The following is a 44,711-nucleotide window of genomic DNA, read 5'->3' as shown; positions in this document are numbered from 1 at the left end:
TTCTTTGTATAGAACTATCATCGACTACTACACAGTTTAATTTCATAATAAAGTTTACTTTATTAGATTGCGTAAATATACTACTTTTAATTTAAGTTGTTTCAATTAATCGGATTTTTTTACTTTACGTCGATAAAAACAACAAAAATATTTTTTTATTTAAATTTTTTATTACTTTTGCACTCAAATTAACAATAAATATATTTTTATGAATCATTATGAAACTGTTTTCATTTTAAATCCCGTTTTATCTGAAGTTCAGGTAAAGGAAACAGTAAGCAAATTTGAAGATTTTCTTACTAGTAGAGGTGCTGAAATGGTGTCTAAAGAAGACTGGGGTCTTAAAAAAATGGCTTACGAAATTCAAAACAAGAAAAGTGGTTTTTACCATTTATTCGAGTTCAAAGTAGCTGGTGAGGTTCTTATCGCTTTTGAAACTGAATTTAGACGTGACGAAAGAGTAATGCGTTTCTTGACTGTGAGTCTTGATAAACATGCTATTTCATGGGCTGAGAGAAGAAGAACTAAATTAAAATCTACAAAAGCTTAATTATTATGGCAACATTACAACAATCGGCTTCAGGAAAAAAAGACGGAGATATTAGATATTTAACGCCTTTGAACATAGAAACTAACAAAACTAAAAAGTATTGTCGTTTCAAAAAATCAGGTATCAAGTATATTGATTATAAAGATGCTGATTTCTTATTGAAATTCGTTAATGAGCAAGGTAAAATTTTACCACGTCGTTTAACAGGAACTTCATTAAAATACCAAAGAAAAGTTTCAGTTGCTGTGAAAAGAGCACGTCACATTGCTTTGATGCCTTACGTGGCGGATTTACTTAAATAATATTAAAACTCAGTTGTTGGTTTTCTAATCATGAAACCTAACTTCTATAATAAAGGACAACAACATGGAACTTATTTTAAAACAAGATGTTCAAAATTTAGGATTTAAAGATGATGTAGTAACTGTAAAAAACGGTTATGGTCGTAATTTTTTAATTCCACAAGGATTTGCTCAATTAGCTACTTCATCTGCAAAGAAAGTATTAGCTGAAAACTTAAAGCAAAGAGCTCACAAAGAAGCTAAAGTAGTTGCTGATGCAAAAGCTTTAGGTGAAGCTTTAAAAGCTATTGAAATTAAAATATTTGCTAAAGCAGGTGGTGAAAAATTATTTGGTTCTATCACTAATATTGACATTGCTGAAGCATTAGCTAAAGGTGGTCAAACAATTGATAGAAAATTTATCACTAGCGGTATCGTAAAACGTACTGGTAAATACAATGCAAGTGTTCGTTTACACAGAGATGTTATAGTTGAATTAGACTATGAAATCGTTGCAGAAAAATAAAAATTCCTTAACTTTTTGTTAAAGAATTATTAAAATCACTCTTCGGAGTGATTTTTTTTTGCTTAATTTTGTGCCACAAATAACACACAATTAAGCAAATGAAAAAATTAATTACATTATTTCTGATTTTTTGTAGTTCTGTTACCATGTTGGGACAAACTACAACATCAAGTATTAAAGGAATTGTAAAAAGTTCAGCAGGTGAAACACTTCCAGCTGCAACTATTTTAGCTATTCATACTCCTACAGGATCTAAATATTCTGGAGTTTCGAATGTAGACGGTAGGTACAATATGCTTAACATGCGTATTGGTGGGCCTTACAAAATTACTATTTCCTTTGTAGGCTATGAATCTCAAGTGTACAATGAAGTATTTTTAGAGTTAGGTAAAGCATTAATTTTAGATGCGCAACTTAATGATGTAAGCCAACAGCTTACTGAAGTAAAAGTTACAGGTTCTAAGAATAAAGTATTCGGAAATGGAAGAACAGGTGCCGAAACTACCATTGGTAGAAAAGAATTAACTTCGTTGCCGTCAATCTCAAGGTCAGCGGATGATTTTACTCGTTTAGAGCCTTCTGCAAGTGGGGGTTCTTTTGGAGGACGTAATGATCAATACAACAGTTATTCTTTGAACGGAGCCGTTTTTAATAATCCTTTCGGATTAGATGCTGCAACTCCAGGTGGGCAAACTGGTTCTCAACCTATTTCGTTGGATGCAATAGAACAAATTCAGGTGGCTACAGCGCCTTATGATGTTACCTTATCTGGTTTTACAGGTGCATCTGTAAATGCAGTTACTAAATCAGGTACCAATGAATTTCACGGTACTGCTTATGCTTTCTTTAGAAATCAAGATCTAACAGGAAGTAAAATAAAAGGACAAGAGATTTTTGTACCTTCGTTGGAGCAAACACAAGCTGGATTTAGCTTTGGAGGTCCAATAGTTAAAGACAAGTTGTTTTTCTTTGCTAATTATGAAATCGATAAGCGCAGTGACTTAGGATCAAATTTTGTTGCTAATAATGGTGATGGTGTTACAGGTGTGAATGAATCAAGAGTTTTAGAATCTGATTTGGTTGCAGTATCAGCTGCTTTAGGAAGATTGGGTTACAACACAGGTGCTTACCAAGGATTTAAACACAATACGAATTCTAATAAAGGGATTATAAAATTAGATTGGAACATTAATGACAACAATAAATTGGCTGTTATTTACAACTTTTTGAATGCTGCAAAAGACAAACCTGCTCATCCATCTGCTTTAGGATTTAGAGGTCCAGATGCAAATACACTACAATTCGAAAAATCTGGATATCAAATTAACAATGAATTAAGATCTTTTTTAGTTGAGTTAAACTCCAAAATAAGCGAAACTGTTTCTAATAAATTACAAGCGGGTTATACTCATTTTAATGATTTTAGAGATCCTTTTTCTGAGCCAGCTCCAGTAATTAATATTCAGAGTAATGGTTCAAATTACATTATTGCTGGTCACGAACCTTTTTCGATCAACAATACTCTAGACCAAAAAGTGCTTCAAATCACAAACAATTTAAGTTATACAGCAGGTAAGCATGCTTTTACTTTTGGTGCTTCTTTTGAGAAATATCAATTTGAAAATTCATTTAATTTGGCAGGATATGACAATTTTGGTAATCCAAATGGATATGCTGGAACTTTTTTCTCTCCATACTTTAGTGTTCAAGACTTTTTGAATGATGCTGCTAAACCATTTGCAACAAGTATTATTGCTCAAAATTTATTATATGCAAAAACTACTGATGCTGCTAAGAACAGTTTTGCAGTAGGTGCAGATAATGGATGGAAATTAGCTGAGCTTAATGTAGGTCAAGCTGCATTATATGCTCAAGATGATTGGAATATTACCGATAATTTCAAACTTTCATTAGGATTAAGAGTTGACAAACCGTTGTATTTTGATACTTCTGATTTGATTCAAAAATATATTGATACTCAAAACGGAGCTACAAGAAATAACAGTGTCTTGTATTACAATCCTAAAACGAAGGCTAATGAAACATTAATTTCGACTACATTACCAACAGATAAATTACTTTGGTCACCAAGAATGGGTTTCAATTGGGATGTTAAAGGAGATAAAACAACTCAAATACGTGGTGGATCTGGTGTATTTACTGGAAAACTTCCATTTGTATGGTTAGGAAATCAAGTGAGTGGTGCTGATGATGGTTTCTTTCAAATTATGGATAAAAACTTTAAGTGGCCTCAAGTATGGAGATCAAGTTTAGGTTTAGATCACCGTTTCGAAAACAATTATATTGCAACTTTTGATATGTCTTACAACAAAGATATCAACGGTGTTCATGTGCAAAACTGGGGTTTAAGAACTCCATCTGGAACTCTTGCAGGTGTTGATAATAGAGCAATTTACAATGCTGCAGACAAAGGTGCTAATAACGCCTATGTAATGACAAATTCTAACAAAGGATATGTATTAAACACATCATTTAAATTACAAAAAACTTTTGATAACGGTTTATTTGCGAGTTTAGCTTATAATTATTTAATAGCTAAAGATGTAAACTCTATTGAGGCAGAAATTACGGGCGATGCTTTTGCATTTAATCCAGCTTTAGGTAATGTAAATGATGCCGTTTTGACTAATTCAAAATACGGAGATACGCACCGTTTTATTGGTGTGGCATCTAAAAAATGGAAATACGGAACAAATGACAAATGGGCTACCACAGTATCTACATTTTTTGAGTATGCACAAGGAGGACGTTTTAACTACATTTACGGAGGTGATGTAAATAATGACGGATCTGGAACAAATGATTTAATTTATGTACCAACAACTGCAGAGATTAATACAATGGTATTCTCAGGAGCAGGTCAAGGTGCAGCATTTAATGCTTTTATCAATCAAGATAAATATTTAAGTGAAAGAAGAGGGCAATACGCTGAGCGTTATGGCGCATTAGCACCATGGAGAGGAAAATGGGATATGAAATTAATTCAAGATTATAATTTTAAACCTTCTTCAAGTTCAGATAAAACAAATACAATTCAGTTTAGTATTGATATCTTAAATGTTGGAAATTTATTAAATTCTGATTGGGGATTAGTACAAGTTCCTACTAGTATTCAACCAATAGGAGTAACTGTTAATCAAACTACAAAAATTCCTACTTATACTTTTAATGGAACACAAACTAAAACGTTCAATTACGATGCTAGTTTATTATCAAGATGGCAAGCACAGTTTGGAATTAGATATATTTTCTAGTCTATTTAGAAATTAAATGAAAGCCTTCTTGAAAAAGAAGGCTTTTTTTATGATTAAGTTTTAAATTTGCATTCGCAAAAAAGCATTTTTGAATTATAATTTTAGATTAACAATTATACAATGAAATATACTCGATTGACCAAAGAGCAGTTTGAAGAACTGACACAAGAATTTACAAATTTTTTAGCCACTCAAGCTATTGATAAAGCAGAGTGGGATAAAATTAAAGCTGAAAAACCAGAAGTGGCTGAACAAGAATTGGATGTTTTCTCTGATTTGATTTGGGAAGGTGTACTTTCTAAAGCAACTTATTTAGAACATTTTTCTAAAAATCATATTTTTCTTTTTCACTGTTTTGATACACATGTACAATCTATTGTTTTGAAATCTCTGGTTCCGGAAGTTGATTTTTTAACTCGTGATGGATTGCAATGGCTTAGTGACAATATGTTTACAGATACAATTGAAATGAAAGTAGGTAAAAAAGAATTTACTGAGGAACGGAACTCTTCAATTTTTGAACTGATTCAGCAAGGTTCTTTTTTAAGTGACGGTCAATTATACAAGCAAATAAATACAATTATAGCTTCTTAAATGTATTGCTAATTCTTTTAAATTGGTTATTTTAGTACCTTATTTCACGTACTAAGATAGCCAATTTTTATTTCCATGAATATTCAAAATACAATTCAACAACTAAGAGAAGAGTTGCATCAGCATAATTACAATTATTATGTTTTAGATAATCCTGTTATTTCTGACTATGAATTTGACTTAAAATTAAAACAGCTACAAGAACTTGAGAGTAAGCATCCGGAATTTGAAGATAAAAACTCGCCTACACAAAGAGTAGGAGGTACAATAACTAAAAATTTCCAAACCGTAGCACATGAACATCGCATGTATTCTTTAGATAATTCCTATTCTAAAGAAGATCTTATCAGTTGGGAAACTCGATTAAAAAAAGTTTTGGGCGATGTTCCTATTTCTTATACTTGTGAGTTAAAATATGACGGTGCTTCGATAAGTATAACCTATGAAAATGGAAAATTACAAAAAGCAGTTACTCGTGGTGATGGATTTCAAGGGGATGATGTAACACAAAATATTAAAACCATAAAGACGATTCCTTTGCAACTCAAAGGTAATTATCCTGAAAAATTTGACATTCGGGGAGAAATAATTTTGCCATTTGCTGGTTTTGAAAAAATGAACCAAGATTTGATTGAAATTGGAGAAACTCCATATTCAAACCCAAGAAATACTGCCTCAGGGAGTTTAAAATTACAAGATAGCGCACTCGTTGCAAAACGTCCCTTAGATTGTTTGTTGTATTTTATAATAGGTACTGATTTACCTTTCGATTCGCAATTTAACAGTTTAAATGTGGCAAGAGATTGGGGATTCAAAGTGCCCAAAGAAGCTCAATTAGGAAACAATCTAGAAGAAGTTTTTAATTTTATAGCGTATTGGGACGTGCACCGTCATGATTTACCGTATGAAACTGACGGCGTTGTTGTAAAGGTTAATTCTTTTTATTTCCAAGAAGAGTTAGGGTACACAGCCAAATCTCCGCGATGGGCAATGGCGTATAAATTCAAATCAGAACAAGTTTCTACTAAATTAAACTCGATTTCGTACCAAGTTGGTAGAACTGGATCTATAACTCCAGTTGCAAATTTGTCTCCTGTACAACTGGCAGGAACAGTGGTTAAAAGGGCTTCCTTGCACAATGCCGATCAAATTGAAAAATTAGACATTCGAGTTGGAGATACCGTATTTGTTGAAAAAGGAGGAGAAATAATTCCAAAAATTATTGCAGTAGATTTGAGTTTTAGACCTGAAAATACAACACCAACGGTTTATATTACAGAATGTCCAGAATGTAAAACCGAATTAATAAAAAATGAAGGTGAAGCCAATCATTACTGTCCTAATTTTTATGGTTGCCCTCCTCAAATTATTGGCCGAATACAGCACTTTATATCTAGAAAGGCAATGGATATTGAGGGTTTAGGTGGTGAGACGGTTGCGCTACTTTTCAATAATAATTTGGTTCAAAATTATGCTGATCTTTATGATCTAAAGGTGGAACAAATTGTACCCTTAGAGCGTATGGCTCAAAAATCTGCAGAAAATCTAGTGAATGGTGTATTGAATTCAAAAAACATTCCTTTTGAAAGGGTTTTGTACGCTCTAGGGATTCGATATGTGGGAGAAACTGTAGCAAAAAAACTAGCACTTCATTATAAAAACATAGAGGCTTTACAAATTGCAACAATATCAGATTTAATACAAGTAGATGAAATTGGGGAGCGTATTGCACAAAGTGTTGTTTCGTTTTTTGAAAATGAAAATAATATTGCTATAATCGATAAGTTAAAAAATGTTGGAGTTCAATTTGAAGTTATTCAAACTGTGAATCCAAATGCAACCACAATTTTCTCAGGAAAGATATTTGTTGTTTCGGGAGTTTTTGAAAAATTCTCAAGAGACGAATTAAAAAAAGCGATAGAAGATAATGGTGGGAAAGTGGGGAGTTCTATTTCTGTTAAAACAGATTATGTTGTTGCAGGAGATAATATGGGGCCGGCAAAACTAGATAAGGCTACAAAGTTAAACGTTTCTATTATTTCTGAAGAGGATTTTTTGAACCTTTTAAAACCATAAAATGAAAATTTATAATGTTAAAAGTAGTTTGATCGAAAAGGCATTAATAGCTTTTATGTTTGTTATTGCATTAATTGAGGTTATCGCAGAATTGTCCTCATTTGAACCGATACTTTTTGCATTTAAACCTTTGATAGCCCTTTTGCTTTTGATTTTATATATACTTACTTCAAAAGTTAGAAATACACTTTTTATTTTAGCTAGTGTTTTTTTATTTATTGTGAGTGTTTTGTTAATACCTAATTCATCTTATTTTTCCCTTGCAGCGCTAGCGGGTTATATTATACATAGGTCATTACTCATTACTTACATTATAAAAATAAATAAAGTGAAAGATTTTATCCCAGTGGTAATAGCAATTATCCCCACTTTATTTATTTTTTCTTACCTACTTTCTATTGCAGATGAGATTAATACATCAAGTTTTTATGGAATAGTGATTCAAAACATTGTAATATCAATTATGGCAGGGCTGGTAATATCAAATTATTTTATGAATGATAACAACGATTCACCTTGGTTGTATATTTATGGACTCCTCTTTACGGCATTGTATTTCACAGTTTTTATTGAAAAATGTTTTTTGTCAACTTTTCCACCCACTTTTTTTAGACCGTTAGGAATGGTGTTATATGTAAGTAGTTATTATGCATTTTACAGATTTGTAATTGATACAGAAAATATTCATAAAGATAGAGTGCAATAGTTAGTCATTTTTGAAATTAAAAGTAAAGCTAAACTATGATAGACTTTCCATCAAAAGCTTTTGTTTTGTCATTATCTACATAAAAATCAATTCTACCTAAATTGATTCCGTAACATCCCACTTGATTTACTAATACATCTTTTCCTAGTTTGTTTTTTACCACCGAAGGTTTGTCTAAAAATGTATGGGTATGTCCACCAATGATCAAGTCAATATCTTGAGTAAGTTCGGCAAGTTTCAAATCACAAATTTTGTTTTGTTCGTCTTTGTATTTATATCCTAAGTGAGACAAACAAATTACAATGTCACATTTGTTTTCTTGTTTTAAAATCCGAACCATGTCTTGAGCAATTTCTAGAGGATCATTGTAAACAGTTTCTTTATACATGCCTTTGTCTACAAGTCCTGCAAGTTCAATTCCTAGTCCAAAAACTCCAACTTTAATACCATTTTTATTAAAAATTTTGAATGGTTTTACAAATCCATCCATAACCGTATTTTTAAAATCATAATTGGCCGAAAGAAATTCAAATTTTGCATGATGCATTTGAGCGCGTAGTCCATCAACACCATTGTCAAAATCATGATTACCTATGGCAGAGGCGTCATACTGCATCATACTCATTAATTTAAATTCCAGTTCACCACCGTAGTAATTGAAATAGGGTGTGCCTTGAAAAATATCACCAGCATCAAGGAGAAGGACATTCGGATTTTCTTTTCTAATGCTTTCAATAAGAGCAGCTCTTCGTGCTACTCCGCCCATGTTTGCATTACGCGGATGATCAGCAGGAAATGGATCTATATAACTATGAACATCATTAGTATGTAAAATAGTAAGCTGTTTTGCTGTGGTTGTATCAAAACTACTCAATGATAAACCTAAACTCAATAAAGCTGATCCAGCAGCGGTTTTCTCTATAAATTCTCTTCTTTTCATGGTGTATATTTAGTCTAATTGATTTTCTTGAAAATGAATTAGGATTGCTTTTTATTTTTTTTGCTGTAAACGTAGGTGCGTTTTTCCAAAAAAGGTATTGTTATTTAGTGTCTAATTTAAAATCATTAATAAAATTAGATATTACTTTTCTTCAGTAATTCTAACATCATCAATCACAGGTATGGTATCTACTTCTTTAAAATAATCGATTAGTATGTTACGTAGTTTGTATTCTAAATCAAACTTTTGAATTCCTTTTTTGAAAAAGTTCATGTTATCACCACCATTAGCAAGATAATCATTGGTTCCTACATAGTACGTGGTGTTTGCATCTAGTGGATTTCCTTGAACCATTATGTTTTTAGGATTGTTATTAGCATCAATTGTAAAAGTTATTCCAGCCAATGGATGTGGTTTTTTTTCAGCTATAAAAAAAGTAACCATCTCAAGTATTTGCTCTCCTTTTAAAGCAATAACAACTAGACTATTCTCAAAAGGCATGATTTCAAATGCTGTTCTTGCTGTCACGTTCCCTTTCGGTAATATAGACCTAATTCCACCACTATTTAAAATGCAAATATCTATTTTCTTTTTTTCTCTGGCCTGAAAAACAATATTTCCGCGTAACAAAGTTACATCAGCCATAAGATTACCAATTTTTGTTTGCCATTTCCCGTTGCTTTTATCTAATGTTTCTGGACAATAGGCAAGTACGCTGTCAAGATCTTTATTGATATGCTCTCTATAAGGTTTGACAAAATTTTCTATTTCAAGGTTTGTTCCTTGTTTATCAGTTACTGTAACTCTTTTACCTTCAATTTTAGTAACAGTGTAACTTTGTTTACTGCAGGATGCAATAAAAAAAAATGTTAAGAATATAACAAAAAGTTTAGAAACATCGTTATACTTTTTTAGATTTACCATTTTAAATGCGACTTTATTAATTAATTTTGTAATCAGGTAAAAGTAATATGTTTTTGAATCACATTAAAAATTTTTGGGTAAAAAAAACATTAAATAAAAAATTACAAAGTTCATCTCTTTTGGTGGTACCTTCATCGGTAAAAACTATTGGAGTTATAGTTGATGGAGTCGGTTTTACAAAAACAAAACTTTTGATTAAGGAACTTGTATTGGGAGGAATTCTCCCTGAAAATATAGCCATACTTCAGTTTAAGAAAGATTCGGTCAAACAAATTAAAGATGAGTTTCCGAATTTGGAACACGCTCATTTACAATGGAACGGAGGTTTTAGTGGTGTAGCTTCAAAAGAATTTTTGAGTAAAAAGTATGATGTGTTAATAAGTTATTATGATCTAGAAGAGGCTATTTTAATGCAACTTACACATTCAACAAAGGCTGATTTTAAAGTAGGTTTTGCAACAGTTGATACTCGATTACATCATTTTACCATCCAAACTACTCTTGAAAATCATGTGGTTTTTGTAAAAGAGTTTTTTAAAATTTTAAAATTACTAAATAAAATATAATTCAATATGCAATCATTAATAGGTACAGGTGTTGCTCTTGTAACTCCTTTTAAAAGCGATTTTTCAATAGATGTTGATGCTTTAAAAAGAATAGTCAATTATTCCATTGAAGGTGGAATAGAATATCTTGTAGTATTAGGTACTACTGCAGAGAATGCTACCTTATCGCAAGACGAGAAAGAACTAGTTATTGCAACTGTCATTGAAGCAAATAATGGTGCATTGCCACTTGTTTTAGGAGTAGGAGGAAACAATACCGCTAAGGTTGTTGCAGAGTTAGAGACTAGAGATTTATCAGCATTTACGGCAATTTTATCAGTATCACCATATTATAATAAACCAACTCAAGAAGGAATTTATCAGCATTTTAAGGCAGTTGCAGAGGCTTCTCCGATACCTGTAATTTTGTATAATGTTCCAGGAAGAACGGCAAGTAATATGCTACCAAGCACAGTATTGCGTTTAGCACATGAATTTAAAAATGTAGTAGCCATAAAAGAGGCAGCTGGTGATTTAGTGCAAGCCATGCAATTGTTACAGAATAAACCATCGGACTTTTTAGTAATTTCTGGAGATGATATGATTGCTTTACCAATGGTTTTGGCTGGAGGAGCAGGTGTAATTTCTGTAATTGGTCAAGGTTTCCCAAGGGAATTTTCAAATATGATTCGACTTGGTTTAGAACGTAAAGTTGACGAAGCTTTTAAAACCCAATATCTACTTGCTGATAGTATCGATATGATTTTTGAACAAGGAAATCCTGCAGGAATTAAGCAAATCTTTCAATCCTTAGGTATTGCTTCAAATGCGGTAAGATTACCATTAGTAACCGTGGATGAATCACTAGAAAAAAGAATTGATACATTTGTAAAAAAAATCAACGGATAGTTTTTTGAAATCGATTTTTTTAACAAAAAAAATATATTTTGTATTCGCTGAATTAATACCTAAATTTGCCACCGAAACTTCGGAATGATAGGTAGGTTTTTTTAGCTTGCAAATCATTATAAAATATGAAAATGAAAAAAATAATATATCTCGTTTTAACTGTTGCCTTACTCAGCTCTTGTAATGAATATCAAAAAGCATTAAAATCTGAGGATGTTGCTGTGAAATTTGAAATGGGAACCAAGTTATATGATGCTGGTAAATACTCTAAAGCATTAAAGATTTTTGAACAAATTGCACCTGCATACAGAGGAAAACCGCAAGCTGAAAAATTATTTTTTATGTTTTCTCAGTCCTATTACAAAACAAAACAATATTACCTAGCAGGATATCAGTTTGATAGTTTTGTTTCTGGTTATCCAAAAAGCGAAAAACTGGAAGAAGCAGCTTATTTAGGAGCAAAAAGTTATTCGATGTTATCTCCTGTTTATAGTTTGGATCAAACCGATACTAACAAGGCATTAGATAAGCTTCAAAACTTTATAGATGCATATCCAAATTCTCAATATGCAAAGGATGCTAATTTAGTAGTAAAGGATTTGAGTGAAAAAATCGAGAAAAAAGTATATGAAAATGCAAAAGGGTATCACACCATTTCTGATTATAAATCAGCAATAGTTGCGCTTGAAAATTTTATAGTTGATTATCCAGGTACTAAATACAAAGAAGACGCTTTGTATTACAAACTGGATTCAGCCTATCAACTAGCTATTAATAGTATTCCTTCAAAAATGCAAGAGAGGTTGAATGTTGCTAAAGTTGCTCAAGCTAACTTGGTGAAATTTAACCCAGAATCAAAATACAAGAAAGAAGCTAACGACATGTTAGTGAGAATAGAAAAAGAGTTACAAAATTTTACTAAATAAATAAAGTCATGGATTTAAAAAAGACGAATGCTCCTGTAAACACAATTACATATAACAAAACGGTAATTGAAGAACCAACGGGTAACGTATATGAAGCAATAACGATTATGGCTAAAAGAGCAAATCAAATTAACTCTGAAATTAAAAAAGAATTGACAGAGAAATTAGAAGAGTTTGCTACTTATAATGATAGTCTTGAAGAAGTCTTTGAAAATAAAGAACAAATTGAAGTTTCTAAATTTTATGAAAAATTACCTAAGCCACATGCATTAGCAGTTCAAGAATGGTTAGATGGTAAAATATATCATAGAGATTCAAATAAATAATTATTACGATGTCAGTTTTACAAGGTAAGAAAATTCTACTTGGAATTTCTGGTGGAATTGCAGCCTATAAAACAGCTACATTAGTACGACTTTTTATTAAAGCAGGTGCACATGTCCAAGTGATAATGACACCTGCTTCTAAGGATTTTGTCACTCCACTTACGTTATCTACTTTATCCAAAAATCCAGTTCACTCTAATTTTTATGATCAAGAAAATGATAATGAGCAGTGGAACAATCATGTTGAATTGGCACTTTGGGCTGATTTAATGATAATTGCTCCGGCAACTGCAAATACATTGTCTAAAATGACTAATGGAACCTGTGATAATCTTGTAGTTGCTACTTATCTATCATCAAAATGTCCGGTATACTTTGCACCAGCAATGGATCTAGACATGTATAAACATGCCTCTACTTTAAAAAGTTTTGAATCGTTAATTCGTTATGGTAATATTTTAATTCCTGCTGAAACAGGTGAGTTGGCTAGCGGATTATCTGGTGAAGGACGAATGGCTGAGCCTGAAAATATCATTGCGTTTATTGAAAATGATTTAAATAGTAAGTTACCACTACGGGGAAAAAGAATTTTAATTACTGCGGGTCCAACTTATGAAGCGATAGATCCAGTTCGTTTTATTGGGAATCATTCATCTGGTAAAATGGGTTTTGATATTGCAATTAGTGCTGCAAATAGAGGAGCAACAGTTTACTTAGTCACAGGGCCTACACATTTTAAAGTTAGTAATAGTTTGATACAAGTGATACCAGTAGTATCTGCAAAGGATATGTATCAGGCCTGTCATAATATATATGATTCAGTTGATGTTGCCATTGCAGCCGCAGCAGTTGCTGATTATAGACCAAAAAATATTGCTGAACAAAAAATTAAAAAAACAGAAGAAAGCTTTACAATTGAACTAGAAAAAACTAAAGATATTCTTGCTTCCATGGGAGAAAAGAAAAAAAATCAGTTTTTAATAGGTTTTGCATTAGAGACTGAAAATGAAATTGAAAATGCAAAGTTGAAAATCAAGAAAAAAAACTTAGATTTGATTGTTCTTAATTCGTTACAAGATCAAGGAGCAGGTTTTGGAAAGCTAACGAATAAAGTAACTTTTATAGATCAATTATTCCAAGTCTCTCCAATGGATTTAAAATCCAAAGAAAAAGTTGCAGATGATATTATGGATAAAGTATGTCAACATTTTGAAATAAAGATATAATTCTATTTTTTTTTTCAATTCAATTTAATCAAAACATAATCGTATAACAGAAATTTGAAGATGAATAAAATAATCCCTTTTTTGTTATTTTTTATTTGTGGAATTGTTCATTCACAACAGTTAAACTGTACAGTTACGGTTGATTCACAAAGATTGAGTGCCACCAATCAACAAGTTTTCAAAACACTACAAACCTCATTAAATGAATTTGTAAATAAAACAGATTGGACAGGACAACCCATGAAGCAAGTTGAAAAAATAAACTGCTCTATGTATATTACTATTCTTTCTAATAGTGCAGATCAGTTTACAGCAAGCATACAAGTGCAGTCTTCTAGGCCTACTTTTAATTCTACATACGCGTCACCAGTTTTTAATTTTAACGATAAGGATTTTAATTTTAGATATATAGAGTTTGAAAATCTATTTTTCAATCCAGCTTCATTTGATTCAAACTTGGTGTCAGTTGTGTCTTTTTACAGCTATTTAATTTTAGGTTTGGATGCAGATACGTTTGTTTTAGAATCAGGTAATCCAAATTTAGAGATTGCTCAAAATATTTGTAACGTAGCACAACAAAGTGGTGCTCGAGGTTGGAGTCAAGCTGATGGGAATCAAAACCGCTTTTTTTTAATAAACGATTTATTAGCACCTCCTTTTAAACAAATTAGAGAGACAATGCTGGATTATCATTTGGGTCTAGATATAATGAGTCAGGATTTGAAACTTGGAAAAGAAAAAGTAAAACTTGCACTAGCTGGTTTGTCTAAACTTAGTGGGTCACGACCAAATGCATTTTTAACCCGTGTCTTTTTTGACGCCAAATCAGATGAAATTGTCTCTATATTTTCAGGTGGTCCTAGCATCCCTATTTCAGATTTAGTTGATGGTCTCAACAAAACCTCACCATTGAATTCAAGTAAATGGTCTACTATTAAATTTTAGATTTAATACATTTACACACCCATTTCCAAATAGCAATTACATGATAACGTCACTTTCGATAAAAAACTATGCTTTAATAGAGAAATTAACTATTGATTTTTCTAGCGGTTTTTCTATTATAACAGGAGAAACAGGAGCAGGTAAATCTATAATTTTAGGTGCTCTAGGTCTTGTTTTAGGAAAAAGAGCCGATTTAACTTCATTAAAAAATAAAGAAGAAAAATGTGTAATTGAAGCACATTTTGATATTTCAAAATACAATTTAAATTCTTTCTTTGAATCTAATGACTTGGATTTTGAAAACGATACCATCATAAGACGTGAAATACTTCCTTCGGGGAAATCTAGAGCTTTTGTAAATGACAGTCCAGTAAATCTTCAGGAGTTACAGGATTTAAGTGTTTTTTTACTCGATATACATTCACAACAACAAACTCAAGAACTTTCAGATGAGAATGTTCAATTTGATATTATAGATGCAATAGCAGGTAATAAGGAGATTATTACTAAATATCAATTGCTTTTAAAAGGGTACAAATCGGATACATCAAAATTAAATGTATTATTAAAAAAACAAAGTGAAGCTAAGAAAGAGCAAGAATACAATACCTTTTTGCTAAATGAACTTGTTGAGGCTAAATTAAAATCTGGTGAACAAGAAATTTTAGAATCTGATTTTGAGAAGCTAAATAATGTAGAGATTATTAAAGAATCTATGAGTAAATCTTTGGCTATAGCCAATGAAGAACAAATAGGAGTATTATACAATCTTAACGAAATTAAAAATTCGGTTCAAAAAATTGCCTCGTTTTCAACTGAATACCAATCTTTGCTTGACCGAATTACAAGTATTACAATAGAGTTTGATGATATTACAGAGGAGATGGTTCGTCTTTCGGATAGATTAATCAATGATCCTGAACAACTTAATCTAATAAGTCAAAAATTACAACTAATTTTCAGTCTTCAGAAAAAGCACCAAGTTGCTACTGTTGAAGAGTTATTAATAATTCAATCTCAACTTGAAAATGCTGTCATGGAACTTGGTAATATGGAAGATGAAATTGAAAATTTAACGGTTTCCATAGAGCAGAAAAAGAACGATCTTAACAAATTAGCATTAGACATTAGCAATAATAGATCCGCTGCTATACCTGTTTTAACTGAGCAATTAATTCAAATTTTAAGTACGTTAGGAATGCCTAATGTGCGTTTTAATATTGTTTTATCAGCTTCAGAATCATTTTTTGTAAATGGTAAAGACGAGCTTCAATTCTTGTTTTCTGCAAATAAAGGAACTGATTTTGGGATATTGAAAAAGGTAGCATCGGGAGGAGAGATGTCGCGTATTATGCTGGCTGTAAAAGCTATTTTGGCTCAATATTCAAAACTACCAACTTTAATTTTTGATGAAATTGATACTGGAGTTTCAGGAGAAATAGCTATTAGAATGGGAGAAATCATGAAACAAATGAGTCAATCGATGCAAATTTTCGCAATTACCCATTTGCCTCAAATTGCGGCTAAGGGAGCTGCGCATTTTAAAGTGTTTAAATCTACAATTGACGATGATACACAATCAGAATTGAAGTTATTAACCACTGATGAAAGAGTAGTTGAGATAGCGCAAATGTTATCCGGAACAGCCGTTACAGACTCAGCTCTTAATCATGCAAAAGCCTTGTTGAACTAATTTTTTCTATTATATTTGTTCGTTTTTCATCACAATCTTAAAACTAAAAACATTTATTTATAAAAATAATACCCAAAAATATGATTATAGAACCAAGAATGAGAGGATTTATTTGCACGACGTCGCACCCAGTAGGATGTGAGCAAAATGTAAAAAATCAAATAGAATATGTTAAAGCTAAAGGAACTATTAATGGAGCCAAAAGAGTTTTAGTAATAGGCGCATCAACAGGATTTGGTTTGGCTTCTCGTATTACAAGTGCTTTTGGATCTGATGCTGCAACTATTGGTGTTTTCTTTGAGAAAGCGCCTAGTGAAGGAAAAACGGCCTCACCGGGTTGGTATAATTCAGCAGCCTTTGAAAATGAAGCACATAAAGCAGGTTTGTATGCTAAGAGTATCAACGGTGATGCTTTTTCGAATGAAATAAAACAACAAACTATTGATCTTATCAAAGCTGATTTAGGACAAATTGATCTTATAATTTACAGTTTAGCTTCGCCAGTGCGTATGCATCCTGTTACAGGTGTTTTACACAGATCAGTGTTAAAGCCTATCGGTGATGTATTTACAAACAAAACTGTTGATTTTCACTCAGGTAAAGTATCTGAAATATCAATTGCTCCATGTAGTGGTGACGATATTGAAAATACTGTAGCAGTTATGGGTGGTGAAGATTGGGCTATGTGGATAGATGCTTTAAAAGCTGAAAATCTATTGGCACCAGGAGTTGCTACTGTTGCTTATTCTTATATTGGTCCATCATTAACAGAGGCTGTATACAGAAAAGGAACAATTGGTCGTGCAAAAGATCATCTTGAAGCAACCGCATTTGCTATTACAGATGCATTAAAAAGCATCGATGGAAAAGCATTTGTATCGGTTAATAAAGCATTGGTGACACAAGCTAGTTCTGCAATTCCGGTTATTCCATTGTATATCTCGTTGTTGTACAAAATCATGAAAGAAGAAGGAATTCATGAAGGGTGTATAGAGCAAATTCAACGTTTGTACCAAGAGCGTTTGTACACTGGAGGTGAAATTCCGGTAGATGAAAAAGGAAGGATTAGAATTGACGATCTTGAAATGAGATCTGACGTTCAAGAGAAAGTTGCTTTTTTATGGAACGAAGCGGTTACTGAAAATTTACAGGAAATATCAGATTTAGAAGGATATAGAAAAGATTTTTATAACTTATTTGGATTTGATGTAGCTGGAGTTGATTATGCAGCAGATGCTAATGAAGTTGTAGCTATTGAAAGTATAATGTAGTAAGCTTTCCTTAAATAATATTTTAAAACCATCAATTAATAGTTGATGGTTTTTTTATGGATAAAGATTATCTTTGTTAAAATTTTTGATTCATAAAAAATACCCTAAATACCACTTTTGATAAGATGATGTTTTCCTTAATTATTCCCGTATACAATAGGCCAGACGAGGTTGATGAACTTTTAGAAAGTTTATCACGTACAACATACAAAGAAATTTTTGAAATTGTGTTAATAGAAGATGGTTCTACTATTCGGTGTCAAGATGTTGCTAGTAAATACGGTAATAGATTAGATATAGCTTATTATTACAAAGAAAACTCGGGTCCTGGTGATTCTAGAAATTATGGTATGAGTAAAGCTAGAGGAGATTATTTTATCATTTTTGATTCTGATTGTATAATTCCAGAAAATTATTTGTCAGAAGTCGAATTAGCTTTGCAAAAGAATTATGTGGACTGTTTTGGTGGTCCTGATAGCGCATTAGATAGTTTTACGGATATTCAAAAAGCAATTAACTTTGCTATGACTTCATTTCTTACCACGGGAGGAATAAGAGGAGGCTCAGAAAAAATAGATAAATTTCAACCCCGAAGTTTTAATATGGGATTGTCTAGAAAAGCTTTTATGGCATCTAAGGGTTTTGGAAACATTCATCCTGGTGAAGATCCTGATTTATCCATTCGTTTGTGGAATTTAGGTTTTGAAACAAAACTTTTTCCAAAAGCATACGTATATCATAAGAGACGTATTGATTGGGAAAAATTTTCAGTTCAAGTTCATAAATTTGGAAAAGCAAGACCTATTTTAAACAGTTGGTATCCTAAACACAATAAACTTACTTTTTTCTTTCCTACTGTTTTTATTTTAGGAATACTTGTTGCTTTTTTAGCGGTCTTATTCTTTAATTTTGATATCCTTTTACAGCTTTATTTCTTATATTTTGCTATACTCTTTATTATAGCATCAATTCAAAATAAAAGTATAAAAATTGGGTATTTGTCCTTGATAGCTGTTTGGAAACAGTTTTATGGGTACGGAACAGGTTTTTTAAAATCGTATATTCAGATTATTGTTTTGAAAAAAGATCCTCAAACAGCATTTCCTGAAATGTTTTTCAAAGTGTAATATGACAAAAATTATTGGGTTAACAGGAGGTATAGGCAGCGGAAAAACTACAATTGCTAGTTTTTTTAAGGCAGCAGGAATTCCTATTTATATTGCAGATGATGCTGGAAAAAAAGTAATGCAAGACGCATTGGTTTTGAACAGTATAAAAGAGGTTTTTGGTAATATAGTCTTTAACGATGGAATGCTTGATAGATCCGAACTTGCCAAAATTGTATTTAGTGATCCAGAAAAGTTGCAAATATTGAACAAAATTGTTCACCCTGCCATAAAAAAAGATTTTGAGTTATGGTTAAAGCAAAATGATAAAGCCCAATATGTGATTTATGAAGCTGCTATTTTGTTTGAAAGTAATAAGTACAAAGATTGTGATGTAATAGTATCGGTAGTAGCGCCACTAGAAACTAGGATTAATAGGGTTCTTGAGAGGGATGCTACAACGAGAGATCTTGTTTTGAAACGTATAAATGCGCAATGGACTGATGCACAGCGTGTAGAAAAAAGTGATTTTGTGATTGAAAATATCAGTTTAGAATCTTCAAAGCAGGAAGTTGATAAAATTCTTAAAATTTTAAAGATTAAACAAAAACAAGCCTAGGTGTTAATGTTTGGTTAATCTATCGTTTAATATATTGTTAAAATACTAAATTTGTATTGATGAATAAACTTTTTTTTAGATTACTAGTCTTACTGATGAGTTTGTCTCTTATCGGGATAATTTTGGTGCAAGTATATTGGTTTAATACATCGTTTGAAAATAACGATGAGCAATTCAAATTTCATGTAAACCAAGTACTAGGAAACGTTTCAGAAAAAATTCAAAAGCAAGAAGCCTACAATTTTTATGATAAAATTAATCGTATTAAAGACAGTACTGGAAAAATTCCGAAAAAAGATGATTTATTAGAATTTTATTATGTTCAAAAAAATCCAAAAACGAATAAAACTATTATTTATTCGAATAGTATAATTTCAGAAGATTATAATATTTCACCTACGTTCTTTGATAAAAAATTTGATAGCGAAAAATTTAAAACTTTTAGCGCTAAGAGAGTTACAGAAGTTTATAGCGATAAATCTATTGATAAAATAGGTGGAAATCAAAGTTTGATTCCGGATATAAAAATTGAGAAATCAGGAAATTTGAATGTTCTTGATAATGCATCATTTGAAATATTTTATAAAGATTTCGCATCGGTATTACCAATACAAGAACGCGTTACTAAGGAGACCTTGAACAAAATGATTCGCAAAGAATTGATGGAATCTGGAGTAGATACTAAATTTGAGTTCAGTGTGTACAATAATAATCTAGCAACTAATGTGAAGTCTGGAGATTTTAAGTACAATAAAGAAGCTACCTATTCTATTCCAATTTTTACAGATAATGAAGGGAATAGTAAGTATCAATTGTTAGTGACGTTTCCTCATAAAAAGAAATTTTTATTATCAGAGTTGGTTAGTATTACGATACTTTCAATAGTGTTTACTCTTATTATAATTATTGCTTATTCAAGTGCGTTGAATCAATTAATAAGACAACGTCAGATATCTGAAATCAAAAATGATTTTATAAATAATATGACGCATGAGTTTAAAACTCCTATTGCGACCATAAATTTAGCTCTTGATGCTATTAGGAATCCTAAAATTATTGATGATAAAGAAAAGGTTTTGAGATACCTACAAATGATTAAGGATGAGAATAAGCGGATGCATGCGCAGGTTGAAAATGTATTGAGAATATCAAAATTAGAAAAGAAAGAGTTAGATATTTCAAAAGACTCTAATAACATACATGAAATAATTGAAGATGCTATTGATCATGTTAATTTAATAATTGAAGATAGACAAGGTACAATAAAGTGTGATTTTAAAGCTGTAAGAACTACAGTCTTAATCAATGATGTTCATTTTACAAATGTAATTGTAAACATACTTGAAAATGCAGTTAAATATTCACCTAACACTCCAGAAATTGAAATTTTCACCGAAAATATCAAGGATATGGTGATTATAAAAGTAAAAGATAAAGGTTTAGGAATGAGCAAAATTGCTCAAAAAAGAATTTTTGAAAAATTTTACCGTGAGCACACGGGAGATATACACAACGTAAAAGGTCATGGTTTAGGCCTTGCGTATGTAAAGAGAATAGTAGATGATCATAACGGTCACGTTTACGTAGAAAGTGAAAAAGGAAAAGGAAGTACCTTCATAATAAAATTACCATTAATAAATTAAAATATGGAAAATACAAATAAAAAAATACTATTAGTTGAAGATGATCTTAATTTTGGAGCAGTCCTTAAAGACTATTTAATGTTAAATGACTTTGATGTGACTTTAGCTAAAAATGGTATGGAAGGTTTTGAAAAATTTAAAAAAGATACCTACGATTTGTGCATCCTTGATGTGATGATGCCATACAAAGATGGATATACACTAGCCAAAGAGATTAGAGAAAAAAATAATGAAGTGCCAATTATCTTTTTAACAGCAAAATCTATGAAAGAGGATGTTTTAAAAGGATATAAAGCTGGAGCAGATGATTATTTGAATAAACCATTTGACTCTGAAGTTTTATTAATGAAAATTAAAGCAATTATTCAAAGAAAAGCTTCAGACACTAAGGCTGAGCATGTACAATTTGAATTTAACATTGGTAAATTTCATTTGAATTCTAAATTACGTTTCTTAACTTTCAAAGAAGAGGAGCCGATAAAGTTGTCACCAAAAGAAAATGAATTATTGAAAATGCTAATTCTGCATGAAAATGATTTAATGCCAAGAGAATTAGCCTTGACAAAAATATGGAGAGATGATAATTACTTTACCTCAAGAAGTATGGACGTGTACATTGCTAAATTGAGAAAATATTTAAAACCAGACGAGGATGTAGAAATTTTAAACATCCATGGAGAAGGATTTAGATTAGTTATAAAAAACAAAGTTGCATAAATACAAAAAGCCTCAAATTAATTTTTGAGGCTTTTTTTATGTCATTTCCAATTTAATTGTAAAGCAAAGCATGTTTTGTCATCTTTTGTAATGCTAAATATGGTTTCTTCTTTGTGAATACTTTCATGAATTTGAACCGTATCCTTTAATGATAATTCCTTTAAAAAATTCATTTCGATGCTGGCTACCTTTTGTTTTAATAACAATTTTTCGTCAACAACATCTAGACACCATTCTAGATATTTGACATTATTTACATGATTTACAATATCCAAATCTGATAAAAAAACGGTTTTTTCAAACACTATTTCTTTCTCATTAGTGAAATTTATTTTAGAAAATCGTTCAATTGTTGGCTTTTTCTCTGGGTATAACTCAAAGTGTTCGTATGGAAGAGCTAAGGCTTCTGGACGTCGTTTTTCGGTATTAAAAACGGCCCAAAAAGTTTCAGATCCTACTATTTTTTCTCCATTAATATACATTTCAAGAGCTCGTACTGATCGAGAGTTTTCTAATGAATTGATCCATGTTTTTACGGTTACTGTATCTCCCCATTTGGGTAATTTCCTGATTTCAACACGCATCCGGCTCAATACCCATGCTTGATCAAACTCTTGCATGTCAGTAAAACTGATACCACCTACTTCAGAATGAGCCGCAGCAGTTAATTGCAAAATATTACATAAATCAGTGTATTTTAAATACCCGTTGGGCGCACATTGCGTAAAATTGATTTCCCAATCTTTGCTTAAAATAGAGGTGAATTTAGGGGATATAGGCATGTATTTAATTGTGAATTATGATTTTAATGAATTATTTATATTGCTTAATGTATTCTATTATAGTGGTGTATGGAGTTTCGAAATCAAACCATTTGGTATTTTCATTTCTTTTAAACCAAGTTAATTGACGTTTAGAAAAACGTCTTGTATTTTTCTTTATTTCTTCGATAGCAAATTCTAATGAAAATTCTTTGTCAAAAAAACTAAATAATTCTCTATATCCTACGGTTTGTAAAGCGTTTAATTCTTTGTTTGGATATAAAGTTTTGGCTTCGTTTAGTAAACCTTCATTCATCATGATATCTACACGTTGGTTGATGCGGTTATAGATTATTTTTCGATCAGCTTCCAAACCGATTAAAATAGGAGTGAAGTCACGATTGTTTTTTTTCTGGTTCAAGAAAGAGGAATACGGTTTTCCAGTTCCCAAGCATACTTCTACAAAACGCATCATGCGCTGTGGGTTTTGCAAGGTTTGGGGATTTTCTGCGGTTAATGTTTTGTAATAAGCCGGATCTAAAATTTCTAGTTTTTGTTGCAAATACCCAATTCCAAGTTTTTCATAATTGGCAGTTATTTCTTGACGAACTTTTGCATCAATGTCAGGAAATTCATCAAAGCCTTTTAGAATGGCATCAACATATAAACCAGAACCGCCTACTAGAATGGCGTAGTCATTATCTTGAAATAATTCGTTAAGTTTAGCAAGGGCTTCTTTTTCGAAATCTCCAACGGTATAATTTTCTAAAATAGACTTATTTTGAATGAAATGGTGTTTGGCTGCTGCCAATTCAGCTAGGCTTGGAACGGCAGTGCCAATAGTCATTTCTTTAAAAAATTGTCGGCTATCACAAGAAACAATTTCGCAATTATAGTGATTTGCCAAGACAATGCTTAAGGAAGTTTTTCCGATAGCTGTAGGACCAATGATTGTGATTAGGTATTTCATATTTTTTAGCCCAGATGGCAACGTAAACCCCGCAGTGATTAAAGTTTGTTTTTCTTGGTGTAAAAGAGCGACCGCAGGAAGCTCCTTTTATGCCTTAGAAAAACAACTGAAGTCACGAGGAGTTGAAGTGTACAGCTGGATTGGCTTCAAGGTTATTAAATTAGATTTCGGATACATGATCAAAACAATATGTGAAATTAAATTTGATTTTTAATTTTTAAATCTAGTTTAAGATAATTCATAAATAGGATCACAATTTACATTCAGCCTAAAGATGAACTATTTTTAACGTTTTGTTTTTTCGAATGTGTCCTTGAATAATATTTTTAACATCCCGATTATTTTGCATGGGGATAATAATATTTCTTAGGATTTCTACATTGGTTATTTGATAGTTTAAATCATAAAACGCATATCCTTTGTAAATTCCGTTTTCTATCAAAACCGCTGATCGTTCACTTATTGTTCTTCCTTTATCAATTAGAATCATGTTTTGATTGTCAAAACTATTTTTGTCAATAAAAGCTTGTACTCTGATGTTGTATTCCTCAGGTGATACCGCGCCTATGCACGCACCTTCACATTCTTTTATGGTATATTGAAAGCAGTTTGTTTTACTAGCGTATAAGCCCGTAAGTTTTTGACATAGGTTGTAATGAGATGTGATTCTGAACAAAGCATTTTTTCCTTCTTGAATAGAAGTGAAGGATGTGATTTCCTTTTTACGACCATCGGCTTTTTGAAGTTTTAAGTTCAAATATCCTTTTTCATCTTTCTCAGCATAGAGCGCAAGTTGAAAAATACTTTTACGTTGTGCTCTGTTGTATATTGGTTTGTTGATTTTAATTTCTTCGCTTTCTTTTAGCAAAGCGATTAGTTCACTACCCGTTTCTTCATAAGTTACGGTGTAAACATCGGCTTGAATTTTTTTGCATTTATTGGTAGTACCTGTAAAATGCTGGTTGATTCGCTTTTTTATGTTTCGGCTTTTGCCAATGTAAATGAGATTTCCTTTTTCGTTATGTATGTAGTAAACGCCAGTTTTTGCTGGTAAACTAGACACAATGTCTAACAGTTTAGGTGCTATACCTTTTTGAACTTCTAGTTTGATGAAATCTTTAACAATTTCTTTTTCTAAATCTTTTTCCAAAAGGATTTTAAACAATTTTACAGTAGCCAATGCATCTCCGCTAGCGCGATGCCTGTCTGCTATTGGTATACCGAGTGCGCGCACTAATTTTCCTAAACTATGCGAGGGTTGTTCAGGTAATAATTTTTGTGATAAAGCAACGGTGCAAAGTGTTTTGGCTTCAAAATCATAGCCCAATCTACGAAACTCTGTTCTCAGGATTCTATAGTCAAAAGAAGCATTGTGAGCCACAATCACGCACCCATCAGTTATTTCAATGATGCGTTTAGCTACCTCAAAAAATTTAGGAGCCGATGTGAGCATGGCATTATTGATACCAGTAAGTTTTACAACAAACGGCTGAATGGGAATTTCAGGATTTACCAAGCTGATGAACTGATCTACTATTTCGTGTCCATCAAATTTGTAAATGGCAATTTCAGTAATTCCTTCTTCGTTAAATTGCCCTCCTGTGGTTTCTATGTCGAGTATTGCGTACATTTTCAATATCAATTTCAAAAATCAATAGCAATTTCAAAATAAATATCGTGAATCAATGGTAATTTTTAAAAATTGAAAATTGTAATTCCCATTTCTATTGCCATTGAAAACACATTGTAATTGTTATTGAATTATTTTTTGTTGTTTATCATTTTAGAAGCTATGGCGATTAATTCTTCAACTTCTGTCAAAAGCCATTTTCTTTCTTCTAATTCTCCTGCTTTTATGTAATTCAGAACTTTTAATGAATTTCTGGACTCTTTGAGTTCTTTTACGGAAAGCGATACTTTAAATATAAAATCTTTATTTGTAATAGTACCTTGAGCTTCACCATAATTTAATGCTGAACTTCCAGAGGAGCGTATAAGTTGATTTTTATAATAATCAATTTCATAAGATTTTTCTAGCTTTCTAACAAAGAAAATACATTCTCCTGCAAATCTAACTAAACGGTCTTCAAAATTGTATATTTTATCAAAATTAGGTTCGTTTACATGCATTTTTACCAACTTTAAAATTGAAATTAATTTCTTCCCCCAAAGATACTACTTCCAATTCTAACCATGGTACTGCCACATTCAATTGCGAGTTGATAGTCACCAGACATTCCCATTGAGAGGGTCTCTAGTGGGCATTTTTCAATTTCTAAATTTTTAGTTTTGTCGAAAATTGTTTTCAATTGCGTGAATTCTTTCTTGATTTGATCTTTATTATCAGTGAAAGTAGCCATTCCCATTAATCCAACGATTTGAATGTTTTTCAGTTCTTTGAATTCATTTGATGCTAGGAGGGAATCAAGTTCATCCTGATCAAGACCAAATTTTGTTTCTTCCTCGGCAATGTAAATTTGCAATAAACAATCAATAATTCGGTTATTTTTTAACGCTTGTTTGTTGATTTCTTGTAATAGTTTAAGACTGTCTACACCATGAATCAAACTTACAAAAGGTGCCATAAACTTTACTTTATTCGTTTGAACATGACCTATCATGTGCCACTGAATATCTTTGGGCATTTCTTCCCATTTATCAGCCATTTCCTGGATTTTGTTTTCTCCAAAAATGCGTTGACCAGCTTCATAAGCTTCCATCAAATCCGAAACCGGTTTGGTCTTTGAAACTGCAACTAAGGTTACATGTTCAGGTAAAGAAGTTTTAATTCCAAGTAAATTTGTAGCTATTGACATGATGAATTCCTGATTTTTATAAATTAAAGTTCATAGACTACTAATCCACTTCTGAATTTAGGTTCTATGTACGTACTTTTTGGAGGCATAATTAAATTAGCATCGGCCAATGCTTTAATTTCTCCTATGTTTGAGGGAAATAATATAAAACCGATTTCAAATTCGCCTTGATCAATTTTATTTTTTACTTCTAAAACGGATTGCTTTCCAGAAAGGTACTCAATTCGTTCGTCATTTCGTAAATCTTCAATACCTAAAATGGGTAATAAAACTTCTTTATATAAAATTTGAGTATCTAAACTGTCTAACGCAGAATGGAACACTTCCTTTTCTTTACGAAGTACTAAACTATAAAATTCATTATCAAGATACATTCCAAACTGATGTTTGTGAGAGGGTTGAAAGGGTTGTTGCAATTTATTTTCAATGCTGAAATTCTTTTGCAACGCAATCATAAACTCTTCCTTTGTCAAATCATTTAGATCTTTTACAAGACGATTAAATTCGTAAATTTTTACGTTGTTTTCAGAAATTAAGTAGCTTAATATATGATTCTTAGAGGTGTTCTGAGCATCGGTATTTTCCTCAGATAATAATTTTAAAGCTTCAGTACGATGATGTCCATCCGCGATATAAAGGCTATCTGTTTTTTCAAAAATATTTTGAATCCAATTGATTTCAAGTGGATCGTCTATCTTCCATAAATAATGAATTTCTTTCTTTGTGGTCGAAAATTCAAAATCAGCTAATTTCTGCGTGCAATTAAAAATCCAGTTTTCAATGGTTTTGTTGTCAGGATAGGTCATCAAAACGGGTTCTGTATTAAACTCTGAATATCGCATGTATTCTTTTAGCAATCGAACTCTAAAAGCAATAATATCTTCGTGTTTTTTAATGATTTCATTGCAATAATCAGCAACACTTGTTCCAGCTATGATTCCAATAAAAGATTGTGTTTTAGTAACAATTTTATGAATGTAAATTGCTGGTTTTTTATCTTTTACAAGAATGATCTCGTTTTTGAACTCTTCGTATTTTTGATGAACTTGCTTGTATCTTTTTTCAAATGAAACAGTTTCTTGATTGGTATAAGCAGGTTTTAAAATGTGTAAAAACGAAAGTGGATTAAAATCCAGTTGTGCTGCTAATTCAGCATTTACATATTCTTCATAAGATCTACAGGTTACAAGACATACTTTGTCTCGGGTAGGTCTTACTGCTTTAAAAGGAACTATTTTGGCCATAATTAAGTTAAAAGTCAAAAGTTAAAAGTCAAAAGTTAAAAGAAGCGGACTTCTAGAATTTTGACTTTCAAACTTTATGACATTAAATAAATTGTTTAGAAATCTTTTCTGCTTTTTTACTTTCTGAATAATCGTAGAAACCTTCACCTGATTTTATTCCCAGTTTTCCTGCTCTAACCATATTTACTAATAATGGACATGGTGCATATTTTGGATTTTTGAACCCATCATACATTACGTTTAAAATGGCTAAACATACATCAAGGCCAATAAAATCTGCAAGTTGTAATGGTCCCATGGGTTGGCCCATTCCAAGTTTCATCACCGTATCAATTTCGTAAACACCCGCAACTTTGTTGTACAAAGTCTCAATTGCTTCATTGATCATTGGCATTAAAATTCTATTGGCTACAAAACCTGGATAATCATTCACTTCAACAGGAGTTTTTCCTAGTTTTTCAGAAAGACTCATGATGGTTTTTGTAACTTCATCTGAGGTGTTGTAACCGCGGATAATCTCTACTAATTTCATTATAGGCACCGGATTCATAAAGTGCATACCTATAACACGTTCCGGATTAGTCACAACCGATCCTATTTGTGTAATCGAAATTGAAGATGTATTGGTTGCTAAAATGGTATCCTGCGAACAAATTTCATTCAATTGTTTGAAGATATTTAGTTTTAATGCTACATTTTCTGTTGCAGCTTCTACCACTAGATCAACACCTACAACACCGTCTTTTATATCGGTATACGTAATAATATTGGTGATTGTTTTTGCTTTATCCTCTTGGGTGATGCTTCCTTTAGTGATCATTCGATCTAAATTAGCGGCAATAGTTGCCATTCCTTTATCCAAAGATTGTTCAGAAACATCAATTAATTTTACGGTAAAACCACTTTGTGCAAAGGTATGAGCTATTCCATTGCCCATTGTTCCTGCTCCGATTACGGCTATTGTTTTCATATTTTGAGTTTAAAGTTTAAAAGTTTAAAGCTTAAAGTTATTTTGAGTAACTGAAAACCTTAAACTTAAAAGTAATTTTATTTATTTCTTAAAACAATCAATAATTTGATAGGCAACTCGTAATGCTTCAGTTGCTTGGTCTAAAGTCACTACTGGAGTTGTATTGTTGTTGATTGAATCTGCAAACGATTCTAACTCATCCAGAATAGCGTTGTTTTGTTCAACATCTGGATTGGAGAAGTAGATCTGTTTTTTGATACCCTCGGCATTTTGTAAAATCATATCAAAATCACCTGGAACCTCTGGAGCGTCTTTCATTTTTACCACTTCACATTTTTTCTCTAAGAAATCAACAGAGATGTAAGCGTCCTTTTGAAAGAAACGAGATTTCCGCATGTTCTTCATCGAAATTCGGCTAGCTGTCAAGTTGGCTACGCAACCATTTTCAAATTCAATTCTGGCATTTGCAATATCAGGGGTGTCACTTATCACCGAAACTCCGCTGGCACTAATATTCTTCACTTTTGATTTAACCACACTTAAAATAGCATCAATGTCATGAATCATCAAATCTAGGACCACTGGGACATCAGTTCCTCGCGGATTAAATTCAGCTAAACGGTGCGCTTCAATAAACATTGGATTTTCAATCATGTTTTTAGTAGCTATAAATGCAGGATTGAAGCGTTCTACGTGTCCTACTTGCCCTTTTACATTATACTCATTGGCAAGAGCAATGATTTCTTCAGCTTCCTCCACTGTGTTTGAAATCGGTTTTTCAATAAAAACATGTTTCCCTGATTTGATAGCTACTTTTGCACATTTGTAATGTGAAAGCGTTGGGGTAACAATATCAATTACATCTACAGCATGAATAAGAGTTGCAATAGTACTAAAATGTTTGTATCCAAACTCTTTTGATATCTTTTCAGCATTCTCTTGATTTGGGTCATAAAACCCTACCAATTCATATTTGTCAGATTGTTGTAATAAACGCAAATGTATTTTTCCTAGGTGACCAGCACCTAATACTCCAATTTTTAGCATAAGGGTGTATTTTTTACAAAAATAGCAATTAAATGATTAATCTATTGTTGAATTAAGACAAATTGTGCGCTAAATTATTATTTAAAAACCAATATTTGATTTCAGTTTTTCTTTTCTATTTTTACAGAAATAAAAATTTTAATTTTGAAAGATACAGCCAAACATCAAGGACTTCGGAATCAATTAGTAAGCGTTTTAGAGCAAAAAGGGATTACGGATAAAAATGTTTTGGAAGCCATAAAAAAGATACCACGTCACCTATTTTTGGATTCAAGCTTTGAAAATTATGCTTATCAAGATAAGGCTTTTCCTATTGGTGCTGGGCAAACTATTTCACAACCCTACACCGTTGCTTTTCAATCCCAATTGTTAGAAGTGAAAAAGGAAGATAAAATATTAGAAATCGGTACTGGTTCTGGATACCAAACGGCAGTTTTATGTACCATGGGCGCTAAAGTGTATAGTGTAGAACGCCAAAATGAATTGTTTAAAAAAACCACAAACTTATTTCCTAAACTTAATATTCGTCCTAAACATACTTCTTTTGGTGATGGCTACAAAGGGTTGCCAAATTACGCACCATTTGACAGCATTATTGTTACGGCTGGTGCGCCAATTATTCCTAAACCTTTGATGGCGCAGTTAAAAATAGGAGGAAGGCTAGTAATTCCTCTTGGTGAAGACGTGCAAATAATGACTTTGCTTGTTCGAATTAATGAAACTCAATTTGAAAAGCATGAATTTGGAGAATTTAGATTTGTTCCCTTATTAGAAGACAAGAATTAAAAAAAAAAAATCATCTTCAGCGCTTTATGAAAAAAGAGTTGTAGATGATTTTTTTTGGCTTAGCCCAAAAAGGATTTGTCGTTAATGGTTTGGAATAAAAAATAAGATATTTTACTCTGCTTAGCTATTGTGATTTTTCATCAAAATAGCTTTGATATAAAACAAAAAAAATCATTTTAATTTAAAATGATTTTTTTATGCGTTCTAAGTCTCGTTTTGTATCCTGTTCTTTTAAAGATTCTCGTTTATCATAGGTTTTCTTTCCTTTACAAAGACCTATTTGAAGTTTTGCCATTCCTTTTTCATTGGTAAATAATTTAAGAGGAACTATTGTTAAGCCTTTAGCCTGAACACTTTTAGATAAGCTTTTAAGTTCTTTTTTATTTAAGAGTAATTTACGTTCACTACGGGCTTTGTGGTTGAATTGATTCCCAAAAGAGTATTCCTCAATGTAGGTGTTTATGGCAAACAATTCAAGATTACTGAATTCACAAAAACTTTCTGTAATATTGGCTTTGCCTAAACGAATTGATTTAATCTCAGTACCAGCCAAAACGATTCCAGCCGTAAATGTTTCGATAATTTCATAATCGAATTTGGCTCTTTTATTGTAAATATTAATTGTTTTTAACATGGTGCAAAGGTAGCAAAATTAAAATATCAAGCAATTTTTATGGCAATTTCAATAAATGATAGCTTATGGTATCACCAGTGATTGTAATTACATACAAGTTCCCAAAAACCGTATCTTCAATATCAGGAAACAAATTGTATTTGATAACTTGGTTTACAAATTTGGGTATTGAATTACTATGCCCTACAATCAAGACTTTTTTATTTAGAGTTTCATTTTTGAAATTTTCAATATTTAAATCTTTAAGATCGTACAGTTTAGTTTTTATATTTTTAGCTGTAGCTGTAGGTGCTGCAGTTTGTGTGGTTCTTTTAAAATCGGTAGTATAAATTTCGTCAAAGTGAACATCGGCGAAAATAGCATTCCATTGATTGGCTCTTTTCAATCCATTTTCTGATAAATCAGGATTTTTGGAATCATCTACTTTTTCGGCATGTCTAATAAAATAATAGGTAGTAACATTTTGTTGTGCTAAACAAATATTAAAAAACAATAGGGCAAGGATGAGTAGTTTTTTTTTCATGGTTAGATTTTTTAGGGGGTTAATAAATCATAAATTTTAGAATGTATATATTTGTACAATGGATAAATTAAAATCAAAGGACCCGCTACACGGAATCACGCTTCAGCAAATTGTAGAAAAGCTTGTCAATCATTATGGATTTGACACCTTAAGTGAACTGATTAAAATTAAATGTTTTTCAATTAATCCAAGCATTAAATCCAGTTTGACTTTTTTAAGAAAGACAGATTGGGCTCGTAAACAAGTTGAAGATTTGTATGTTAAAAGTATAAATAAATTTTAATTTATTTTGTAAGAAACCATCACTCCGCCTCTATAAGGAAGTGATTCTCCACTTTTGTTGTAATTTTTTACATTTTCATAGCGTTGACCTGTGGTTAAGTCATATCCTTTGTAAAAACCTTGATGCCAACCACCACCTAGGAAACAGTCAATCATAAATTTTTCATTTATCTTAACTTGGTAGCCTATAGTAGCACCTGCAAAATAACCAAACCCTTTTTCGTATTTATTAGTGTTTAAGTAATTCCACTTTTGGAAATTAAAAATAGTAGCTCCTATATGCGCACCTGCATAAAAACCATTGTAATTTTCTTTGAAATGGTATCGATATTCTGGTGTAAAAGTGTAAAATTCTCTGGGTTTGCCATTGATTGATTTCCAAAAAGAGGCCAAAGCATCAAAATGAAAAGTTGATTTCTTACCTATGCTCGTTTCAATACCTACATTTGGTATCGTTAAAATTGTTGTAAAAGCATTTACTTTAACATAAGTTTGAGCAGAAAGAGTAGCACTAAAAATTAAAATTATAAGAACAATTATTTTTTTCATAAAAAAAGTCAGTAGGATAATGTTTTAAGTGGAATTATTCATCAACAAAAGTAACAGTTATTTCCAAAAATCATAATGAATTTTGTTGATTTTAAGTTTTTGAAAATTATGATTTATTGATTAAGGAGTAAATAGCTGAATCTAAAAATCGGCCCTCGTAAAATTCATAATCTTTGAAATGAGCTTCTTTTACAAAATTATTATTTTCTAAAACTTTTGCCGATGCAAGATTTTCTGGTGCTATAACCGCTTCTATTGAATGTAGTTTTAAATCATTAAATCCATAGTATACGACAGCCTTGACAGCTTCCGTCACAATTCCTTTTCCTTGATAATCAGGTAGTAGCATGTATCCAATTTCGGCTCGGTAATGTTCTGGTTTAATGCGATAATGACCAATAATCCCGATAAGCTTTGGGCTATCTTTTAAAGTTATAGCCCAATTGATGCCCTCATTAACTTCAATTTTATGATCAATCATTGCAATATGCTCCAAAGCTTCTTCATCCGTTTTTAACAAAGGACGAGGGATATACTGCATAGTTCTTGGATTAGATCGTAACATTAAAATTTCTTTTACATCACCTGCGTTTACTCTTCTTAAAAGTAAACGGTCGGTTTCAAGATTTGGAAATGGTGTGAAATTGATAGTCAACATAGAATTTTATTAAAGAATTTTGATAGTAAATATAGATTCAAAGGTTGCGTTTGGTTCTAAAATTTGAATGCCCTCTTTTAGTAGTAAATCTCCGGTACTCTCCAGTACATCAGAATATCCAAACCAAGGTTCAATACAAATAAATGGTGCTGATTTTTTTGTCCAAATTCCTAAATTAGGGAAACCATTATAATCAACTTTTAAGATAGGCTTTTTGTGCTCTAAAATAGTGAGTTTTTTAGAAAGTATGGTTTTGAAAATCAAGGCATCATGTTCGAAAAGAGTGTAATCAAGAGCAAGTTTTTTGTCTTGAGTATTTAATTTTTTAGTTTCATTAGATACTAAATCATTTTCTAAAATATGATATTGCAAAGGTTCATTTTGTTCAAATTCAATTTCATAATCTTCAAATTTTAATGGTAAAGCGAAGGCTGGATGGGCTCCAATAGAAAAGGGCATGGCTTTTTTTCCAAAGTTTTTAACCAGATAGGAAATTGATAAATTTGTTTCTTTAAGAGTATAAATGATTTGCAATTGGAAATCAAAAGGATAATTTTTTAAAGTTTCACTGGTGCGTGATAATGAAAAAACAGCTCTCTCATCATTCGCTTCAAGAACTTCAAAGTCCATGTCTCTGGCAAAACCATGACGGGTTAAATGGTAATCATTATTCTCGTAATGAAAAGAATTGTTTTTTAAAGTTCCTACTATTGGGAATAAAATAGGGGAATGTTTGCCCCAGAATTCGGGATTACCATTCCACATATATTCTCTTGTATTCTGGTGTTTTAGAGAAATGAGTTCTGCACCATGATGATCTATTGTTGCAGTTAATTTGTTGTTTTTTAAAATTGTAGTCAAAATAATTTTGTTTTTACTGAGATACTCTGAATTTGCCGTAAATATATTCAATATTTAATCACAAGATGTTTTTTTTATCAAAGTGCTAAAATTCTTAATCTTTTATACTCAAAATTATCTTTTTTTTCATTAATTTGTAAACAAAATCAATTAACTATGAAGAAAATCAATCTTGGATTTTTTGTACATGCGAGCTTATTGTTTATTGGAATAATAAATTTGAATGCACAACAAACTCCTGAAAATACTGCTAATACAGTATCAAAGTACGACTATCATGATGCTTTTGGACCTCATTTTTACACTAAAAATGGAACTGCAACACGTTCAGCAAGTGGTCAACCAGGGTCAGAATATTGGCAAAATAGTGCTAGTTACAAACTAACAGCTAAACTTGACGAGAAAAACAATGAAATTTCAGGATCTGGAATTATTACGTATACCAACAATAGTCCTGATAAATTAGGATTTGTTTGGATGAATTTGGATCAAAATCTTTTTAAAGCAGACTCTCGTGGAAGTGCAATAGTACCATTATCAGGTAGTAGAAATGGGGCACAAGGTCAAGTTTTTGAAGGAGGACATAAAATAAAGTCTGTTTCTGTAATTAGTAATAATAAAGGTGTAGCTACAGAAACTGCTGTGAAATATGTAATTTCAGACACTAGAATGCAGGTTTTTTTGCCACAAGCGCTTAACGCCAAAGGTGGAACTGCAAAAATTAAAATTGATTTCTCATTTATTGCTCCTTATGAAGGATCAGATAGAATGGGTGTTTTAGAAACTAAAAACGGAAAAATATTTACCATGGCGCAATGGTATCCTCGTATGTGTGTGTATGATGATGTGCGTGGCTGGAATGTAAACCCATATTTAGGAGCCTCTGAATTCTATTTAGAATATGGTGATTTTGATGTAAGTATTACTGCTCCTTCTAATCATATTGTAGTTGCTTCGGGTGAGTTGACAAATGCTGCTGCTGTATTCTCAACGGTAGAACAAAGTAGATTGGCACAAGCCAAACAAAGTGATAAAACGGTATTTATTAGAACAGCAGAGGAAGTTGCTACCACTTCAAAAACGGGATCATCAACTACAAAAACTTGGAATTTTAAAATGATCAATGCCCGTGATTTTTCTTGGTCATCATCTGCCTCTTTCATTTTGGATGCGGCGAAAATCAATTTGCCAAGTGGAAAAAAATCGCTAGCTATGTCCGTTTATCCAGTTGAGAGTGCTGGTGATGCAGCATGGGGTAGATCTACAGAGTATACAAAAGCATCTATAGAGAACTATTCTAAAAGATGGTTTGAATACCCTTATCCTGCAGCTGTAAATGTTGCTGGAAATGAAGGCGGAATGGAGTATCCTGGAATTGTTTTTTGTAGCTGGGAATCAAAAGGAGCTGATTTATGGGGTGTTACAGATCATGAGTTTGGTCACATTTGGTTTCCAATGATTGTAGGATCTAATGAACGATTGTTTGCATGGATGGACGAAGGTTTCAATACTTTTATCAATTCATTAAGTTCAATTGATTTTAATAATGGAGAATACAAAGAGCCAAAAGCAGACATGCATCAAAGAGCAGAAATGTATACAAGTCCTTTTCTGGAAACAATAATGAGTTCCCCAGACAATATGAAGGAGCGTAACATTGGTCTTTTGGCCTATTCTAAACCTAGTTCGGGTTTAGTTATTTTAAGAGAGCAAGTATTAGGACCTGAGCGTTTTGATTTAGCATTGAAAACGTATGTAGAGCGTTGGGCTTTTAAACATCCACAGCCAGATGATTTTTTTAGAACAATTGAAAATGTTGCTGGTGAAGATTTGAGTTGGTTTTGGAGAGGTTGGTTTCAATACAATTGGCGTTTAGATCAAGGTATAAATTCAATAAAATATGTAAAAAATGACCCTAAAAAGGGAGTTATTATTACTATTGAGAACTTCGAAAAAATGGTCATGCCTGTATCTCTTGACGTAAAAACTAAAAGTGGAAAAATTACAAGAGTAAAGTTACCAGTTGAAGTGTGGCAAAAAAACAAATCTTGGTCGTTTAAACACAATTCTACTGAAGAAATTGAAAGCATCACATTAGATCCGGATCATGCATTTCCAGATTCTAATACGGCAAATAATGTATGGACTGCTGAAAAAGGTTTACTTGAAAAAGATGTAATTCTTGATGGTTATTTGGGAACTTATTCAACTCAAATGGCTCCTTTAAAAATAACTTTTTCTGAGAAAAATGGAGCGCTTACTGCCTTGATTACAAATTATCCTTCTTTTTCTGTGGAGAACATTGGAAAGAATGCTTTTGAATCAAAACAAGCAGGACTTAAGTTTGAATTCAACGAAAGTTTAAATGGTTTTGATATGACTGTTCCAGGTGGACAAAAAATTCCTTTTACCAGAGATAAATAATTTTTTGAAATTTTAAAGAAGAATTTATTTTAACAAAAAAGACTTGTAATTATTTACAAGTCTTTTTTTATTTCTTTATTCAGGTATTTGCTGACTTAAACAGTGTAGGGTTCCAAAACCCCAAATAAAATCAGTTGCATTTATGCCGATAATTTCTCTATCGGGAAAACATTCTGCTAGTATGTTTAGTGCTTTACGATCGTTACTATCATTAAAAGTAGGTACTAAAACACATTGGTTTAAAATCAAAAAATTAGCATAGCTAGCAGGTAATCGCAATCCGTCAAATTCTAATTTTTTCGGCATTGGCAAGGCTACTATGACTGGAGATTTTCCATTTTCAAGTTTAGCGTTTTGTAACCTTTTTAAATTGTCTTGTAGTGGCTGATAATTTTTATCAAGCGGATCGTTTTCTACAATAGTAACAATAGTATCTTCGTTAACAAATCGACACAAATCATCAATATGTCCATGAGTATCATCGCCTTCAATGCCGTCGCCTAACCAAATCACATTGGTTACGCCAAGATATTCCTTGAAAACGGCTTCGTAATCTTCTTTTGTAAAGCCTGCATTTCGAACCTGTATGTCTGGGTGCATTAAACATTCCTCTGATGTTAATAAGGTTCCACGCCCGTTTACATCGATGGCACCACCTTCAACAATCACCGGCTTTCCTTTGTACATGACTTGAGTCACAGGAATATTTAAAAATTCGCCTACTTTAGCAGGAACAAATTTATCTAATTGTATGTTTTTGTATTTGGCCCAGCCATTAAAATTAAAGTTTAATGCCTCTCTTTCGGTTCTGTTCTTTATAATGATAGGTCCAGAATCACGCATCCAACTTCTATTGGTTTTGTGAATGATGTACGAAACATTTTTTAGTTCAACATGAGCTGTTTCTAGCATGGTGTTTACTTTTATTTTTTGGTTTTCATCTGCCACAACCAAAAAAACAGTTTCAAAAGTTGCTACTTTTTTAATAAATTCTACAAAAGCCCATTGAACTGCTTCATATTTTCCAGGCCAATCTTTCCCATTATGAGGGAAACACAGTAGCATTCCTTGTTGTTTTTCCCATTCGGCTGGAAAACGCCTAGTATTTGTAGTCATATTATATACGTTTATCAAAGGTGCAAATATAATGATTCAGACTCACTTAAAAAACGAGCAAACATTGCAATTTTTTAAAACTGCGTTTTCATTTATAGTATTAAGGTAATGATTAAATAATATTGTGTTAATTATAGTTGATTTGTTCATTTCTATTTTTGGTAAAAAATAATTTATGAAAAAATACAGTATTTCACTTCTAGCTGCAATTTTGATTTTGTCTAGTTGTACTAAAGAGGATAATTCAAGCAACGATCAAGAAACGATTGTGAATGAAAATCCTGCTTCATTTAAAGAAATTGGAAGTCTTACAATAGGAGGAACAGGTGCTGCTGAAATTAGTGCATATGACGAATTATCTAAGAAATTATTTACTGTCAACAATAGCAATACGAATAAAATTGATGTAATTGATTTGTCAAATCCAACGAGTCCAAAATTTGTAACAAGTATTGATTTGACTCCTTATAATGGAGCATCAAATAGTGTTGCTACCTTTAATGGTAAATTAGCTGTGGCCTTAGAGGCAAAACCGAATAAGCAAGATGCTGGTAAAGTTTTGGTTTTTGATACCACTACATACGCTCTTATTAAAGAAATTATGGTTGGTGCATTACCTGATATGATTACATTTTCTCCTGATGGAAATTTTATTATGACTGCCAATGAAGGTGAACCAAACGATACTTACTCGATTGACCCAGAGGGTTCAGTATCTATAATTGCGGTAAATAATAATTATGCAGTTACAACTTTAAATTTTGCAGGTTTTGCAAACCAGTTAAATACGCTCAAGGCAAAAGGTTTTAGAATTGCTAGCGTAACTAATAATTTCGCATCAGATGTTGAACCAGAATACATTACTATATCTGCTGATTCTAAAACAGCTTGGGTAACTTTACAAGAAAACAATGGCGTTGCTAAAATTGATTTGAGTAGCAAAACGATTACGAATATTTTTCCTTTGGGTCTAAAAGACTATAACCTTGCTGACAATGCAATTGATGTAAGTGATAAAGATGGAGGGATATTTATGAAACCTTGGAAAATAAAAGGAATGTATCAACCAGATGCAATAAGTAGTTTTGAAGTAAATAAAGTATCCTATTTTGTAACTGCAAATGAAGGTGATGCTAGAGAATATAGCGCTTTTGTTGATGTAAAAAGAGTAGGTAGTTCATCAGTAATTCTTGATCCTGTAGCGTTTCCAGATGCTACAGCACTTAAAGCTGAGACTAGTTTAGGTAGGCTAAATATTAATACTAAAATGGGAGATACTGATGGCGATGGCGATTTTGATGAGCTTGTTTCTTTTGGTTCTAGATCTTTCTCTATATGGAATGGTACAACGGGTGAATTAGTGTATGATAGTAAAAATGAATTGGATAAAAAATCACATGAATTAGGTTTTTATGATGACGGCAGAAGTGATGATAAAGGGGCTGAGCCAGAATCTGTAGTAGTTACAAAAATGGGGACTAAAACAATACTTTTTGTAGGTCTTGAACGCGCCGATGCAGTAATGATTTATGATATCTCAAATCCTGCTGCACCAAAATTAATGCAAACTATTAATACGGGTGATGCTCCTGAAGGTCTACTATATATTCCTGCTTCAAAAAGTCCAACAAAAAGAAGTTTGCTTGTGGTAAGTAGTGAAGGTGACGGAAGTGTGAAAGTTTTCCAGCCAGATTTGAACTAAAAAGTACTCTCGAAATAATAAAATCCCTGCTTGAATAAAGAATTCAGCAGGGATTTTTTGTTTTAAAAAGAGCAGTTAGTCAATTGCTCTTTTTGTAATATCTCCAAAGGCATCTATACGTCTGTCTCTAAAAAATGGCCAGTTTTGACGCACATTTTCTTGTAAGTCTAAGTCAACTTCGGCAATTAAAATTTCTTCTTTATCATGTGAGGCTTGCGCCAAAATTTCACCTTGTGGCCCACAGATAAATGAAGCTCCCCAAAATTCAATTCCAGGAGTTTCTGGTAAATATTTTTCTAAACCAATACGGTTTGCTGCTGCAACATAAACACCATTTGCAACCGCATGACCTTTCATAACATTCATCCAAGCGCCATATTGGTTTTCACCATATTGCTCTTTTTCTTGCGGATGCCAACCAATTGCTGTTGGGTAAAACAATACTTCGGAACCTTTTAAAGCTGTTATGCGTGCTGCTTCAGGATACCATTGATCCCAACAGATTAATGTTCCTATATTTCCTTTCTGTGTACGATTATTTTTAAATCCTAAATCACCCGGTGTAAAATAGAATTTTTCGTAAAAAGCGGGATCATCTGGAATGTGCATTTTTCTATACAACCCTGCTTCTGATCCATCTGTATCAATAATATAAGCACTATTGTGATAAATACCAGCCATTCTTTTTTCGAAAAAAGGAACAATAATTACAACTCCTAATTCTTTTGCCAAAGCACTAAAAGCAGTAAAAGAAGTGCTGTATAACGGTTCCGCCAAAGCAAAATTATCTACATCTTCACTTTGACAAAAATAATGACTGCTATATAATTCGGGTAAAGAAATTACTTCGGCGCCAAGTTTTGCTGCATCTCTAACCCAACTAATACATTTTTTTAAATTATTTTCGGCTACGTCATTCAGGTTTAATTGAATAACAGCTATTTTATACTTTTTATTTGACATTACATAAATTTTAGAATACAAAAATAGTAAATTTTATGGCTAGTATAAAATAGACCTCACGTGTTTGCTAATGAACTTTACTAAAGAATTTTGAAATAAGCTTTCTACTGCTTTATAATTAGTAAAAAAAACAACACTTCCTGTTTTGTAAGAAGTGTTGTTTTAAAAATTTGAAATTAATTAAAAAGATCCACAAATATTTCCAGTAAATGTTGCACCTGCTCCAGCTGTAACATCAGCTTTTACTGCGCTAGCAGTTAGTAACGGTATGGTATAACTTGGTGTAAAAGCCGTATTGCTTCCAGCAGTATTACCTGTTGTGTTTGTAAATATGTTTCCTATAATTGTAACAGCAGTATAGCCTGTCATAAGGTCAATAGGTTGATTTACATTTTCAAAAACATTATTTTCAACTCTAATGCTAGCTTCAAGACCTGCAGCTACACATTTATTACTAGCAGAACTGTTAAAGTAGTTGTTTACAATATGTACTTTACCAAAACGTACTCTTGGCATTCTTTCTTTACATCCAGTAGCCCACCAACATCTTGCAAAAGTTATTCTAAGTTTACCTCTATCTGCTGTTGCACCATCACTAGACCCTATTAAATTTGAATATCTGTGATCTGGAGAACCTCCTGATCCGCCTGGTCTTGGAGCTTTTAGGTATGTAAATTTAGTGTAAGAGACTGTAACATAGTCTGACTGATTTTTGATATCTAAATTCCCATCAACTCCATCTCTAAACTCACAATGATCTACCCAAACATTTTGGCAATTATCAATTATTGCATTATCCCAACCATCTGTATCATATGCACCTGGTCCTTCAAAAATTAGATTTCTAAGAATGATATTTTTACATCTCTTAATATTTAAAATTCCAGAATTGGCTTTGGTTTGATCCGTCGAAACTAATTTTGCACCGTTGGCGCCATAAATTGTTTTTCCAGTTTGATCTTGAAAAGCAATACGACCCGTTGAAGTAGCAGGAATATTAATGGTTCCTGTTACTTTAATGACTTTCACAGAAGTGTTTTCTATTGCAGCTTTTAATTGCGCATAAGTACTTACTACTGTTTCTGTAGCGTTGCCACCTCCAGTAGTTCCACCATTTTGTGATGCCCAGCCAGGAACAGCTGCACAATCGCCAACTCTTGCATTGTTCTTTGATGTTTTTGTTTCTAACTGTGCTGTACCTGCATTAGTTTCTGCAGTTTCTTCATTGTTACAACTTGTGAGCCCAAAGAAAAGACTCACAATGAAAACGGATACATTTAAATTTAATTTCATAGTACTTATTGTTAAATATTAGTGATTTAAAGCATTACAAAATAAATCATAAAAAAAGGTATTATTATTGAACTTGTTCAATAAAACCTATAATTAATTAAATTTTGTGTTTTTTATTGATTGTTATATTGAAAATACTATAATTTTATTATTTTTACGTAATCGATTGCACAACCTACTGTTTTTCGATTGAAATAATGCATAATTAATATAAATAAAACCCCAAAAAAATGTACGAATTACTGCGAAATAATATTGAGAAAAAAATTCCCCTGACCAATGAAGAATGGGAATTAATTCAGGAAAACGTAAAACAGGTTAAACTAAAAAAAAATGATTATCTCCAAATTCAGGATTCTAATAGTAAATACGAAGCCTTTGTTTTAAATGGAGCATTCAAAATTTATCACTTGAAAGAAAATGGTGCTGAGTGTATACTTTTTTTTGCATTTGATAATGATTGGATAACTGATGTTGAAAGTTTTTATCATGATAAACTTACAAGGTATAACATCAAAGCACTTGAGGATTGTGAAATTTTGGTCATTAATAAAATAAATAAAACTAAATTATTTAAAGAAGTTCCAAAGCTTTTGAAATTTCACACCTTGCTGATTGAAAAAACAAATATTGTCATGCAGGATAGATTGCTTGATATCTTGAACAAGACATCAAAGCAACGTTATTTAGATTTTATAAACAAATATCCTGTAAAAGCACAGCGAATTAATGATAGGAATCTCTCATCGTATCTGGGTGTTTCTCATGAGTTTTTATGTAAGATAAAAAAACAATTTAAGTTAGAGCGTACTACTGAATGCTGACTTTTCCCGTTTTATTTTTTCCTGTTTTAGAGATGATTTTGTAAATGTAAATACCACTTGGTAGACTTGGTAAAGTGATGGAAGTACTTTTTGTAATGAAGGATTGTGATACTGTATTTTGCCCATTCATGTTAAAAAGATAGAAAAAAGTTTCTTCTTCTTTTTTAGTTTCAATATTGATGTCTTGGTTTGGTTTTAAAGCCGTTGGATAAACAAAAAAATCACTTTTTCCCATAAAAATAATATCAATAGCTGTTGAATTTATTGTTGTATTATCTTCTAGTGTCAGTCGTACCCTGTATTTGTTAAATCCTTCTGATGGAGCGACATCATCTAGAGTAAAATTTTTAGATAAAGGAACATTCTTCGATGTTAAAAGTATTTCTTTGTTGTTGATTAATTTTAAGAGTTCCACTTTTTTTATTTGAAATAGACTAAAAAGATTTGTTGAGATTGTGATTAGGTTCTCAGTTGTAATCTCGGCATTTACAAATTCAAAATAACAATTGGAGTTATTTTCATAACGTAAAGTAGATTCGCTTTTTATACCCTCAACAGAGTTGAAATTAGGAGAGACAGCGTGAATTTTACCGTTTGTATAGGTGTAGGTTGAATTAGTAACTTGCTCCTTGAAAGTAAGTTTTGTATCAACTAATTCGTAAATATTAAAGCTAGAAACAGTTTCTGGTTTAGTCCAATTGATTTCAGTTGTTCCATTACAAACTAATGAAGTCGTGGTATTTAAATCGTACGAAATGATAAAATTATCCGAAATAAACTCTTCATTACCAATTTTCATTTTAAGTTTTGCTTTCGTAAAAAGCTCTTTTAAAGGTAGGTATAGGTATTGTCCATTTTCTATATTGATGTTCGTTTTGATGGATTCCCAAGTTTGTCCATCGTTATAACTTATAGATAATTCACCGTTAGTTCCTGTAATTGTGGAGTTCCATTTTATTGGTGAAATTAATTTACCATCTAGCGGGAAATTATCATTTAGAATAGGATAGTTCCATTCGAATGAGTTTTTTATCTCATAATCATAAACAATACTGTAATCTTGACTATCCGTATTTAGTAAACCAGCACTTATGGATATACTGTATGTTTGAAATTGAGGGTCAGTAATTTCTATTTGTTCAATTGTATTGACTTTATCAATACCTTTTGCTGCGGGTAACTGAGGTGAATTGGGATTTAATATCCATGGTAAAAAAGTTTCTGATGGTGAAATTAACGCTAAATCTAAATCATGTATTAAACTAATGTTGGTATTTACTTGGGCTGGCGGATCATTCCAAACCAATGTTATTTTTAAATTCTTACTATTATTTGGTATGGTTATTTGGTGCAAGTTTTTTTGTTCAGACTTTATAGTTCCTGTTATAATTCTATTTTGTTGTATGGTATTTAAACATTTTAAGGCATTTACGTTTCCAAAGCCATAAGTAAAATCAGGACCTAAATTTCCTAAATCTTTTGCACTATTTATCAAGATTGCTTTTGCAGTTGCATTCTGTAAAGAAGTTGTATGTGTTTTGTTGTAAAGCTCTTTCAATAATGAAATAATTCCTGATGTGATTGCAGTTGCATTTGAGGTACCCTCTGTACTGTAAGCTACTATTTCGGGTTTGATCCTGCCGTCATACGCAGGACCTTTTGATGAAAATGGCATACTGTTTTCACTAGCATTCACACTTCCTACCACAATACTATTCTTTGATTGTTTAAAATTTCCTGTAATGCTTTTAAATCCTTCAGTCCCTCTATTTCCTGCTGAGAAAACATGATTGATTGTAGAATTCTCGTAAAGAGTTTTGTCAAATGCTGCCGCTAGATTGCCATAGAAATTCTCAATTACAGTACCATAAGAGTGGTTTTGAATGGTGGCTCCTTGCATAGTTGTGATTGCATCTGGGAAGAGAGAGAGAAAATTGGAAGATTGAATTTTTGCTTTTGGAGCAACACCCTTGCCTAAAATAGAACTATTTCCTAAGCCTGCAACTATTGTAGCCATTGCAGTTGCGTGCTTTGAAACTTGACTAGATTGTGTGTTAGAAGGAATATGTTTATTTAACAAATCAATATCGTTGATGTCAAAAAATTCATCTTTAATAGATACAATTTGATTTAAACCCGTTATGTCTTTAAAATTTTTTACCAACATATTAATTTGATTAACGCTAAAGTTTTGGTCAATAATTTTAGATTCAACGGTAGGGGTGAAAGATTCTTGGGTAATGGATAAGACGTTATGAATGGGAATGATTTGGTTAACTAAAGATTTGTAGTTGGTATTTATAAATACTACATCAGATTGGATAAAGTATTCTATCTGTAATGCTTTAAGTTTTTCTGTTAGTTTTAAAATATCGTTAGTTACGATTATATACTTTTTCTTCGATGAATGGTTTTTTAGATTGCTTGGTAATTTCCACATATTATTTAATGGATATAATTTAATATCTTGATTTTCAACCAAATTTTTTG

Annotated in this window: 43 protein-coding genes; 24 read left to right on the top strand and 19 right to left on the bottom strand. The window is 31.9% G+C overall.

Going from position 1 to position 44,711, the window contains the following annotated elements; all coding sequences use genetic code 11:
• Positions 1-208 precede the first annotated feature (208 nt).
• The 7 genes from rpsF (at position 209) to DNC80_RS10510 (ending at position 8,008) form a co-directional block, all read left to right on the top strand.
• Positions 209-550, top strand: coding sequence for a 30S ribosomal protein S6 (rpsF, locus tag DNC80_RS10540; protein WP_035671622.1), 342 nt, complete (start codon positions 209-211; stop codon positions 548-550).
• Between the two features lie 5 nt (positions 551-555).
• Positions 556-852, top strand: a complete 297-nt coding sequence (gene rpsR, locus DNC80_RS10535) for a 30S ribosomal protein S18 (protein WP_086454224.1) — start codon at positions 556-558, stop codon at positions 850-852.
• 64 nt (positions 853-916) lie between these two features.
• Complete coding sequence (gene rplI, locus DNC80_RS10530) at positions 917-1,357, top strand: 50S ribosomal protein L9 (RefSeq protein WP_144891850.1); 441 nt, start codon at positions 917-919, stop codon at positions 1,355-1,357.
• A 98-nt stretch (positions 1,358-1,455) separates the two neighbouring features.
• Positions 1,456-4,632, top strand: a complete 3,177-nt coding sequence (locus tag DNC80_RS10525; RefSeq protein ID WP_182651188.1) for a carboxypeptidase regulatory-like domain-containing protein — start codon at positions 1,456-1,458, stop codon at positions 4,630-4,632.
• A gap of 120 nt (positions 4,633-4,752) precedes the next feature.
• Positions 4,753-5,226, top strand: a complete 474-nt coding sequence (locus tag DNC80_RS10520) for a DUF6495 family protein (RefSeq protein ID WP_182651187.1) — start codon at positions 4,753-4,755, stop codon at positions 5,224-5,226.
• A gap of 75 nt (positions 5,227-5,301) precedes the next feature.
• Complete coding sequence (ligA, locus tag DNC80_RS10515) at positions 5,302-7,302, top strand: NAD-dependent DNA ligase LigA (RefSeq protein ID WP_182651186.1); 2,001 nt, start codon at positions 5,302-5,304, stop codon at positions 7,300-7,302.
• Position 7,303: 1 nt separating this feature from the next.
• Entirely contained in the window at positions 7,304-8,008 is a 705-nt protein-coding gene (locus DNC80_RS10510; RefSeq protein WP_182651185.1) for a hypothetical protein, read from the top strand.
• A 28-nt stretch (positions 8,009-8,036) separates the two neighbouring features.
• Here the strand turns inward: DNC80_RS10510 and DNC80_RS10505 are convergent, their stop codons facing one another.
• Together DNC80_RS10505 and DNC80_RS10500 are read right to left on the bottom strand one after the other, a co-directional pair.
• The gene (locus DNC80_RS10505; RefSeq protein ID WP_182651184.1) at positions 8,037-8,948 is read right to left on the bottom strand and encodes a bifunctional UDP-sugar hydrolase/5'-nucleotidase; all 912 of its coding nucleotides are present in this window, start codon (positions 8,946-8,948) and stop codon (positions 8,037-8,039) included.
• A 141-nt stretch (positions 8,949-9,089) separates the two neighbouring features.
• Positions 9,090-9,872 (bottom strand): 5'-nucleotidase C-terminal domain-containing protein, encoded by a 783-nt coding sequence (locus DNC80_RS10500; protein WP_182651183.1) that lies wholly within the window; start codon positions 9,870-9,872, stop codon positions 9,090-9,092.
• Positions 9,873-9,925: 53 nt separating this feature from the next.
• Between DNC80_RS10500 and DNC80_RS10495 the strand changes: the two genes are divergently transcribed.
• The 12 genes from DNC80_RS10495 to DNC80_RS10440 all read left to right on the top strand — a co-directional run bounded on the left by DNC80_RS10495 (position 9,926) and on the right by DNC80_RS10440 (position 21,798).
• On the top strand, positions 9,926-10,438 hold the full coding sequence (locus DNC80_RS10495) for a hypothetical protein (RefSeq protein ID WP_182651182.1): 513 nt from the start codon (positions 9,926-9,928) through the stop codon (positions 10,436-10,438).
• Positions 10,439-10,444: 6 nt separating this feature from the next.
• Positions 10,445-11,326, top strand: coding sequence for a 4-hydroxy-tetrahydrodipicolinate synthase (dapA, locus tag DNC80_RS10490; protein WP_182651181.1), 882 nt, complete (start codon positions 10,445-10,447; stop codon positions 11,324-11,326).
• 131 nt (positions 11,327-11,457) lie between these two features.
• Entirely contained in the window at positions 11,458-12,252 is a 795-nt protein-coding gene (locus tag DNC80_RS10485; protein ID WP_182651180.1) for an outer membrane protein assembly factor BamD, read from the top strand.
• Positions 12,253-12,260: 8 nt separating this feature from the next.
• Positions 12,261-12,578: a DNA-directed RNA polymerase subunit omega gene (locus DNC80_RS10480; RefSeq protein ID WP_026709525.1), complete on the top strand. Its 318-nt coding sequence runs from the start codon at positions 12,261-12,263 to the stop codon at positions 12,576-12,578.
• 8 nt (positions 12,579-12,586) lie between these two features.
• Complete coding sequence (gene coaBC, locus DNC80_RS10475) at positions 12,587-13,804, top strand: bifunctional phosphopantothenoylcysteine decarboxylase/phosphopantothenate--cysteine ligase CoaBC (RefSeq protein WP_182651179.1); 1,218 nt, start codon at positions 12,587-12,589, stop codon at positions 13,802-13,804.
• Positions 13,805-13,864: 60 nt separating this feature from the next.
• A complete protein-coding gene (locus DNC80_RS10470; RefSeq protein ID WP_182651178.1) occupies positions 13,865-14,749 on the top strand; it encodes a DUF4835 family protein in 885 nt (294 codons plus the stop codon).
• Positions 14,750-14,789: 40 nt separating this feature from the next.
• A complete protein-coding gene (gene recN / locus DNC80_RS10465; RefSeq protein ID WP_182651177.1) occupies positions 14,790-16,442 on the top strand; it encodes a DNA repair protein RecN in 1,653 nt (550 codons plus the stop codon).
• Positions 16,443-16,522: 80 nt separating this feature from the next.
• A complete protein-coding gene (gene fabV / locus DNC80_RS10460) occupies positions 16,523-17,713 on the top strand; it encodes an enoyl-ACP reductase FabV (RefSeq protein WP_182651176.1) in 1,191 nt (396 codons plus the stop codon).
• Between the two features lie 125 nt (positions 17,714-17,838).
• Positions 17,839-18,840 (top strand): glycosyltransferase family 2 protein, encoded by a 1,002-nt coding sequence (locus tag DNC80_RS10455; RefSeq protein WP_182651175.1) that lies wholly within the window; start codon positions 17,839-17,841, stop codon positions 18,838-18,840.
• A 1-nt stretch (position 18,841) separates the two neighbouring features.
• Positions 18,842-19,438 (top strand): dephospho-CoA kinase, encoded by a 597-nt coding sequence (gene coaE, locus DNC80_RS10450; protein ID WP_182651174.1) that lies wholly within the window; start codon positions 18,842-18,844, stop codon positions 19,436-19,438.
• A 59-nt stretch (positions 19,439-19,497) separates the two neighbouring features.
• Entirely contained in the window at positions 19,498-21,081 is a 1,584-nt protein-coding gene (locus DNC80_RS10445; RefSeq protein WP_144891819.1) for a sensor histidine kinase KdpD, read from the top strand.
• Between the two features lie 3 nt (positions 21,082-21,084).
• Positions 21,085-21,798, top strand: a complete 714-nt coding sequence (locus tag DNC80_RS10440; protein ID WP_144891817.1) for a response regulator transcription factor — start codon at positions 21,085-21,087, stop codon at positions 21,796-21,798.
• A 41-nt stretch (positions 21,799-21,839) separates the two neighbouring features.
• Here DNC80_RS10440 and DNC80_RS10435 read toward each other — a convergent pair whose 3' ends face one another.
• From DNC80_RS10435 to DNC80_RS10400, 8 genes are all read right to left on the bottom strand, one after another.
• Complete coding sequence (locus DNC80_RS10435) at positions 21,840-22,580, bottom strand: acyl-[acyl-carrier-protein] thioesterase (RefSeq protein ID WP_182651173.1); 741 nt, start codon at positions 22,578-22,580, stop codon at positions 21,840-21,842.
• Between the two features lie 31 nt (positions 22,581-22,611).
• Positions 22,612-23,529, bottom strand: coding sequence for a tRNA (adenosine(37)-N6)-dimethylallyltransferase MiaA (gene miaA, locus DNC80_RS10430; protein WP_182651172.1), 918 nt, complete (start codon positions 23,527-23,529; stop codon positions 22,612-22,614).
• Between the two features lie 268 nt (positions 23,530-23,797).
• On the bottom strand, positions 23,798-25,159 hold the full coding sequence (locus DNC80_RS10425; protein WP_182651171.1) for an exonuclease domain-containing protein: 1,362 nt from the start codon (positions 25,157-25,159) through the stop codon (positions 23,798-23,800).
• Between the two features lie 131 nt (positions 25,160-25,290).
• A complete protein-coding gene (locus tag DNC80_RS10420) occupies positions 25,291-25,659 on the bottom strand; it encodes a four helix bundle protein (RefSeq protein WP_182651170.1) in 369 nt (122 codons plus the stop codon).
• A gap of 23 nt (positions 25,660-25,682) precedes the next feature.
• Positions 25,683-26,345: a YggS family pyridoxal phosphate-dependent enzyme gene (locus DNC80_RS10415; protein WP_182651169.1), complete on the bottom strand. Its 663-nt coding sequence runs from the start codon at positions 26,343-26,345 to the stop codon at positions 25,683-25,685.
• Positions 26,346-26,368: 23 nt separating this feature from the next.
• Entirely contained in the window at positions 26,369-27,589 is a 1,221-nt protein-coding gene (locus tag DNC80_RS10410; RefSeq protein ID WP_182651168.1) for a DUF1015 domain-containing protein, read from the bottom strand.
• Positions 27,590-27,671: 82 nt separating this feature from the next.
• Positions 27,672-28,559 carry a 3-hydroxyacyl-CoA dehydrogenase family protein gene (locus DNC80_RS10405; RefSeq protein WP_158729953.1) on the bottom strand — a complete coding sequence of 296 codons (888 nt, stop codon included), beginning with the start codon at positions 28,557-28,559 and terminating at the stop codon, positions 27,672-27,674.
• An 81-nt stretch (positions 28,560-28,640) separates the two neighbouring features.
• Positions 28,641-29,606: a Gfo/Idh/MocA family protein gene (locus tag DNC80_RS10400; RefSeq protein ID WP_182651167.1), complete on the bottom strand. Its 966-nt coding sequence runs from the start codon at positions 29,604-29,606 to the stop codon at positions 28,641-28,643.
• A 144-nt stretch (positions 29,607-29,750) separates the two neighbouring features.
• Here DNC80_RS10400 and DNC80_RS10395 point away from each other — a divergent pair, with 144 nt between their 5' ends.
• A complete protein-coding gene (locus DNC80_RS10395; protein ID WP_182651166.1) occupies positions 29,751-30,392 on the top strand; it encodes a protein-L-isoaspartate(D-aspartate) O-methyltransferase in 642 nt (213 codons plus the stop codon).
• A 181-nt stretch (positions 30,393-30,573) separates the two neighbouring features.
• On the opposite strand, the gene smpB is transcribed toward DNC80_RS10395, so the two are convergent.
• Together smpB and DNC80_RS10385 are read right to left on the bottom strand one after the other, a co-directional pair.
• Positions 30,574-31,026 (bottom strand): SsrA-binding protein SmpB, encoded by a 453-nt coding sequence (smpB, locus tag DNC80_RS10390; protein ID WP_086454511.1) that lies wholly within the window; start codon positions 31,024-31,026, stop codon positions 30,574-30,576.
• Between the two features lie 37 nt (positions 31,027-31,063).
• Entirely contained in the window at positions 31,064-31,549 is a 486-nt protein-coding gene (locus tag DNC80_RS10385) for a histidine phosphatase family protein (RefSeq protein WP_182651165.1), read from the bottom strand.
• Between the two features lie 58 nt (positions 31,550-31,607).
• On the opposite strand from DNC80_RS10385, the gene DNC80_RS10380 reads away from it, so the two are divergent.
• The gene (locus DNC80_RS10380) at positions 31,608-31,832 is read left to right on the top strand and encodes a VF530 family DNA-binding protein (RefSeq protein ID WP_182651164.1); all 225 of its coding nucleotides are present in this window, start codon (positions 31,608-31,610) and stop codon (positions 31,830-31,832) included.
• On the opposite strand, the gene DNC80_RS10375 is transcribed toward DNC80_RS10380, so the two are convergent.
• The 3 genes from DNC80_RS10375 to DNC80_RS10365 form a co-directional block, all read right to left on the bottom strand.
• The gene (locus tag DNC80_RS10375) at positions 31,829-32,380 is read right to left on the bottom strand and encodes a DUF3575 domain-containing protein (protein WP_182651163.1); all 552 of its coding nucleotides are present in this window, start codon (positions 32,378-32,380) and stop codon (positions 31,829-31,831) included. The genes DNC80_RS10380 and DNC80_RS10375 overlap by 4 nt on opposite strands.
• A 106-nt stretch (positions 32,381-32,486) precedes the next feature.
• On the bottom strand, positions 32,487-33,038 hold the full coding sequence (locus tag DNC80_RS10370; protein WP_182651162.1) for a GNAT family N-acetyltransferase: 552 nt from the start codon (positions 33,036-33,038) through the stop codon (positions 32,487-32,489).
• A 9-nt stretch (positions 33,039-33,047) separates the two neighbouring features.
• On the bottom strand, positions 33,048-33,899 hold the full coding sequence (locus tag DNC80_RS10365; protein WP_182651161.1) for an aldose 1-epimerase family protein: 852 nt from the start codon (positions 33,897-33,899) through the stop codon (positions 33,048-33,050).
• Between the two features lie 156 nt (positions 33,900-34,055).
• On the opposite strand from DNC80_RS10365, the gene DNC80_RS10360 reads away from it, so the two are divergent.
• The gene (locus DNC80_RS10360; RefSeq protein WP_182651160.1) at positions 34,056-36,323 is read left to right on the top strand and encodes a M1 family metallopeptidase; all 2,268 of its coding nucleotides are present in this window, start codon (positions 34,056-34,058) and stop codon (positions 36,321-36,323) included.
• A gap of 75 nt (positions 36,324-36,398) precedes the next feature.
• Here the strand turns inward: DNC80_RS10360 and DNC80_RS10355 are convergent, their stop codons facing one another.
• Positions 36,399-37,439, bottom strand: a complete 1,041-nt coding sequence (locus DNC80_RS10355; RefSeq protein ID WP_182651159.1) for an agmatine/peptidylarginine deiminase — start codon at positions 37,437-37,439, stop codon at positions 36,399-36,401.
• A 175-nt stretch (positions 37,440-37,614) separates the two neighbouring features.
• Between DNC80_RS10355 and DNC80_RS10350 the strand changes: the two genes are divergently transcribed.
• Complete coding sequence (locus DNC80_RS10350; RefSeq protein ID WP_182651158.1) at positions 37,615-39,141, top strand: choice-of-anchor I family protein; 1,527 nt, start codon at positions 37,615-37,617, stop codon at positions 39,139-39,141.
• Positions 39,142-39,216: 75 nt separating this feature from the next.
• Here DNC80_RS10350 and DNC80_RS10345 read toward each other — a convergent pair whose 3' ends face one another.
• Positions 39,217-40,104 carry a carbon-nitrogen hydrolase gene (locus tag DNC80_RS10345; protein WP_182651157.1) on the bottom strand — a complete coding sequence of 296 codons (888 nt, stop codon included), beginning with the start codon at positions 40,102-40,104 and terminating at the stop codon, positions 39,217-39,219.
• Positions 40,105-40,284: 180 nt separating this feature from the next.
• Positions 40,285-41,397, bottom strand: coding sequence for a polysaccharide lyase family 1 protein (locus tag DNC80_RS10340; RefSeq protein WP_182651156.1), 1,113 nt, complete (start codon positions 41,395-41,397; stop codon positions 40,285-40,287).
• 230 nt (positions 41,398-41,627) lie between these two features.
• Here DNC80_RS10340 and DNC80_RS10335 point away from each other — a divergent pair, with 230 nt between their 5' ends.
• A complete protein-coding gene (locus tag DNC80_RS10335) occupies positions 41,628-42,221 on the top strand; it encodes a Crp/Fnr family transcriptional regulator (protein ID WP_182651155.1) in 594 nt (197 codons plus the stop codon).
• Here DNC80_RS10335 and DNC80_RS10330 read toward each other — a convergent pair.
• Positions 42,208-44,711: S8 family serine peptidase (locus tag DNC80_RS10330; protein WP_182651154.1), on the bottom strand; the 2,504-nt coding region annotated here is incomplete at its 5' end. The two genes, DNC80_RS10335 and DNC80_RS10330, sit on opposite strands and share 14 nt — an antisense overlap.

Source organism: Flavobacterium sp. SOK18b (assembly GCF_014156605.1).
Taxonomy (GTDB): Bacteria; Bacteroidota; Bacteroidia; order Flavobacteriales; family Flavobacteriaceae; genus Flavobacterium; species Flavobacterium tiangeerense.
This window is presented reverse-complemented; position numbering and strand designations above follow the sequence as displayed.

What these genes read in the sequence shown, in the direction of transcription:
- DNC80_RS10340 (WP_182651156.1), bottom strand. Translation starts at nt 41,397, where the DNA reads ATGAAATTAAATTTAAATGTATCCGTTTTCATTGTGAGTCTTTTCTTT.
- DNC80_RS10445 (WP_144891819.1), top strand. Translation starts at nt 19,498, where the DNA reads ATGAATAAACTTTTTTTTAGATTACTAGTCTTACTGATGAGTTTGTCT.
- DNC80_RS10350 (WP_182651158.1), top strand. Translation starts at nt 37,615, where the DNA reads ATGAAAAAATACAGTATTTCACTTCTAGCTGCAATTTTGATTTTGTCT.
- DNC80_RS10370 (WP_182651162.1), bottom strand. Translation starts at nt 33,038, where the DNA reads ATGTTGACTATCAATTTCACACCATTTCCAAATCTTGAAACCGACCGT.
- DNC80_RS10525 (WP_182651188.1), top strand. Translation starts at nt 1,456, where the DNA reads ATGAAAAAATTAATTACATTATTTCTGATTTTTTGTAGTTCTGTTACC.
- DNC80_RS10415 (WP_182651169.1), bottom strand. Translation starts at nt 26,345, where the DNA reads ATGTCAATAGCTACAAATTTACTTGGAATTAAAACTTCTTTACCTGAA.
- DNC80_RS10440 (WP_144891817.1), top strand. Translation starts at nt 21,085, where the DNA reads ATGGAAAATACAAATAAAAAAATACTATTAGTTGAAGATGATCTTAAT.
- DNC80_RS10500 (WP_182651183.1), bottom strand. Translation starts at nt 9,872, where the DNA reads ATGGTAAATCTAAAAAAGTATAACGATGTTTCTAAACTTTTTGTTATA.
- dapA (WP_182651181.1), top strand. Translation starts at nt 10,445, where the DNA reads ATGCAATCATTAATAGGTACAGGTGTTGCTCTTGTAACTCCTTTTAAA.
- rpsR (WP_086454224.1), top strand. Translation starts at nt 556, where the DNA reads ATGGCAACATTACAACAATCGGCTTCAGGAAAAAAAGACGGAGATATT.
- DNC80_RS10485 (WP_182651180.1), top strand. Translation starts at nt 11,458, where the DNA reads ATGAAAAAAATAATATATCTCGTTTTAACTGTTGCCTTACTCAGCTCT.
- DNC80_RS10480 (WP_026709525.1), top strand. Translation starts at nt 12,261, where the DNA reads ATGGATTTAAAAAAGACGAATGCTCCTGTAAACACAATTACATATAAC.
- DNC80_RS10470 (WP_182651178.1), top strand. Translation starts at nt 13,865, where the DNA reads ATGAATAAAATAATCCCTTTTTTGTTATTTTTTATTTGTGGAATTGTT.
- DNC80_RS10360 (WP_182651160.1), top strand. Translation starts at nt 34,056, where the DNA reads ATGAAGAAAATCAATCTTGGATTTTTTGTACATGCGAGCTTATTGTTT.
- DNC80_RS10405 (WP_158729953.1), bottom strand. Translation starts at nt 28,559, where the DNA reads ATGAAAACAATAGCCGTAATCGGAGCAGGAACAATGGGCAATGGAATA.
- ligA (WP_182651186.1), top strand. Translation starts at nt 5,302, where the DNA reads ATGAATATTCAAAATACAATTCAACAACTAAGAGAAGAGTTGCATCAG.
- DNC80_RS10335 (WP_182651155.1), top strand. Translation starts at nt 41,628, where the DNA reads ATGTACGAATTACTGCGAAATAATATTGAGAAAAAAATTCCCCTGACC.
- DNC80_RS10400 (WP_182651167.1), bottom strand. Translation starts at nt 29,606, where the DNA reads ATGCTAAAAATTGGAGTATTAGGTGCTGGTCACCTAGGAAAAATACAT.
- miaA (WP_182651172.1), bottom strand. Translation starts at nt 23,529, where the DNA reads ATGAAATACCTAATCACAATCATTGGTCCTACAGCTATCGGAAAAACT.
- DNC80_RS10510 (WP_182651185.1), top strand. Translation starts at nt 7,304, where the DNA reads ATGAAAATTTATAATGTTAAAAGTAGTTTGATCGAAAAGGCATTAATA.
- DNC80_RS10425 (WP_182651171.1), bottom strand. Translation starts at nt 25,159, where the DNA reads ATGTACGCAATACTCGACATAGAAACCACAGGAGGGCAATTTAACGAA.
- coaE (WP_182651174.1), top strand. Translation starts at nt 18,842, where the DNA reads ATGACAAAAATTATTGGGTTAACAGGAGGTATAGGCAGCGGAAAAACT.
- DNC80_RS10455 (WP_182651175.1), top strand. Translation starts at nt 17,839, where the DNA reads ATGATGTTTTCCTTAATTATTCCCGTATACAATAGGCCAGACGAGGTT.
- DNC80_RS10380 (WP_182651164.1), top strand. Translation starts at nt 31,608, where the DNA reads ATGGATAAATTAAAATCAAAGGACCCGCTACACGGAATCACGCTTCAG.
- recN (WP_182651177.1), top strand. Translation starts at nt 14,790, where the DNA reads ATGATAACGTCACTTTCGATAAAAAACTATGCTTTAATAGAGAAATTA.
- rplI (WP_144891850.1), top strand. Translation starts at nt 917, where the DNA reads ATGGAACTTATTTTAAAACAAGATGTTCAAAATTTAGGATTTAAAGAT.
- DNC80_RS10420 (WP_182651170.1), bottom strand. Translation starts at nt 25,659, where the DNA reads ATGCATGTAAACGAACCTAATTTTGATAAAATATACAATTTTGAAGAC.
- rpsF (WP_035671622.1), top strand. Translation starts at nt 209, where the DNA reads ATGAATCATTATGAAACTGTTTTCATTTTAAATCCCGTTTTATCTGAA.
- coaBC (WP_182651179.1), top strand. Translation starts at nt 12,587, where the DNA reads ATGTCAGTTTTACAAGGTAAGAAAATTCTACTTGGAATTTCTGGTGGA.
- DNC80_RS10375 (WP_182651163.1), bottom strand. Translation starts at nt 32,380, where the DNA reads ATGAAAAAAATAATTGTTCTTATAATTTTAATTTTTAGTGCTACTCTT.
- DNC80_RS10505 (WP_182651184.1), bottom strand. Translation starts at nt 8,948, where the DNA reads ATGAAAAGAAGAGAATTTATAGAGAAAACCGCTGCTGGATCAGCTTTA.
- DNC80_RS10410 (WP_182651168.1), bottom strand. Translation starts at nt 27,589, where the DNA reads ATGGCCAAAATAGTTCCTTTTAAAGCAGTAAGACCTACCCGAGACAAA.
- fabV (WP_182651176.1), top strand. Translation starts at nt 16,523, where the DNA reads ATGATTATAGAACCAAGAATGAGAGGATTTATTTGCACGACGTCGCAC.
- DNC80_RS10520 (WP_182651187.1), top strand. Translation starts at nt 4,753, where the DNA reads ATGAAATATACTCGATTGACCAAAGAGCAGTTTGAAGAACTGACACAA.
- DNC80_RS10385 (WP_182651165.1), bottom strand. Translation starts at nt 31,549, where the DNA reads ATGAAAAAAAAACTACTCATCCTTGCCCTATTGTTTTTTAATATTTGT.
- DNC80_RS10435 (WP_182651173.1), bottom strand. Translation starts at nt 22,580, where the DNA reads ATGCCTATATCCCCTAAATTCACCTCTATTTTAAGCAAAGATTGGGAA.
- DNC80_RS10345 (WP_182651157.1), bottom strand. Translation starts at nt 40,104, where the DNA reads ATGTCAAATAAAAAGTATAAAATAGCTGTTATTCAATTAAACCTGAAT.
- DNC80_RS10355 (WP_182651159.1), bottom strand. Translation starts at nt 37,439, where the DNA reads ATGACTACAAATACTAGGCGTTTTCCAGCCGAATGGGAAAAACAACAA.
- smpB (WP_086454511.1), bottom strand. Translation starts at nt 31,026, where the DNA reads ATGTTAAAAACAATTAATATTTACAATAAAAGAGCCAAATTCGATTAT.